At 51.2% G+C, this 56,389-nt stretch carries 58 protein-coding genes and 1 riboswitch (1 of these 59 cut by a window edge); of the genes, 16 read left to right on the top strand and 42 right to left on the bottom strand.

Annotated elements, in window-relative coordinates; translation table 11 throughout:
- The 3 genes in view from DW091_RS18045 to DW091_RS18035 are tightly spaced (at most 19 nt apart) and all read right to left on the bottom strand, a layout consistent with a single transcriptional unit that may run on beyond the window.
- Window positions 1-1,754, bottom strand: the 5' portion of a protein-coding gene (locus DW091_RS18045; protein ID WP_118518886.1) for a 2-oxo acid dehydrogenase subunit E2. The gene continues 94 nt to the left of window position 1, outside the view; only the first 1,754 of its 1,848 coding nucleotides appear in the window; the start codon lies at window positions 1,752-1,754; the stop codon falls past the left edge of the window.
- Window positions 1,755-1,773: 19 nt separating this feature from the next.
- The gene (locus tag DW091_RS18040) at window positions 1,774-2,769 is read right to left on the bottom strand and encodes an alpha-ketoacid dehydrogenase subunit beta (RefSeq protein ID WP_074618081.1); all 996 of its coding nucleotides are present in this window, start codon (window positions 2,767-2,769) and stop codon (window positions 1,774-1,776) included.
- A 12-nt stretch (window positions 2,770-2,781) separates the two neighbouring features.
- Window positions 2,782-3,744, bottom strand: coding sequence for a thiamine pyrophosphate-dependent dehydrogenase E1 component subunit alpha (locus tag DW091_RS18035; protein ID WP_082669216.1), 963 nt, complete (start codon window positions 3,742-3,744; stop codon window positions 2,782-2,784).
- A 262-nt stretch (window positions 3,745-4,006) separates the two neighbouring features.
- Here DW091_RS18035 and DW091_RS18030 point away from each other — a divergent pair, with 262 nt between their 5' ends.
- From DW091_RS18030 to DW091_RS18005, 6 genes are all read left to right on the top strand, one after another.
- Window positions 4,007-5,638 carry a hypothetical protein gene (locus DW091_RS18030; protein WP_118518885.1) on the top strand — a complete coding sequence of 544 codons (1,632 nt, stop codon included), beginning with the start codon at window positions 4,007-4,009 and terminating at the stop codon, window positions 5,636-5,638.
- Between the two features lie 63 nt (window positions 5,639-5,701).
- A complete protein-coding gene (locus DW091_RS18025; protein ID WP_118518884.1) occupies window positions 5,702-6,277 on the top strand; it encodes an SOS response-associated peptidase in 576 nt (191 codons plus the stop codon).
- 102 nt (window positions 6,278-6,379) lie between these two features.
- Complete coding sequence (crtI, locus tag DW091_RS18020) at window positions 6,380-7,879, top strand: phytoene desaturase family protein (RefSeq protein WP_118518883.1); 1,500 nt, start codon at window positions 6,380-6,382, stop codon at window positions 7,877-7,879.
- Window positions 7,876-8,739, top strand: coding sequence for a phytoene/squalene synthase family protein (locus tag DW091_RS18015; RefSeq protein WP_118518882.1), 864 nt, complete (start codon window positions 7,876-7,878; stop codon window positions 8,737-8,739). Before crtI ends, DW091_RS18015 begins: the two co-directional genes overlap by 4 nt.
- Window positions 8,736-9,404, top strand: coding sequence for a phosphatidate cytidylyltransferase (locus DW091_RS18010; protein WP_118518881.1), 669 nt, complete (start codon window positions 8,736-8,738; stop codon window positions 9,402-9,404). Before DW091_RS18015 ends, DW091_RS18010 begins: the two co-directional genes overlap by 4 nt.
- 10 nt (window positions 9,405-9,414) lie before the next feature.
- Window positions 9,415-10,221 carry a DUF92 domain-containing protein gene (locus DW091_RS18005; RefSeq protein ID WP_058693668.1) on the top strand — a complete coding sequence of 269 codons (807 nt, stop codon included), beginning with the start codon at window positions 9,415-9,417 and terminating at the stop codon, window positions 10,219-10,221.
- A gap of 47 nt (window positions 10,222-10,268) precedes the next feature.
- On the opposite strand, the gene ispD is transcribed toward DW091_RS18005, so the two are convergent.
- The 7 genes from ispD to DW091_RS17970 form a co-directional block, all read right to left on the bottom strand.
- Window positions 10,269-10,973, bottom strand: a complete 705-nt coding sequence (gene ispD, locus DW091_RS18000; RefSeq protein WP_074618075.1) for a 2-C-methyl-D-erythritol 4-phosphate cytidylyltransferase — start codon at window positions 10,971-10,973, stop codon at window positions 10,269-10,271.
- Between the two features lie 4 nt (window positions 10,974-10,977).
- Window positions 10,978-11,442 (bottom strand): tRNA (adenosine(37)-N6)-threonylcarbamoyltransferase complex ATPase subunit type 1 TsaE, encoded by a 465-nt coding sequence (gene tsaE, locus DW091_RS17995; protein ID WP_058693666.1) that lies wholly within the window; start codon window positions 11,440-11,442, stop codon window positions 10,978-10,980.
- An 8-nt stretch (window positions 11,443-11,450) separates the two neighbouring features.
- A complete protein-coding gene (locus DW091_RS17990) occupies window positions 11,451-11,756 on the bottom strand; it encodes a PspC domain-containing protein (protein ID WP_074618073.1) in 306 nt (101 codons plus the stop codon).
- Between the two features lie 9 nt (window positions 11,757-11,765).
- Window positions 11,766-12,983: a pyridoxal phosphate-dependent aminotransferase gene (locus tag DW091_RS17985; protein ID WP_058693664.1), complete on the bottom strand. Its 1,218-nt coding sequence runs from the start codon at window positions 12,981-12,983 to the stop codon at window positions 11,766-11,768.
- Window positions 12,983-13,276, bottom strand: coding sequence for a YerC/YecD family TrpR-related protein (locus DW091_RS17980; protein ID WP_013379420.1), 294 nt, complete (start codon window positions 13,274-13,276; stop codon window positions 12,983-12,985). Before DW091_RS17980 ends, DW091_RS17985 begins: the two co-directional genes overlap by 1 nt.
- A gap of 121 nt (window positions 13,277-13,397) precedes the next feature.
- Entirely contained in the window at window positions 13,398-14,159 is a 762-nt protein-coding gene (gene yaaA, locus DW091_RS17975) for a peroxide stress protein YaaA (protein WP_118518880.1), read from the bottom strand.
- A gap of 93 nt (window positions 14,160-14,252) precedes the next feature.
- Window positions 14,253-15,218, bottom strand: a complete 966-nt coding sequence (locus tag DW091_RS17970) for a bile acid:sodium symporter family protein (RefSeq protein ID WP_058693662.1) — start codon at window positions 15,216-15,218, stop codon at window positions 14,253-14,255.
- A gap of 178 nt (window positions 15,219-15,396) precedes the next feature.
- On the opposite strand from DW091_RS17970, the gene cysS reads away from it, so the two are divergent.
- Entirely contained in the window at window positions 15,397-16,794 is a 1,398-nt protein-coding gene (gene cysS / locus DW091_RS17965) for a cysteine--tRNA ligase (protein ID WP_096920199.1), read from the top strand.
- Window positions 16,779-17,198, top strand: a complete 420-nt coding sequence (locus DW091_RS17960; RefSeq protein ID WP_096920200.1) for a ribonuclease III domain-containing protein — start codon at window positions 16,779-16,781, stop codon at window positions 17,196-17,198. Before cysS ends, DW091_RS17960 begins: the two co-directional genes overlap by 16 nt.
- 36 nt (window positions 17,199-17,234) lie before the next feature.
- Here the strand turns inward: DW091_RS17960 and DW091_RS17955 are convergent, their stop codons facing one another.
- On the bottom strand, window positions 17,235-17,585 hold the full coding sequence (locus tag DW091_RS17955) for a hypothetical protein (protein ID WP_058693659.1): 351 nt from the start codon (window positions 17,583-17,585) through the stop codon (window positions 17,235-17,237).
- A 227-nt stretch (window positions 17,586-17,812) separates the two neighbouring features.
- Window positions 17,813-18,337, bottom strand: coding sequence for a hypothetical protein (locus tag DW091_RS17950; protein WP_118518879.1), 525 nt, complete (start codon window positions 18,335-18,337; stop codon window positions 17,813-17,815).
- A gap of 201 nt (window positions 18,338-18,538) precedes the next feature.
- On the opposite strand from DW091_RS17950, the gene DW091_RS17945 reads away from it, so the two are divergent.
- On the top strand, window positions 18,539-20,041 hold the full coding sequence (locus tag DW091_RS17945; protein WP_158577937.1) for a GntR family transcriptional regulator: 1,503 nt from the start codon (window positions 18,539-18,541) through the stop codon (window positions 20,039-20,041).
- Window positions 20,042-20,525: 484 nt separating this feature from the next.
- Here the strand turns inward: DW091_RS17945 and DW091_RS17940 are convergent, their stop codons facing one another.
- From DW091_RS17940 to DW091_RS17910, 7 genes are all read right to left on the bottom strand, one after another.
- The gene (locus DW091_RS17940; protein WP_118518877.1) at window positions 20,526-23,531 is read right to left on the bottom strand and encodes a DUF3578 domain-containing protein; all 3,006 of its coding nucleotides are present in this window, start codon (window positions 23,529-23,531) and stop codon (window positions 20,526-20,528) included.
- 171 nt (window positions 23,532-23,702) lie between these two features.
- Entirely contained in the window at window positions 23,703-24,161 is a 459-nt protein-coding gene (locus DW091_RS17935; protein ID WP_118518876.1) for a hypothetical protein, read from the bottom strand.
- 174 nt (window positions 24,162-24,335) lie between these two features.
- Window positions 24,336-25,076, bottom strand: a complete 741-nt coding sequence (locus DW091_RS17930) for an ABC transporter ATP-binding protein (protein ID WP_118518875.1) — start codon at window positions 25,074-25,076, stop codon at window positions 24,336-24,338.
- Window positions 25,060-25,872, bottom strand: a complete 813-nt coding sequence (locus tag DW091_RS17925) for an ABC transporter permease (protein ID WP_118518874.1) — start codon at window positions 25,870-25,872, stop codon at window positions 25,060-25,062. Before DW091_RS17925 ends, DW091_RS17930 begins: the two co-directional genes overlap by 17 nt.
- Window positions 25,873-25,880: 8 nt before the next feature.
- Window positions 25,881-26,849: an ABC transporter substrate-binding protein gene (locus DW091_RS17920; RefSeq protein ID WP_074618063.1), complete on the bottom strand. Its 969-nt coding sequence runs from the start codon at window positions 26,847-26,849 to the stop codon at window positions 25,881-25,883.
- A gap of 17 nt (window positions 26,850-26,866) precedes the next feature.
- Window positions 26,867-27,883, bottom strand: a complete 1,017-nt coding sequence (locus tag DW091_RS17915) for a radical SAM protein (RefSeq protein ID WP_224168842.1) — start codon at window positions 27,881-27,883, stop codon at window positions 26,867-26,869.
- A gap of 171 nt (window positions 27,884-28,054) precedes the next feature.
- Window positions 28,055-28,549, bottom strand: coding sequence for a hypothetical protein (locus DW091_RS17910; protein WP_058693651.1), 495 nt, complete (start codon window positions 28,547-28,549; stop codon window positions 28,055-28,057).
- Between the two features lie 161 nt (window positions 28,550-28,710).
- Between DW091_RS17910 and DW091_RS17905 the strand changes: the two genes are divergently transcribed.
- Window positions 28,711-29,820: an Mbeg1-like protein gene (locus tag DW091_RS17905; RefSeq protein ID WP_058693650.1), complete on the top strand. Its 1,110-nt coding sequence runs from the start codon at window positions 28,711-28,713 to the stop codon at window positions 29,818-29,820.
- 32 nt (window positions 29,821-29,852) lie between these two features.
- Here DW091_RS17905 and DW091_RS17900 read toward each other — a convergent pair whose 3' ends face one another.
- The 8 genes from DW091_RS17900 to DW091_RS17865 all read right to left on the bottom strand — a co-directional run bounded on the left by DW091_RS17900 (window position 29,853) and on the right by DW091_RS17865 (window position 38,528).
- Entirely contained in the window at window positions 29,853-30,593 is a 741-nt protein-coding gene (locus DW091_RS17900) for an aminotransferase class IV (RefSeq protein WP_118518873.1), read from the bottom strand.
- Window positions 30,590-31,942 carry an aminodeoxychorismate synthase component I gene (gene pabB / locus DW091_RS17895; RefSeq protein ID WP_118518872.1) on the bottom strand — a complete coding sequence of 451 codons (1,353 nt, stop codon included), beginning with the start codon at window positions 31,940-31,942 and terminating at the stop codon, window positions 30,590-30,592. Before pabB ends, DW091_RS17900 begins: the two co-directional genes overlap by 4 nt.
- Window positions 31,911-32,528, bottom strand: a complete 618-nt coding sequence (locus DW091_RS17890) for an aminodeoxychorismate/anthranilate synthase component II (RefSeq protein WP_118518871.1) — start codon at window positions 32,526-32,528, stop codon at window positions 31,911-31,913. The genes pabB and DW091_RS17890 overlap by 32 nt, the downstream gene beginning before the upstream one ends.
- A gap of 239 nt (window positions 32,529-32,767) precedes the next feature.
- On the bottom strand, window positions 32,768-33,025 hold the full coding sequence (locus DW091_RS17885) for an HPr family phosphocarrier protein (protein ID WP_058693646.1): 258 nt from the start codon (window positions 33,023-33,025) through the stop codon (window positions 32,768-32,770).
- A 137-nt stretch (window positions 33,026-33,162) separates the two neighbouring features.
- On the bottom strand, window positions 33,163-35,175 hold the full coding sequence (locus tag DW091_RS17880) for a fructose-specific PTS transporter subunit EIIC (protein ID WP_118518870.1): 2,013 nt from the start codon (window positions 35,173-35,175) through the stop codon (window positions 33,163-33,165).
- Between the two features lie 17 nt (window positions 35,176-35,192).
- Window positions 35,193-36,095 (bottom strand): 1-phosphofructokinase, encoded by a 903-nt coding sequence (pfkB, locus tag DW091_RS17875; protein ID WP_058693644.1) that lies wholly within the window; start codon window positions 36,093-36,095, stop codon window positions 35,193-35,195.
- Window positions 36,073-36,843 (bottom strand): DeoR/GlpR family DNA-binding transcription regulator, encoded by a 771-nt coding sequence (locus DW091_RS17870; RefSeq protein ID WP_118518869.1) that lies wholly within the window; start codon window positions 36,841-36,843, stop codon window positions 36,073-36,075. The genes pfkB and DW091_RS17870 overlap by 23 nt, the downstream gene beginning before the upstream one ends.
- Window positions 36,844-37,139: 296 nt before the next feature.
- On the bottom strand, window positions 37,140-38,528 hold the full coding sequence (locus tag DW091_RS17865) for a peptidoglycan DD-metalloendopeptidase family protein (RefSeq protein WP_158577936.1): 1,389 nt from the start codon (window positions 38,526-38,528) through the stop codon (window positions 37,140-37,142).
- Between the two features lie 393 nt (window positions 38,529-38,921).
- Window positions 38,922-39,096: riboswitch (cobalamin riboswitch) on the top strand.
- Window positions 39,097-39,208: 112 nt separating this feature from the next.
- Here DW091_RS17865 and DW091_RS17860 point away from each other — a divergent pair.
- Both DW091_RS17860 and DW091_RS17855 read left to right on the top strand, forming a co-directional pair.
- Window positions 39,209-39,814 (top strand): DUF2284 domain-containing protein, encoded by a 606-nt coding sequence (locus tag DW091_RS17860; RefSeq protein ID WP_187368484.1) that lies wholly within the window; start codon window positions 39,209-39,211, stop codon window positions 39,812-39,814.
- 24 nt (window positions 39,815-39,838) lie between these two features.
- A complete protein-coding gene (locus tag DW091_RS17855) occupies window positions 39,839-40,369 on the top strand; it encodes a hypothetical protein (RefSeq protein ID WP_118518867.1) in 531 nt (176 codons plus the stop codon).
- Here DW091_RS17855 and DW091_RS17850 read toward each other — a convergent pair.
- On the bottom strand, window positions 40,352-41,290 hold the full coding sequence (locus DW091_RS17850; protein WP_096920214.1) for a sugar-binding domain-containing protein: 939 nt from the start codon (window positions 41,288-41,290) through the stop codon (window positions 40,352-40,354). The two genes, DW091_RS17855 and DW091_RS17850, sit on opposite strands and share 18 nt — an antisense overlap.
- A 245-nt stretch (window positions 41,291-41,535) precedes the next feature.
- On the opposite strand from DW091_RS17850, the gene DW091_RS17845 reads away from it, so the two are divergent.
- The 4 genes from DW091_RS17845 to lsrF all read left to right on the top strand — a co-directional run bounded on the left by DW091_RS17845 (window position 41,536) and on the right by lsrF (window position 44,544).
- Entirely contained in the window at window positions 41,536-42,159 is a 624-nt protein-coding gene (locus DW091_RS17845) for a dihydroxyacetone kinase subunit L (RefSeq protein WP_058693638.1), read from the top strand.
- A 40-nt stretch (window positions 42,160-42,199) separates the two neighbouring features.
- The gene (locus tag DW091_RS17840; RefSeq protein WP_058693637.1) at window positions 42,200-42,523 is read left to right on the top strand and encodes a hypothetical protein; all 324 of its coding nucleotides are present in this window, start codon (window positions 42,200-42,202) and stop codon (window positions 42,521-42,523) included.
- Between the two features lie 73 nt (window positions 42,524-42,596).
- Window positions 42,597-43,595 (top strand): dihydroxyacetone kinase subunit DhaK, encoded by a 999-nt coding sequence (locus DW091_RS17835; RefSeq protein ID WP_058693636.1) that lies wholly within the window; start codon window positions 42,597-42,599, stop codon window positions 43,593-43,595.
- A 73-nt stretch (window positions 43,596-43,668) separates the two neighbouring features.
- Complete coding sequence (gene lsrF / locus DW091_RS17830; RefSeq protein ID WP_058693635.1) at window positions 43,669-44,544, top strand: 3-hydroxy-5-phosphonooxypentane-2,4-dione thiolase; 876 nt, start codon at window positions 43,669-43,671, stop codon at window positions 44,542-44,544.
- A 35-nt stretch (window positions 44,545-44,579) separates the two neighbouring features.
- Here the strand turns inward: lsrF and DW091_RS17825 are convergent, their stop codons facing one another.
- The 14 genes from DW091_RS17825 to DW091_RS17760 all read right to left on the bottom strand — a co-directional run.
- Window positions 44,580-45,164 carry a D-Ala-D-Ala carboxypeptidase family metallohydrolase gene (locus DW091_RS17825; protein WP_118518865.1) on the bottom strand — a complete coding sequence of 195 codons (585 nt, stop codon included), beginning with the start codon at window positions 45,162-45,164 and terminating at the stop codon, window positions 44,580-44,582.
- 53 nt (window positions 45,165-45,217) lie between these two features.
- Window positions 45,218-45,448 carry a DUF2922 domain-containing protein gene (locus tag DW091_RS17820; RefSeq protein WP_058693633.1) on the bottom strand — a complete coding sequence of 77 codons (231 nt, stop codon included), beginning with the start codon at window positions 45,446-45,448 and terminating at the stop codon, window positions 45,218-45,220.
- A gap of 29 nt (window positions 45,449-45,477) precedes the next feature.
- Window positions 45,478-45,702, bottom strand: coding sequence for a hypothetical protein (locus DW091_RS17815; protein ID WP_058693632.1), 225 nt, complete (start codon window positions 45,700-45,702; stop codon window positions 45,478-45,480).
- Between the two features lie 81 nt (window positions 45,703-45,783).
- Window positions 45,784-46,419: a sigma-70 family RNA polymerase sigma factor gene (locus DW091_RS17810; protein ID WP_118518864.1), complete on the bottom strand. Its 636-nt coding sequence runs from the start codon at window positions 46,417-46,419 to the stop codon at window positions 45,784-45,786.
- Window positions 46,420-46,428: 9 nt separating this feature from the next.
- The gene (locus DW091_RS17805) at window positions 46,429-46,629 is read right to left on the bottom strand and encodes a hypothetical protein (RefSeq protein WP_118518863.1); all 201 of its coding nucleotides are present in this window, start codon (window positions 46,627-46,629) and stop codon (window positions 46,429-46,431) included.
- A 67-nt stretch (window positions 46,630-46,696) separates the two neighbouring features.
- On the bottom strand, window positions 46,697-47,995 hold the full coding sequence (locus tag DW091_RS20850; protein ID WP_317985606.1) for a hypothetical protein: 1,299 nt from the start codon (window positions 47,993-47,995) through the stop codon (window positions 46,697-46,699).
- Between the two features lie 138 nt (window positions 47,996-48,133).
- Window positions 48,134-48,658 carry a hypothetical protein gene (locus DW091_RS17795; protein ID WP_058693627.1) on the bottom strand — a complete coding sequence of 175 codons (525 nt, stop codon included), beginning with the start codon at window positions 48,656-48,658 and terminating at the stop codon, window positions 48,134-48,136.
- Window positions 48,659-48,770: 112 nt separating this feature from the next.
- Entirely contained in the window at window positions 48,771-49,121 is a 351-nt protein-coding gene (locus tag DW091_RS20380; protein WP_187368483.1) for a hypothetical protein, read from the bottom strand.
- A gap of 8 nt (window positions 49,122-49,129) precedes the next feature.
- Window positions 49,130-49,597, bottom strand: a complete 468-nt coding sequence (locus tag DW091_RS17785) for a hypothetical protein (protein ID WP_118518862.1) — start codon at window positions 49,595-49,597, stop codon at window positions 49,130-49,132.
- Between the two features lie 23 nt (window positions 49,598-49,620).
- The gene (locus tag DW091_RS17780; protein WP_118518861.1) at window positions 49,621-50,163 is read right to left on the bottom strand and encodes a hypothetical protein; all 543 of its coding nucleotides are present in this window, start codon (window positions 50,161-50,163) and stop codon (window positions 49,621-49,623) included.
- Window positions 50,164-50,178: 15 nt separating this feature from the next.
- Entirely contained in the window at window positions 50,179-50,727 is a 549-nt protein-coding gene (locus tag DW091_RS17775) for a spore coat protein U domain-containing protein (RefSeq protein WP_118518860.1), read from the bottom strand.
- Between the two features lie 27 nt (window positions 50,728-50,754).
- A complete protein-coding gene (locus DW091_RS17770) occupies window positions 50,755-51,222 on the bottom strand; it encodes a hypothetical protein (RefSeq protein ID WP_118518859.1) in 468 nt (155 codons plus the stop codon).
- 57 nt (window positions 51,223-51,279) lie between these two features.
- Entirely contained in the window at window positions 51,280-55,311 is a 4,032-nt protein-coding gene (locus DW091_RS17765) for a hypothetical protein (protein ID WP_118518858.1), read from the bottom strand.
- A gap of 257 nt (window positions 55,312-55,568) precedes the next feature.
- Window positions 55,569-56,389: site-specific integrase (locus tag DW091_RS17760; protein WP_147365307.1), on the bottom strand; the 821-nt coding region annotated here is incomplete at its 5' end.

The raw sequence follows: 56,389 nt of genomic DNA, 5'->3' as shown, positions 1-56,389 counted from the left end.
TTCAGGCTGATCTTCATTACAGACCTCGGAGTGGGCTCACCTTTAAAGATACGAACCCTGTCTACCACCTCGCCAACGCTTAAAATAGCGCTGTTTGGCTGGTTAATAATAGCGGTAAACTCCAGGATACCGTACATGCCTAAATTGGTTACTGTGAAGGTACTGTCTTTAAAATGGTCACCTGTCAGCTTTTTCGCCTTAACGAGTTTGAGCAGCTCGCTGCGTTTTTCGACCATCTCGGAAAAGCTTGCAGTATGAGCGTCGCGGATAACGGGAACGATCAGTCCGTCATCCATTCCCACAGCCATACCCAGGTTCACAAAATCGTGCAGTACAACGCCGTCCTCACACAGGCTGCTGTTGATATAGGGATGTTCCATTAAAGCTCTTGAAACGGAAACCAACAGGAAATCGGTATAGGTACAGCGGTAGCCTGTTTCCTTCTCGACCTTTTTGCTGATTTTCTTGCGCAGATCTTTAACCTCGGTCATATCGACTTCTGTGGTCAGAGTGATCACTGCGTTTTCAAGATTGCTCTTAACCATGCGGTCCGCAATAATTCTGCGTTTTGCCGGCATGGCTTCAAGCCTGCCCTTCACCAGTGGCTTCTCAGCGGCTTCTTCCACTTCCTCTGCCGCCGGGGTGGTTGGCTCAGGCACAGTGACGACAATGATTTCCTCTTCATCTTTGCTGTCTGGTGCTGGCTGCTCTTCCGTTTTTTCAGGCTGTGGCTCCGGTTTTGGCATTACCTCTTCTGGCGTTTCTGGTGTGGCTGTTTCTTTTTGAATCTCAGCCTCCTCGATCACGCTTTCATGGCGGCTCGCCTCTTCGGACATCGCTTTCAGGACATCTTCCTTCATGATACGCCCATCGGGCCCGCTGCCCTCGCCAATGCTGTGGATATCAATCTTTTCGACCGCCGCCATTTTTTCTGCCAGCGGTGACGCACTGAGCGCATGCGGTGCTTCTTCCGCCGCTGTTTCCTCGGCTTTGGCAGCATTTTCCAGAACATCCTCCTCGTGAGCTTCACTGCTCAGTTCGGCTTCAAGGCTGCCCATTCCGGCCACCAGATCCTCGAGGGTCATATCAAGTGCTCCGGTCATTCCCGGGTTTGGCTCTGCGGTAAAGACTTCTTCTGCCTTTTCAGTCATCTGGGCGCTTTCTTCTGGAGCTTCTGATTCCTCAAGCTTTTCTTCCTCTGGTTCTGTAAAAACCTTCTGCTGCGGCACTTCGGTTTTCGCCACTTTTTGCGACATGTTCAGCAATGCTTCAATATCCTCTACCTGGATACGTCCCTTAGGGCCACTGCCGGTTACATTTGACAGATCAATTTTATGCTCTGCCGCCAAACGTCTGGCAGACGGTGTGGCGCGAATGGTTCTGCCCGCGCTTGAAAAGCCTTCGCGTGTGGAGCTGCGCATGGCCTTCAGCGCTGCGCGGTCCTCATCCGTGAGGTGGCCCGGGCTCTGCATATTATTAAGCGGCGAAACTGCCTGATGTTCCGGCACCTGTTCTCCTGCCTGACCGATACAGCCGATGACTGTAAATACCGGCAGCTCCACGCCTGTTTCATAGTAGCGCTTCAAAAGCACCCCACTGTCCTCAGCCTCAACCTCAATATTGACCTTATCGGTCATGAGCTCAAACAGCGGTTCGCCTTTTTTGACGGTATCTCCTTCGTTTTTATACCATGTCATAATGGTTCCGGACTGCATGTCCATTCCTAGCTTTGGTAAAATAATATCTGCTGCCATATTTGTAATCCCTTTCTATTTAATCGTCGCATCCGACTACCTGATAAACGGCATCCATAAGGTCTTCTATCTGTGGTACCACGGCGGCTTCCAGATTACGGTTGTATGGAATGGGCACATCCAGCCCTCCGAGACGGATAATGGGCGCGTCCATATAGTCAAAGCAGTCACTCTCTGCAATCCGGGCGGCAATCTCCCCGCCAACGCCGCCAGTCTTGGCAGCCTCGTGAGCAATGATCAGTCGGCCGGTCTTTCTGACGGATTCCATAATGGGCCCCATGTCCATGGGATAAAGCGTCATCGGATTGATAACCTCTACCTCAATGCCCTCCTCAGCCAGCTTTTCTGCCGCCTCCATGGCCTTTACAAGCAGCGTACCCCAGGCCACAATGGTGGCGTCTGTTCCCTGACGCTCCACAAAGGTCTCACCGATGGGTACCAGATAATTGTCATCGACGGGTACCATGCCCTTCATTTTGTAAAGAAGCTTATGCTCAATAAAACAAACCGGGTTGTTATCCCGGATCGCCGCTTTTAAGAGCCCTTTTGCCTGAGCCGGTGTGGATGGCGTAACCACCTTAAGCCCTGGCACATGGCACATCCACGCCTCCAGCGTCTGGCAGTGCTGTGCCGCCGCTCCCGTACCGGAGCCCGATGGCAGGCGCACGACCATGGGCACCTGGGCCTCACCGCCGAACATATAACGAAGCTTGGCCGCCTGATTCACTAAGGAATCCATCCCAAAGGAGATAAAATCCATAAACATCATTTCACAAATGGGACGAAGCCCTGTCACAGCCGCTCCCGCCGCTGCTCCTACAATCACCGACTCGGAGATGGGCGTATCCATAACGCGCTCCTCACCAAACTCGTCGATCATGCCAACAGAGACACCAAATCCTCCGCCGTAGACACCGATATCCTCTCCCATAAAAATCACATCGTTGTCGCGCCGCATTTCCTCTGACATGGCCAGGCGGATTGCTTCGCGATAAGTCATTTCCTGCATTTTCATAAAAAGCACCTCCTAAGCGTATACGTCTTCCAGAACTGCGGTGACTGGCGGTTCAGGACTGTTTTTGGCAAATTCTACAGCGTCCTCAATACTTTGGTGCGCCGCTTCTTTTATCTGGGCCATCTGATCTGGAAGCATGACTTTGTCTTCCTCCAGATAGCGCTCAAAGCGGGTGATGGGGTCTTTCTTCCGCCATGCTTCCACTTCCTCCTTGCTGCGGTAAACCTGAGCGTCACTTTTGGAGTGGCCATTGTAGCGGTAGGTTTTACTTTCGATGAGCACAGGGCCCTTGCCGGAATGGGCGTACTGACGAGCCTTACGGACAATTTTATAAACCTCAATTATGTCGTTCCCATCAATGGTAAGCCCCGGAATACCGTAGGACGCCGCACGGTCCGAAATGTTTTCGATATTCATATGCTTTTCGATGGGGGTTGACATACCGTATAAATTGTTTTCAACATAAAAAATGACCGGCAGCTTCCAGACCGACGCCAGATTCAGGGATTCATGAAAGTTCCCCTCATTGGTTGATCCGTCGCCTGCAAAGCAGAGCACAATTTTGCCGGTTTTTTTGTATTTCTGGGTCAAGGCCGCGCCGCAGGACAGCGGGTAACCACCGCCGACCACGCCGTTTGCCCCGATATTTCCGGATTTTAAATCCGCAATATGCATGGAACCGCCCTTACCCTTACAGTAGCCGGTTTCCTTGCCTAAAAATTCAGCCATCATCAGCCTGACGTCAAGGCCAAAACCAATGGCCTGGGAGTGGCCGCGGTGCGTCAGCGACACAAGGTCTCCCTCGTCCAGAGCCAGACAGGCCCCAACGGCAGAGCCTTCCTGTCCCATGGACAGGTGCGTTGTCCCATGGACCTGCCCCCTTGAAAACAGCCAGGCTACCTTTTCCTCAAAGAAGCGGGCTTGGTTCATTCTATAGTACATTTTTGTTAATAATTCTTTATCAAATTCCATCATCGATAATCCTCCAAATCTTCGTATCTTTGATGTTCTAAGGCTGGGCAAATGTCCTATTTACCCATTATTATTATTTATTATATAATATTATAGCTTTTTTTGGCTTAAAAGGAAAGTATTAATTCCCTTCTGAAAAAAGAATGAAGCAGAAACACCTCTCTGAATTCTTCAAATGTTTTTCAAGACCGCAAAAGCCAGTTGTTGCGGGCCTTTTTACATGATATACTGTTTTTATGATTATATTTAAAAGGAGAGGTTTATTATGAAATTAAGTACCTGCCCATCCTGTTTGAAAAGCCGTCTTTCAAGGCTTTTTTGCTGCATTTTTGCGGCATTGACATTGCTTGGCTGGCCCTTAGGGGTTTTGGCTGAGGAAGTTAACGCTGCGTCTGTGTCTTCCCCGTCTCTGATCATCGAAACACCTTCCGAAGCAGAAACCACCATTGCGCCCGGCAGGAATTTTTATGTTCTCGGCAGCATTGAAAACGGCAGCAGCCTACCCGATAACGCCTCCCTGACTGTTTCGCTGACAGATACAGAAGGCACCACTGTCAGAAAGGTCACTACCTCGATCAAATCAAACACAAGTCTCTATCTTCCCAGCAATCTGAATTATTACAGCCCGGTTACCAAGGAGGATATCAAAAACTCCGGCATGCCAGAGCTGATCAGCAAAGACCCTGTTAATGGGAGCGACTTTAACAACGCCTCCATCAAGTGCTACTATAATGATGATGCCTTCTATGCCATGATCGCAGGAGGCAATGATATTGACCAGATGAATTGGCGGGACGCGAATGGCCTACCCTACCCAGAGCTTTCTGAAGGGGATTACACCATTACAGCTACGCTGGAGGCGCCGGATTCCACAATGCTTGCTCAGGCTCAAAAGACCATCACCATCGGCGTTTCTGAGAACAAGATTCTGGCGCGTTTTTCTCCCGATGAACACCTTGATTTTATAAAGGCCTGGGCTGGAGATAAGGGCTACCGCGTTTACAGCGACCCCTTTCCTGGCTACTGGTCGCAAAGTATTTTCTGTGAAATCCTGCCGGAATGGCGCGCAGCTGATGCGGCCGAGTACGCTGCTGGCAAGGTTCACTGTGTTTTATACAACCTGAAAAAATCAAGCTCCAGCTACAGCGTTGAGCTCGGCGCTCTTCAGGCCCAGGGCGTCATTGACAACCCTGACCGCATGGCCTTTTACTACTACAATATTGGAGAGCCTTCTCTCACCGTTGACGGCAGCACTGTTAAAGCTGAACTGGAAGCGCTGCCTGCCGGACAAAAGGTTGCTTTTACCCGCGCTGAGGTAATCACAGGCGATACGGATGAAAACACTTACGATGCGGCTGATACGGTCACTAAGACAGATCTTAACACCAGGGATGGCATTACATGCGGGGCTGCTGGCGAAACCCTCGCAATCTACGGCGTTACTGCACCCATTCAGCTGGCTTCTGAGGACATTATCGACAATGGTGACAATTCCTATACCTTAAACAACAAAATTACCAGGCTTCATTATGCCATCACCGGCGATGGCGTCGATCTGGATGTCGATAAGCCTGTCGACACGTTAACACGGGCTTCCGGTCCTTCCGAGCTTGAGTTCAAGCATGATATTCCCATTGACGAGAGCATGTCCGGCAAAACACTTGGTGTTCATGTTACTGCCTATGACAGTCATAACAACGCTGTTTACAGCGCTGCCCTCGCTGTACCGGACGCGTCACAGACTGCCGAACCAGAAGCGCCGCAGCCGGTAACTCCCGCCAGTCCAGTCAATCCCAAAACCAGTGCGGATAACGCCGCCTCACCGGTTCTGCCCTTTACCCTGCTGACGGCATTTCTCACAGGAACAGCAGCTTTTGCGGGTAAACGCGCCTGCTAAGCTAAAGTCTGCTTTCAGCTGCCCAGGGTATAATATGGACAGTTTTATAAAGGAGGTCTGTCTATGTGCGGACGCTATACCCTATTCTCACATAAAACCGTTCCGGAGGCCCAGAGACTCTGGCAGGCTCTGACAAATACAGCGCCCGCTGTTCCTGTGCCAAAGGGTGACATCGCACCCTCAGAATACGCGCCAGTTTATGTGGCCGGAGATAAAAACGGCAGGACAGCAACAGTTATGAAATGGGGTTATCCCAATCCCCGCCGAAAAACGCTGATCATCAACGCCCGTTCCGAAACCCTTATTCAAAAAGAAACCTTCCGGGAGGATTTTTTAAACCAGCGCTGCCTGGTTCCCGCCGAGGGCTTTTATGAATGGACACCCGAGAAAAAGCTTTTTGTCTTTGAGGGCAGCGATTCTTCCCTCATTTATCTGGCAGGTATCTACCGGAAGGCAGGGGACAGACGTGAATTTGTCATTCTGACTCGGGAGCCGGTCAGTCTGGTAGCTGAGATCCACAACCGGATGCCGGTCATCATCCCAGAAGATCAGGCAGAGGCCTGGCTTTACGACACTAACGCCGCCCTTGAGCTGATCCGTACAGCGCCGCCAGAGCTGGTCCGGCGTTGTGTAAAATAGGCGAAGCTCGATAGATTTACTATTTGCCACATCGCTTAATAGTTTCCTTTTTCGGTTTAAGGGTATATAACCTTTAAACAAAACAATAAGGAGCTGATTAAATTGGCCAAAAAAGTTACAATTATAGGTGCCGGAACAGCCGGACTCGCAGCGGGTATCCGCCTCTTAAAAAACGGCTACGAGGTCGATATCTGTGAACGTCTGCCGCAGGCTGGCGGTAAAATGAATCAGATCAAGGACCAGGGCTTTACCTTTGACGTGGGGCCCACCATTGTCATGATGCCCGATATTTACAGAGAAATATTTGAATACGCCGGAAAAAACCCCGAGGATTACATTCCCATGAAGCGGCTGGACCCCATGTATGTCCTCACCTTTCCAGACGGTGAACAGCAGCGGGTATCCTCCGAGCTGACCGAGCTGACCAGTATGCTGGAGGCCATCAGTCCCGAGGATACCCTTGGCTATTTTAACTATCTGGCCGATGTGTACAAGCGCTATCTGGTGGCCAAGGATGAGTTTATTGACAAATCCTTCCGGGACCGCGGTGATTTTTACAATCTCAAATCCCTGGCCAACGCCATGAAGCTCAAAACCTTTGACGACGCCTACACCTCCATTTCCAAATTTGTGCAAAACGAAAATCTGCGGAAGGCCTTGGCCTTCCAGACTCTTTACATTGGTATTTCACCTTATCAGGGCCCCTCGATCTACACCATTATCCCCATGATCGAGCTGCTCTACGGCGTGTGGTACATGCCTGGCGGCATGTATACCATGGCTGACGGCATGGTGCGTCTTTTTAAGGAGCTTGGCGGCACCCTGCGGCTGGACACACCGGTTGACTGCATCGACATTGAAAACGGCCGGGCTGTGGGCGTCCACATTGGTGATACTGTGGAATCCCCAGACTACATCGTCTGCAGCGCGGATTTTCCCTATGCCATGAAATCTCTGATTCGTAACAAGGAGGCAAAGGGTAAATATACAGACGATAAGATCGACGAGCTGGAATACTCCTGCTCCTGTTTTCTCCTCTACCTGGGTCTGGATAAAAAGCTGCCAAACCTGTCTGTGCATAATATCCGGTTCGGCGGCGATTTTGACCAGAATGTCCGGGAAATTTTTGAGACCTATACCCTGCCAGAGGACCCCTCCATCTACCTGTATGTGCCCTCAAAAATTGACGGGTCCATGGCTCCGGAGGGATGCGAGGCCCTTTACGTGCTGGTACCTGTATCCGAACTGTCCAAGGGCGATATTTTGTGGGACAACCGGACCGTCAAGAATTACCGCAGCAAGGTTCTGGAGAAGCTGTCTGCCATCCCGGGGCTTGAGGATATTCAAAGCCACATCATCTTTGAAAAAAGCCTGACCCCTCTGGATTTTCAGGACACCTTTCACGCCTATAACGGCGCGACCTTTGGGCTGAAACCAACACTGTTCCAGAGTAATTATTTCCGCCCGCACAACAAGGCTGATCACTGTGAGGGTCTTTATTTCTGTGGCAGCAGTGTGCATCCCGGCGCCGGAGTGCCCATTGTCCTCACCTCAGCCAAGCTGGCGGTAGATGAGCTTTTAAAGGATGACGGACTGCTATGAGTACCTCCCTCGAACGGGATTACGCCTTCTGTGAGGACGTGATCAGAAAAAATTCCAAGAGCTTTTACCGGGCTTTTTCGGCGCTGCCCCGTCAAAAGGCTCTGTCCATTTTTGCCATTTATGCATTTTGCCGAAGGGCTGATGATCTGGCCGATATACAGCGGGACCGCCGCAGACTTGAGACTTTTCAGGAAACCTTCGAGTCTTTTAAGGCCGGCATCACCCCAGATGATCCTATGTGGCGGGCCCTCCGTCACACGGTAGAACACTACAATATCGGGTTAGCCCCCTTTGACGACATGCTCACCGGCCAGCGTATGGATCTAAGTTTTGAGCAGCCCGCCACCCAGACTGCCCTTGAGGATTACTGCTATTACGTGGCCGGCAGTGTAGGGCTCATGATCCTGCCTGTACTCTCAAAGCATCACCGCCTTTTAGAGCAAAACGCAGTGGATCTTGGCAAGGCCATGCAGCTGACCAACATCCTCCGGGATGTGGGTGAGGATCTGGTAAACAGCCGGATCTATATTCCCCGGGAAATCCAGCTACTTTATGGCTACTCAGACGACGAGCTGCGCCGCCAGACCGTTAACTACACTTTTAAGCAGCTCTGGGAATATGAGGCCCGCCGGTCTGAATTTCTTTATAAAAAAGCGCTGATGGGACTTCCCCTGTTTGACGCAGACAGCCGTCTGCCTGTACTCCTGGCTGCTGTCCTTTACCGGCAGATTCTGACCGCTGTCCGGGACAACCATTACGACTGCTTCAGCAAACGGGCTGTGGTGCCAAAGGCACGGCAGCTTTTACTCTACCGCCAGAGCAGCGAGGCTGTCCGAAATTTGAGAGGTAATCCTTTATGATTGACACTAACCTTCTCGGGATCATCTTATCCTTTATTTATGTTTTTATAGTATTGGGCCTGTCCACACTGCTGCAAAAGCGCGGCCTGTCCGCCGAAGGCTCCCGTAAGCTTGTGCACATCGGGGTTTCCAACTGGTGGCTCATTGCCATGTTCTGCTTTAATAACGTGGTGTGGGCGTCGGTGGCGCCGGCAGCCTTTATTGTGCTCAACGCCATCTCCTACCGAAAAGACCTGTTCAGCGCTATGGAACGCCACGAGGGCAGTGGCGACCTGGGTACGGTCTATTACCCCATCTCCCTGCTGATTTTGACCATTCTGTGCTTTGGCGGCTACAGTCTGCCCTACGCCGGAGCCCTCGGCGTCTTTGTCATGGGATATGGAGATGGTCTGGCCGCGGTGGTGGGAAAGCGTTTTGGCAAAATGAAGTACCATATTTTCGGCAACACCAAAAGCTACGTGGGCAGTCTGACCATGCTGGCGGTTTCCTTTCTGGTCTGCGCTGTGATCCTCTGGGCAGCGACTCCGGTTTTTCTGGGAACCATCCTGCTTCAGGCTCTGATTCTCGCGATTTTTGCCACGGTAGTGGAGGCAGTCTCCCCCCTTGGGCTTGATAACCTGACGGTTCCCCTGCTCACCTTTTTTCTATACCAGCTGTTTTTTTAAGGAGTAATCAATGAAAGCTTTACTACTCGGCGCTCTCCTGAGCGCCCTCATCGGTTTTGCCGCCTATAAAAAAAGGGCCTTAAGCACCAGCGGCTTCATGGCGGCAGTGGTGCTCGGCACAGTTATTTACCTCTGCGGCGGCCTCTTATTCTGGCTGACTATGATCGCCTTTTTTATTTCTTCCAGCCTGCTGACCTTTATCAAATCCAGCAAAAAAGAGGCGGCCCAGCAGCTCAATGAAAAGGGCGGCCAGCGCGACGCTGTACAGGTATTTGCCAATGGCGCCCCGGGTATGGCAGCGGCGATCCTTTTCTGGTTCTATCAGAATCCTGTTTTCCTTATCATTTTCGCCGCCTCCTTTGCCGCCTCCAACGCAGATACCTGGGCCTCGGAGATCGGCGTTTTAAATCGGAAGCCGCCGGTTTCCATCATTGGCTTTAAACCCATGGAGGCCGGCACCTCGGGCGCAGTGAGCCCACTGGGCATGGCGGCCGCTCTTGCTGGGGCGCTGTTTATCGCTCTGGTTTTCTGCCTGGCTGGCGGTCTGGTCTGGAAGCTTCCGGTTCTCCGCCTTTCATGGGTGCTCATCATCACAATCAGCGGTTTTCTGGGCTGTCTGACCGACAGTGTCCTGGGTGCTGTGGTCCAGGCTCAGTACCGCTGTATCAGCTGTGGACGTCTGACCGAAAAAACCGAGCATCACGGCGAGGCAGCGGTGCTGGTCAAGGGCTTTAAAATCATGAACAATGATGTGGTCAATTTTCTGAGCGGTATGGCTGCCGGACTCCTTGGCAGCATCTTCTTTAATCTTTTATAAAAAGACACATACAAAAAGACCATTTTCCCACTGGAAAATGGTCTTTTTTAATGCTCGCCTGAAAAAAGATCGATGAGCGACTCCGCGATGATCAGGTCTTCAGGCGTTGTTATCTTAATATTATTGTAGTGTCCCCGAACAATTTTCACCGGCACACACATTCGCTCAACTAAAAAGGCATCGTCGGTGCCCTCCACCTCCTCCTGAATAGCCTTCTCATGGGCGTCCAGAAGCAGATCATAGGTAAAGGTCTGGGGCGTCTGGATCTCAAAAAGAAAGTCCCGGTTGGGCGTGTACTCCACAAAGCCGTCCTTCTCAACCACCTTGATGGTGTTTTTGGCTGGCACTGCCACAATGGTGGCCTTATGCTGGATGGTCTCATAGATGCTCTGAACAATGATATCTTCCTTAATCAGGGGTCTTGCACCATCATGGACCAGTACAATATCGGTCTGAGGGCTTACTTTTTTCAGGCCTTCATAAACGGACTTCTGACGGGTCGATCCGCCCTCCACCAGCTTGATCTTAGAATAATTGTGAGGGGCTAAAACCTGCTGTCGGCAGATTTTAAACTCATTTTTATTGATAACCAGAATGATCTCATCAATGAGAGAGCAGCGCTCAAAAACATCCAGCGTATAGGACAGAATCGGTTTTCCCCTCAGGGTCAGGTACTGCTTGTTGATGGGCGCATTCATTCGCGTCCCCTGACCGGCAGCGGGAATAATGACACTGGTTTTTATTTTTTCCATGCTTTCACCATCCCAATTCCTTAAGGCCGTTAATGATTGCTGCTTCCTCTGTCTCAATGGTAATGAGACGTTCATCCGGTTTTTCAGTCTGATCAAGCGCAAAGGTTATTTTAGATGCGAAGGGATAATCACCGGCCACCTGAGGCCATTCAATGATCAGACTGCATCCCTCGTCCAAATAGTCCTCAAAACCCATTTCATAGAGCTCCTCAGGGTCGCCAAGGCGGTACAGGTCAAAATGATAGACCTTTTTATCTCCATCCTCATAGGCGTTGACCAGGGTATAAGTCGGGCTGCTGACATCATCAAAGATGCCCATCCCCTCAACAATTCCCTTTGTGACAGCTGTTTTGCCGGCTCCCATACCTCCTGTCAGCAGAATCGTACGAGGACCGCCTAACAGACTGCCGAAATCTGCTCCCAGCTGCCTTGTGGCTTCGGGAGATTCCGTTTTTATCGTGATTTTCATGAACATTCCTAACTATCCGATTTTTTCTGATCGTCTTCGTCATCGACAATCTCATACTCAACCTCGACCACGTTGTCGTCCTGGCCCGCACCTGCGCTGCCGCCCTTATCCTTGATCACTGCGGATAAGAGCACATAGAGCAGAATGCTGACCAAACCGGAGATAAAGTTGAGTACAAACGGCAGTACGGGCAGAATAAACAACACCCGGAATATCCAGGGCGAAACGCCCAGATATTCCCCGATCCCCTGGCACACGCCAGAGATAATTCCGTTTTGCTTGTCTCTGAGCAGACGTTTTTTTCGATTACTCATAAAATTGTATTATCCTTGTATATAACCGCTCATGAAGCGCTGAAGGCGATCCATGGTTTCTTCAAGCTGTGTGGGCGCCGGCAGAAAGACCACTCTGAAATGGTCGGGCTCTGCCCAGTTAAAGCCTGTGCCCTGTACCAGCAGCACGCGTTCACGCTTCAGGAAATCCAGAGCAAACTGAACATCATCCGTAATGTTAAAGCGTTTGATGTCAACCTTCGGGAAGCAGTACAGCGCACCGTCGGGCTTAACGCAGCTGATGCCTGGAATCTCATTGAGCCGTTTATAGACAATATTGCGCTGCTCGTAAAGACGTCCGCCCGGCCGCACCAGGTCGTCGATGCTCTGGTATCCGCCGAGGGAAGTCTGGATAGCGTATTGGGCCGGTACGTTTGCGCACAGACGCATGGTGGCCAGCAGATTGATGCCCTCGATATAATCTCTGGCCATCTCTCTGTTTCCGGAAAAAACCATCCATCCGACTCTGAAGCCCGGAACACGATGGGATTTTGACAGCCCATTGAGCGTAACCACCAAGGTTTCATTGGTCAGCGTCCCCATGGGTACATGCTCGATTTCGTCGTAAATAATCTGGTCATAGATCTCATCGGCAAAAATGATCAGCTCATTTTCAACCGCGATCTTTACAATTCCCTCCAGGATTTCTCTTGGATAAACCGCCCCGGTGGGGTTATTGGGGTTGATGACGACAATTCCTTTGGTGTTGGGGGTGATCTTTTTGCGGATATCCTCAAGATCTGGATACCAGTTGGATTCCTCGTCACAGATATAATGAACAGCCTTCCCGCCTGCCAGGGTGGCGCAGGCGGTCCAGAGCGGGTAATCCGGCGCCGGGATCAGGATCTCATCGCCGTCATCTACCAATGCCTGCATACAGAAGGAGACCAGCTCACTGGAGCCGTTTCCGATATACACATCCTCCTCGTTCAGATCCATAAGTCCCTTGGTCTGATAATACTGAACGATGGCCTTGCGCGCTGGGAAAATCCCCTTCGAATGGCAGTAGGCCTCAGAGCTTCTGAGATTATAGCGAATATCACGAATAACCTCGTCCGGAGCGTTCAGGTTAAAGGTCGGCGGATTGCCGGTATTGAGCATGATAATGTCAATCCCCTCCGCCGTCATCCTGTCGGCTTCCTCAACGACCGGCCCCCGGATATCGTAACAGACATTATCCAGCTTTTTGGATTTTTTAAAAGTTCTCATTAATCCTCACCTTCATTTTGGTCAAACATCCTCTCGATGATCTGACGGTACCCCTTTCCATGCTTCAGGCAGCGGTTGACACGGCTGATGGTCGCAGAACTCGCTCCAGTCTGATTTTCCACATCGATAAAGGTTTTTCCTTCATATAACAAAAGGGCGATCTGAAAACGGTTGGCCATGTCGTCAACCTCTTTTATGGTACAGATATCCTCTAACAGCTCAAAGCATTCTTCTTCCGATTCGATTGATAAAATGGCCTGGGCCAGCATTTTGCGTTTATCATTTGTATCCATGGTTTTACCTCTGTTTTCTTAAATTAAAATCATTATCTTTGATAACACTTAAAATTATCTTATACTCCATTAAAGTGTATGGGATTATTATATCATGCTGAACAGCTAAAGCAAAGAAATATCAAAAATTCACCTCTGTCGGGATGTTTTTCACAAAGACAAGCTCTCTGTCAGACGAAAGCGCTTCATCCAGCTGGTAACCGTCCTCATCGAAGTCTCTGAGTGTCTCAGGCTCCGCTGCTCGATTTCGGATCATCCAGCCTGCCATCAGGCCTCTGGCCTGCTTAGACTGTGTGGAATGGGTTTTTGGCTCGCCGTTTTTCATGACCTTAAAGGTGCAGGTGATCATCTCTCTCGGGGACTTCAGGTGTTTTTCAACCGCTTTGCCGTACTCGCCGGAGGCCAGATTCACAACAGGCAGATCACCGTCCTTTGTAATCTCCCGGTAGAGCAGATCACCCCAGAAAGCATACAGCGACTGTTCTTTTAAAATTTTGTTTTTCATTTCCAGCCGGTAGGGATAAACGCTGTCCAAAGGCTTCAATACGCCGTAGAGCGCATCGAGAATCCGCAGATGCGCATTTGCGTACTGCCAGTCTCCCGGCGTAAAGGTCTCAGCCGCCAGGGCTTTATACTGCTGCCCATCGTAGGCCAGCAGCGCCGGTGTGCCGTCTGTATCGAACCTAAAGGCCGCGCAGCGTTCCCTGTTGAGGGCAGCCAGCTGATCACTCAGCCGCATCGCCGCCTTAAAATCATCCTCTGTCATGGCTTTAAGAACATCTGCCAGCTCTGCCGTTTTTGTTTCAAACACTGGCAGACTGGTTACCGCGCCTGGCAGCTCAAAGGTTCTGAGATTCTTTGCAGGCGATAAAATCATCTTCATCCGTACACACCCTCTTTCATTTTTATATTTCTATATAGTATACACTAAAAAAAGCCCTCTTACGAGAGCGGATTGATAAATTTTCAAGCTTTATTAAGATACTTTTTCGGCAATATTTTCGCGGCCAGCCAGCCGGTCCAGACAGAAACCTGCCATGGCGGCCAAAATCTGTTGAAACAGCGTCCCGATCATAACTGGAAACATGACCTCTGGCGGAAAATACTGCCCGGCGATCACTGCCCCTGCGCTGATGTTGCGCATGCCGCTGTTAAAAGTCATGGAGACCCGGCCGTCGCCCTTCTCCCTGAAAATTTTGGAGGCCAGGAACCCCCAGATAAAGCCGCTGACAGCCAGCAGAAAGATAACAAGGGTTACCAGCAGCAAAGTGGGCGTCATCTGGCTGAAAAAGGGGGCGACCTTGGTGGAATTGATGATAACGACCAGAATAAGCCCTATTTTACTGAGCGGCGCAAGCTTCGGCGACAGTGTATGTTTGACCCGCCCCCTGGTGGCATGGTTAAGCGTCATGGCAAGCAGCGCCGGAACAGCGATCATTAACACCAGGTCCTTCATCATACCGGCAACCGAGATCTCAACCGCAGAGCCCATGAGCACATGCAGGCTGAAGGGTACCAGAAAAGGCGCTGCCAGCGTGTCGATGAGAATGATCGACAGCGTCAGAGCCGAGTTGCCGTGATAAATATTGACCCAGACCAGACTCACGATGCCTGTGGGCACGATAAACTCCAGCACGATTCCAGTGACCAGCAGCGGATCGTCAAAAATCAGGCTGCCCACCAGAAAGGCTGTGAGCGGCACCACAATGTGCAGGATCAGCATAACCACAATCAGCGGAACCGGGTGCATGGCAATCTTCTTCATATCCCGAAACCCTGAGCCAAGGCTGCCCGCAAAGGTCATAAAGGCAAAAAGCCAGGGTACCAGCGGCGCAAACCTTCCCAGCCACGCCGAAAAAACCACCCCGATGATCAGGCACAACGGTGTGACCAGGGGCATCCACTTTTCGATAAAAGTATTAAAACGGCTTAAATACTGCATTTTTTCTCTCTTTTCAATTCTAAATTTACAAACCTTTTAAACCATTATACCATTCCCCTCACGGCTGTATACAAGACTTTTCCATGAGAACGTAAACAGATTTTTATTTCCTTTATAGGAAAACCGCTTTGCCTATGCTATAATAAACACAATCGCAAAAATTAAGAAGGAGAAAGCCATGAAATTATATAATACCCTTACCCAAAAAAAGGAAGAGTTTGTTCCCATTGAAGAAGGCAAGGTACGGATGTACTCCTGCGGGCCGACTGTTTATAATTATTTTCATATCGGCAATGCCCGTCCCTTCATCGTTTTTGATGTGCTCAGACGTTTTTTAGAATATATCGGCTACGATGTCAAGTTTGTCCAGAACTTTACCGATGTGGACGACAAGATCATCAACCGCAGCATCGAGGAAGGCATTACCGCCGCCGAGGTCGCTGACAAGTACATTGCAGAATACTTTAAGGATGCCGACGCTCTGGGCATCCGCCGGGCAGACGTACACCCCCGGGTCAGCGATCATATGCCAGAGATCATCGAAATGATTAAAGCGCTTGAGGAGCGCGGACTGGCCTACAATGTAGACGGTAATGTCTACTATCAGGTCGATCATTTTCACGACTATGGAAAACTCTCCAAACAATCCATTGACGACCTGAAATCTGGCGCGCGTATCGACGTGAACGATGAAAAACGCAGTCCTTTGGACTTTGCCCTGTGGAAAAAGAAAAAGGACGGAGAGCCCTACTGGGAAAGCCCCTGGGGACAGGGACGCCCGGGCTGGCACATCGAATGCTCGGCAATGTCCCGCAAGCATCTGGGTGAAAGCATTGACATTCACGGCGGCGGCCAGGACCTGATCTTCCCCCACCACGAGAACGAGATCGCCCAGTCCGAGGGTTCCTGCGGCTGTAAGTTTGCCAACTACTGGGTTCACAACGGCTATATCAACATCAACAATGAAAAAATGTCCAAGTCCAAGGGTAATTTTTTTACCGTGCGTGACATCGCCAAGCACTATGATCTGGAGGTCGTCCGCATGTTCATGCTCATGGCCCACTACAGAAGCCCTGTCAATTTTTCCGACGAGCTGCTGGGACAGGCCCAGAATGCGCTGGAACGGCTTTACAATGCCAAGTATCAGATGGAATATCTGCTTGAAAATAACAAGACAGAAGCTGCCGCAGAAGAAGAAAAAACATGGATGGACAGCCTGGCCCAATACAAAAAGGGCTTCATCGACGCCATGGACGACGACCTGAACACTGCCGACGCCATTGCCGCTATCTTTGAGCTGGTGCGCGACGCCAACTCCCACCTGAGCGAGTCCTCCTCCCGGGAAGCGGTAAAAGCCGCACTGAACCTTTTTGAGGAACTGACCGGCGTCATCGGGCTGGCCGCCAAGGAAAAGGAAACAAACCTGGAATCCGAGGTTGAAGCCCTCATCGCTCAGCGTCAGGAAGCCCGTAAAAACAAAAACTTTGCCTTGGCCGATGAAATCCGCGACGCGCTGCTGGCCAAAGGCATTATTCTTGAGGACACGCGCGAAGGAGTCAAATGGAAGAAAGCGTAAAACAACGTCTGCTCAAAAAATACACCGTCTCTGAGGCAAGAGCCCTCAATCCGCTGACCCTTGCCTATATCGGCGACGGCGTTTATTCCGAATATATCCGTCGTTTTCTGGTATCTGGCGGCCTCTCCAATGTCAACCACCTGACAAAGGAATCCATAAAATATGTTAAGGCCGACGGACAATCAAAAATGGTTCTGGCCCTCATGGACTCCCTGACAGATGAGGAACAGTCCATTGTAAGGCGCGGCCGCAATACCCGCTCCCAAGTGCCCAAGCATGCCAGAACCATCGACTACCGTTACGCCACCGGTCTCGAGGCCCTTGTCGGCTATCTGGAGCTGACCGGCCAGAAAGAGCGGCTCGAGGAGCTGATGGTACGCGGCATTGATCTGCTGTCCGAATAAAATAAAGCCCTGCTTATTGATTAAAGCAGGGCTTTTCTACTGTTTGTCGTTGACGTTTGCGCGCCAGTTTTCCAATACCTCATGGGCCTCCTGAACGGCTTCCCGAATGTTTTCCACTGTAGCGTTGACACGCGTTTCTCCCAGGGCAGACGTATGAATGCCTTCAACCAGTGGGTGATAGCAGTCAAAGATGTAGGTCCCGAAATACTTCTTTTTATGAAAAGTATCATACTCTGTGCGCACAAATTGCTTTAGCTCCTTAAAAGCAGCCCGTACGACCATTTTGTCTTCGCCAGCCTGGATCAGCGTTTCAACAGAGGCTATTTTTTCTTCAACAATACGTGCGTTTTTCTCGACGTATTCTTTTTGATTAGTAATCCCATCCATCACTGTTACCTCCCATGTATTTTGTATATTTTATCATAAAAATAATTAATTAGATAGATGAAATCTATCATTTCTTCTATTTTTTTTCATTTTTTCCTGTAAATTTTATTTTTAATTGCAAGTTACCATATTTTATGATTATTTTTTGGAGAGCAACACAAAAACCGCCTGCTATGATGGCAGACGGTTGGCTTATGGACAGGTCTGATATTCTGTTTTTACAGGTCTTAAATGGTATTCTTCATGACTGAAGGCTCTGGTGTATCTTTATCGCTGTTCTCTTTTTCGTCGGCGCCTGTTTCCGGCTTGGCTTCAGCTTCTTCAACAGCTGCCGGCACATTGATACTTTCAGAGCTGTCATCTTCCGGTGCAGCTTCATCTACAATGGTTTCTGTCACAGTGGTTTCCATCACTGTATTAAGGGCAGCCTCCGGGATTGCCTCCGCTGCGTTCTCATCAGTCTGGGTATCATCCACACCTGCTTTTGCCTTTCGGGGGCCCGCTGTCATTTCCACCAGATATCCCATACCACCCAGGGCAGCTGCATAGAAAATATACGGCCCGCAGTTAGTAACAAAATAAACAATGATATCCGTCAGGCTCTCAGATACTGTAATGTACTGGGTGCTGATCAAATTTGAAATATAGAGGGCCGTATTGATCAGGGAAAAAATTGCATAAATCCCAAAAAGCACAGCGACAATGTAAAGGGCCAGGCTGGCTTTATTCTTCTTTTTAACTTCTGTTTTCATGTTAGCTCCTTTGTAAATTGATAATTAACAGGATACCAAAACAATCTGATGGCTTTCTGACAGCTTTGTGACCGTTTGGTGAAGTTTTTCCCTCCTACACCTTGATCATAATAATATTGCATTTCACTACTCAATTCATAGCATTTTGCGGCTATAAATGGTAAAATATGTATTATACACTAAAGATAAAGGATGAATACCTTGAAAGATACACAAGAGCTCTATCAAATTGTCTATGAACATTACGCCGATAAAATCCGCTTTGGTTTTTACCGGGAAGGGGACTCCTTTCCAACCATTGAAAAAATAAGTGGGCAGTTTAATATTTCCATCAACACGGCGCGCCAGGCCCTCGTTAATCTCAAGCATGACGGCTATGTCCGCCTGACACGGGGAAGGCCGGCCATCGTCACCGTTTCCTACAGCGAGGAGGAATGCCGCAAGCGTTACATTGAGCACTTCACCGCCCGGCATGACGCCCTGGAGGAGCTTCGTGCCTTTCTGCCCGAACTTTTCTCCAAGACCCTTCTCCATGCTTTTTATTTTATGAAGCCAAAGGACTCTGAAAAGCTGATGGATTTGCTTCTGCAGACCCGTCTTGAGGACAGCCTGCCCTTCTTTAACCCTCTGCGTTTTGTTCTCTCCAGTCTCGGAAATCCTCTGCTGGAAAGCATGCATCTGAATGTCTCCATGTTTACCTACCTTTCCCAGAAGAACATGAGCGCCATTGGACTTCCCTATGACCTGAGCATCTTCGCTGCCCTTCTGAGCGATTTCAACCAGCTGTCACATTTCAAGGCCAGCGGGGACGACGCAGGCATGTGCCGGGTCATCACTAAAATCTGCGCGTTCATATCTGAACAGATTGGCCGGCTGAACAGGGAGGTAACCGACCAGTTTGGCGAAAATCCTGAGCAGATTCCCTTTGTATGGCGCATACAGGTCGGCAGACCACAGGTATACTATAACGTGGCGGTTCGTATAATTGCCGAAGTTAGAAAGGGCAACTATAAAAACGAAGAATTTCTGCCGACCCCAGCTGTTCTTGCCGAAAAATACGGTGTTTCCATGATCAGCATCCGCAGAACCATCACACTCCTGAACAGTGTCGGCCTGACTGAAACCATCAACGGACGCGGCACACAGATAAGCCTGTATCGCAAGCCTCTGGAGGGTCTGGATCTGTCCAACCCCGGAACTCGAAAGAGCCTGCTTTTCTACCTCATGGGTCTTCAGCTGATTACCATCAGCGTCCGCACGATCGCCCGGGAAAGCTTTGACGAGATCACCCAGGAAAGAATCGATGAGATCACCCGTCTTTATGAGCAGGAAAAACAGAGCGGGCAATACCTCTTTACCCACGGGCAAATATTAAAAACGGTGTTCTATTCCCATAAAAACTCAGAAATCCGGGCGATTTTCAGCCCCCTGATCCATATCATGTCCTGGGGGATTCCGCTGAGTTACTTTGGCGATTCCGATATGGCTGTTAAGGGTGAGGAGCTTGATCTTCTGATCGGCCTGCTGCTGTCCGGCGACCGCGAGGGCTTCGCACGCCAGCTGGAAGAAAACAGCTTGAATATTTTTATCCGTGAACGCCAGAAGCTCCTGGCCGCTGGCCTGTCCGACGTCGAAAACATTCAAGTGCCGGCTCCGGCAATTTTAGAGCTGGCGGACTCCCGCATTCATTTTAATTCGCACTAAAAAACGCAGGGAAAACCATCAGTTTTCCCTGCGTTTTAATTTTTATCAACGGTAAGGTCGGGACCGCGGGCCAGAGCACCATTTGGGGAGTGCTGCTTCCTACAAGAGCCATTCGCTTTCGAAAATCTAACAACATGATAGGTGGAGAAAGGTAGGTTCACAGCAGTGCCTGGCCGTCACAATCCCTCCTTACTTTCCAATAAAAAGAAATCATCTGCTTTGGATATACATCTGTCGGATGCTTTATCATCGCCTTATTATAATCCAAAGTTGAGAACAGCGCAAGCTTAATTTATGTTTTAATAATGTCACTTCAGCATTATCCACAGGTAAATTTTTGCATCTCTGTATTTCCTCAAATGCTACTTTCTATATTTTGTTAAATTCTAAAAAGATTCGTGTTAAAATCTCAATATCTTGTATCTGTCCACACTATCCACAGTTTATTCACAACACCAGTGGATAGCTGTGAATATGTGTATACTTAGCTCCAGAAAGAAGTTTTTCCCTCCTGGTCAAAGCGTTTGACCATGGCGCTCAGCTTTTCCGCACTTTTGGGGAACAGGCCTCCGCGGTTGCCCGCATAGTTCCTCACTGCGTTGCCAGAACGGGTACCCGCACAGATCTTGAACAGGTCGGTAAGGACAGACTCCACAGCAGAGCCGCCGCCCTGAATACGCGGCAGAATCTTCTGCAGAATGGCATGGTCCAGCCCATCCTCCTGGCTCATAAGGCCATACTCAGCATTGTAGAGCAGGTAGAAACAGATTTCGTCACGTACCCGGTAGCCGATCTGGGCGTTGGCCTTCATAAGAATACCGTTCATGGCCTCAAGCAGCGTGACAACCTCCTGGATCATATCGCGCTGACGTGTGCAATTGGCCAAAACCAAAACATCACTTTTTAAAAATTTGTTGCCCAGATGAATAGGCTCCGGCATGGTGCGCGGCGGGTTTTGCAGATGCAGGCTCACCTGTCCGATCTCGATGAGGCTCGCCCGGTCCAGCACCTTGCGGCTCAGCGCAAAGGCAGTTTCCTCGCTGCTGACAGTGCCGATGATATAGAGGTTTTCCGGCAGGTAAAGCTCGCCGTAGCGTTCTCTTGCCAGCTCGTCACGGCCAAAGGCCTCGTCTCCCAGCAGGGGGTCGGTCACGGTACGGCCTTCCCGGTCCCGCCGGGTTTCCATGACCGATAAAATCTCACTGAAATAGTATTCGACCCGGGCCAGATTCATCTCATCCAGACAGAGGAAGTAAGGCTTTCTGGGATTATCCACCGCTTCTCTTATGAAGTCATTGAGCGCGCCAGGCACAAAACGCCCGGAAGAATCCAGATAGCCGAGCAGACCTCTGGAGTCCTTCCAGTCTGGGCGGACTGGCACCTGCTTATAGCGGCCGTTTTCTGTGTTGGCTCCCATGGCCTCGGCAAACAGACGGGCCAGACTCGACTTTCCAATCCCCGCAATGCCAGTCAGAATCACAAAGGGCTTGGCTTTCAGGCAGAGATAGAGGTTTTCCACAATACCCGGCGTGCAGGTAAAGCCGTGAGCGGTGATATAAGCGCCCACCTGACGCAGAGTACCGGGGATATCCACCGGCTCTTCCACCAGGTTTTCGACCCGCTCCAGGATACGTTCCACTGCGTTAACCTCCTCGGTCTCAGCTGAGGATTCCTCCATGACACGCTTGGTTTCCAGGTAAGCCGCCTCGCTGATACTGCGGACTGCCTTTTTGGGGGCTTCATTGGGAGCTTCAGGCCTTTCCGGCTCCGCTGAAGCGGCAGGCTCAGGCTGAACAGGCTCAGGCGCAGGCGCCACAGCCTCCGGCTGGGTTTCGTCTACAGGCTCTGCGGTTTCATCCACCGGCTCCCATTCAATGATTTCAGGCTCGCTGCTATCCTCAGGCGTAATGGTCTCGGCCACCGCCATTTCCTGAACCTCTGGTTCCGCTTCAGAGGCAGGTTGAACGGCAGGCTCCTGGTCCTCAACGCTTTCCGCTTCGGGCATTTCAGGGGTTTCAAGTTCCTCTGGTTCTTCCTCCTCGGGGTAGAGGTTCAAAATACAGCGTTCGTAATAATCGTTGTAGACTTCCAGCATTTCCTGAAGGTCCTGCTCCAGCTGTGCGTCGCCCGGCACCATGCGGTCATATTCCCTGTAAAAGACCACGCCTTCACGAAAGCGGTCGTCGTACAGATCCACATCCTTGCTGCCAATGTCGAAGCCTCTGGGGTCTACCCTTCTCTGAATTTCCGCTGCCAGTGGGCGCAGAGCAGCGGCCACAACAGGCTTCACATCCTCCTGGCCGGTTTTCAGCGCTTCTTCCTCAATTTCCTTAAAACCGTGGAACAGCGTCAGATACAGCTTCTGGGTATCCTTGTTGAGCAGATACTGCACAAAGACGCCGGTATTCGGCACTCTGGTGATATTGCGGTCAAGCACTGCCACCCAGGGGGTCTCGGTCCATTCCTCTACCCCTGCAAACCCGGTGACCTTATAGCGGTCGCCGTCCACAAATTTCAGGGCCTCAATGCAGCCGGGAATGCCGTCGGTCAGGATATCTTTAAAGGAATAGCGGAAATCTCTGGTAAAATAATGACCGTACTCGTCGATGAGACTGGTCAGATTTTCCTGAAGTCCGGGGCCGTCCATACGCTCAAAGTAATGCTCAATTTTCTGGTCCAGCAGCTCGATGATCAGGCGCTTGTCATCTGTGCTCAGCTCATCCAGCATGGAAACCTCCAGAGCAAAGTAGAAATGCTCGTCAATGGTTTCCATGACCAGGAAACCCTTTTCCGCCATCAGGGCATAGGGGCCGTCCATCAAAAAGGCCAGCACATCGTCCAGCCCTGCTTCTTTTACATTTTCGATGGTCTTATCTGCGTTTTTATCCTGGGGTTTACCCTGTGCCTCTCTGGCCTCATAAAACTTTTTGACCCCTGCGGACACCATAAACACATCGGCCTTACCGCGGTTGTCTGCCTGCTCCAGATAATTTTTCAAAAAAACCATCTCGTAGGAGCTTTTAAAGGAGACCACGGTTTTGCCAGGTCCCAGGTAATCAAAAAGCTCCTGCTTTTTAGTCAGCGCCTCATCGGTGGGCAGGATCATCTTAACCAGAAACGCGTCAGCCTCAAGCTTTTCGAACTGGAGAATCGGCCGCTCATCCAGCTGGTACTCGGTCATATTTTCAAAGAAATTTTCATAATCCGGGAACAGACCAATAAATTTGCTGCTCAGGGCCTTGCTCCAGGTCAGCTTAATATTGCTCGCGCTGCTCTCGCCGTAGCCGCACTCAATATAGGAGGGAAACTCCCGTCCCTCAAACAGGAAAACCACCCGTGTCTCCCCGCTTTCTGCGCCGAAAAATTTGTTCAGCTCCGCCGGAATCGTCATGCCGCCATCTCTGAATACAAACTGGTCAGTAATAAAGGTTACCGTATAATCATTCAGCATTTTCCACGCGTCGTTAGGTCCGAAATTTTGCTCGATCATCTATGAATCACCTCGTTGATTTGGTTATCGTTTGATTTTTATTTACAGATACTATTGTAACATTTCTATGGACAAAGGGATATTCAATATTTTTACCTTTAAAGATAAAATCCCACGGATTCAGGCCCACTGTCCTCTTACGTTTACAGATACACCTAAGAAAAACAAATCCTAAATAAAATCATCAAAGCTGTTGCTGTAAACACTCAAAAAGTCATAAAGCTCACGGTCTTCATCCATTTCTCCCCAGACTTTTGGCGCTGCAGTCCAGAATTCCTGCTGGAACCGCTTCCAATTTTTTGAACCGAAAAAAACCGGACCCAGGTGCAGTCCTATCTTGATAAAATAAAGGCGATGGTCTCTCTTAAAGGCTCCGATCGCACGATGGGTGTCTTCAAAAACAGGCTTTCCCTCAGCGTTCAACCCCACAGCGTAATCTCCTGTATTGGGAATCCGGTAGGCCCACTCGCTTGATGCGCCCAAGGGGGACACGATCCTGGCTTTCTCAGGATTCAAATAGTGGTCGTCATCGCCAAACAGCTGGATTCCGGTCCAAGCGGCCGCATAAAAAAATGCGACTGCAGCAAACAGTATGCCTGCCCCCTTCAAAATTAACCTGCTTTTTTTCATTTAATCTCTCCCTTCAGCCATAAACGCCTCTCGTCCTAAAATCAATGGTTTAATTGATTTTAGCACAGCTTTAGGCCTTTGCAAAGGATATCCCAAATTTTACTTTTGGCTTAAGAAAAAAGAGAGCGCCGTATGCTGTGCGCACTACGCTCTCTCACTGGTTTCTGCTCCTCCCTAAAGGTCTCGGAGGATTTCCAGAATATTCTTTTTTTCTTTTCCAAAATCTGGGTCCATAAGCTGCTCCAGAGGGTCCTCTTTGTCAAAATTTCTCTCTATCTCCCTGACAATACGGCCTGGCCTTTTGCTGAAAACCAGTATCCGGTGGCCCAGCACCAGAGCCTCCTCGACATCATGGGTGACAAAGAGTACCGTGGGGTGCAGATCGCGCCAGACCGATAAAACCAGTTCCTGCATCTTTGGCCGCAGCTGAGCGTCCAGCGCAGCAAAGGGCTCATCCATAAGCAGGCATTGGGGCTCCATAACCAGCAGCCGCGCCAACGCTGTGCGCTGCTGCATACCGCCGGACAGAGCGTCTGGATAGTAATCGCCAAAATCCGCCAGGCCTGTGAGCGCCATAAAACGGTTCACCCGATCCAGCTGCTCCTTTCCCCGCACACCTGCCTGCCTCAGGCCAAAGGCCACGTTGCCCGCTGCGGTAAGCCAGTCGAACAGAACAGGTGTCTGAAACATCATGCCCCGCTCTGCGCCTGGGCCTGTCACAGGGCTTTCATTAAAGCAGACCGATCCTGCCACGGGCTTTTCAAAGCCGGCTGCCAGCTTTAAAAGCGTTGACTTTCCGCAGCCGCTGGGTCCCAGCAGTACGGTGATTCTCCCCGGCTCTGCCCTGAAGCTCACATCCTTTAAAACCTCCAGGCCGCCATAGCCATGAGATATATTTTTAAATTCCAGACTCATTTTTCATGCCTCCCCTCGGGTAGATCCTTCTGCATATAACCACTAACAGAAAATCCGTCACCTTAGCTGCCACAGCAATGACGATCATCGCCGCCAGAACCATATCCACATGGCCAAGCATCCGGGCGTCACTCATGATAGCGCCCAGTCCCTTTGTAACCCCGGTGACCTCGCCCAGCACCAGGTAGGCCCAGGCAACGCCCAGCCCCAGACGGAGCCCTACCGCAGTCTGGGGGAAAGCCGCGGGAAAAATGACAGATCGGAAAAGTCTGAAGCCCTGCGCCCCCAGCATCTGTCCAGCCTGGATATACGTTTCTGGAATACCCGCCGCCCCGGCAGCGGTATTGACATAGATGGGAAAAAAAGCTGCCAGCGACATGAGAAAAAGGGTGTTTCCCTCACCCACCCCAAACCAGACAATGGCAATGGGCAGCCAGCCGATGCCGGGCACCGCCTTGAGCAGATGGATCACCGGGTCAAAAAGACGTCTCAGCACCGTTATGCGGCCAGTCAGAAATCCCATAAGCATCCCTAGGCTTCCAGCCATAAAAAATCCGGCCAACACCCGGAGCAGACTGACCCTCAGGTTTTCCCACAGCGCGCCGGAATAAGGGGTAACGCCAAGACTGCCGGAGGCAAAGTCTGCCAGCACCCGAAGCAGCGCAACAGGAGACGGCAGCTTATAGGCTGGTATCTGTCCAGAGACAGACAGCCAGAGCCAGACCAGTACCACCACCGCCGGGAAGATCCATCCCACCAGATCCACCCGCTTTATGATGCTTCGTAACCTTTCCATCGGTTTGCCTAACGCCGTTTAGCGGCCTGTTCCAAAAAGCTGAGGTCAAACATGGCGTCGATATCCGGCACATTGTCGATCATGCCCAGCTCCTTCATGCGGTCCGCCAGGTTTCTGGTATTCTGGATAAAGGTATCGTCAATGTCTGAGCAGAGCTCAATATTGTCTGCCGAGATTTCAAGCAGAGCCTTGTCCGTACCAAATTCTGCCGATTTATCCAGCCATTTCTCCTTGTTCTCGTTCAGCATCCTGGTCGCGTCCACATGGGCGTTAACCAAATCCTGAACCCTTTCCGGTTTATTTTTAATGGTATCCTCGGTAACGATCATCGCCGCATTGATGGTGCCAATGCTGTCGTCAAAGTAGGGATAGCTCAGAATACGCCCATACCCCTCCTGAACAGCCTGAGACGGGTATGGCTCGCCGCTTAAAAAAGCATCAATATCCCCGTTTACCAAGGCCTGTCCCATATCGAAAAAGTCGATGCGCTTAAGCTCCACATCGGTGTCCGGGTTAATGCCATTGCGTTTAAGCACCTCCAGCAGCAGGGCATGGTGCATGGTGCCCGGCACATAGGCAATGCGCTTGCCCTTCAGGTCTGCCTCACTCTGAATACCAGAATCGCTGCCCACCACCAGAGCCGAGCATTTGTTGCACAGGCTGGTGACGATCTTGACCGGCTCACCCTTGGAGGCAGCTGTAATGGCAGTGACCAGTGTGGTACCGCACATATCCAGACTGCCGGCCAACAGCGCGGTTTTCTGGTCTCCAGGATTGGTGAACGGCAGAACCTCGACACTTTCTGGCATAAATTCATCGTAAAAATAAGGGGTGATGGTCTGGGCTGTTTTCCAGGTTCCCACAGTTACCTTCTCACGCTTTTCCCCCTGATCCTCTTTAGAGCTGCTGCAGCCCGCAAACAGGCCTGCTGCCATTACCACAGCAAGCGCCATTGCCATACATTTTTTTAATTTCATTTTTTCCTCCCTTTTTATTACATTTCCAGTCCGGCACACAAGGTGTAGCCAGCCTGTTCAAACCATTTCTCTGCTGTCTGAGCATCGAACTGATTCCATTTTTCTTTTGGCAGACAGCAGCTGTCCCGTGGAATAGAACCGGTTTCCACCACAGCCACGTTGGCGCCGAAGCGCAGAGCCTTTGGTGTCGCCGGATGCACGCAGATGTCCGGCACTCGGCTGCCGCCAGCCAGACGCGTGACGGCCACAATCTGAGCCAGCCGGTTTTCGCTTATCTGCGGATGCACGCCCAGGGGGGTTCCCGGTACCGGTACGCGGGCCATACCGCCGGTCACAATGGCCTTGTGCTCAATGGCGCACAGGCAGATATCCGCAATTTCCTCGTTGCTGTGCTCAACACCGATGGGTTCGACCAGAAAAACCAGCTTAAGCGGTGAATCCTTGACGGCGCCCAGGGTTTTCAGGCGCTCCACAGGGTTAAACCGGGTATCCCTGCCTTCCCCCAGTCTCAGAGAATGGTATATAAAGTCCACACCGGCGCGGTGAAGGGCATTGGCCTTTTCCAGATCAAACTCACCGACGTTCAGTCCAATCTCATAGCTGCCCGGCACAGCCCCGCGGATTTTTCCAATAAGCTCTGACAATACATCCAGACTGTAAAATTCTGTGGTTCTCAGCACGATCCAGCGCACCTTGTTTTCTGCATAGTCCCGGACGCTTTCGATGATCTCCTCTTCTGAAAAATCCCGCTCGCGGTCTGCCTCCACAATCCCCCAGGCTTCACCCAGCGAACAAAAATCACAATTCATGGGGCAGGCCTTATAGTCAACGCCCATTGCGCCCCAGAGATAGGCTCTGTCGCCTGTCACATGCGACGCCACCCGCCGGGCCGCCTGTCCCAGACGCTCACAGGCCTCCGAATCCGGATCAATGCTGAGCAGACGAACCAGCTCTGCACGTTCCAAGGCCTTTCCATCAAGCACATTTCTCTCAGCCTTTTCAATAAAAGCAAACAGCTCTTCTTTTTCCTTCATTTCATTTCCTTTCACACATATCTTGTCATTCTTCTATTAGACTTTGTCATATAGATGTCAAAATGTAGTATAGCGTGTTTTAAGGCGTTTGTCCAGATGATTTTTAAGCCGCTGTCCATCTCCAAACAAAAAATCCCGGAACCAGACGGTCCGGGATTTTTCTTTAGCAATTTATTTTTTAATCATGTCTGTGGCCTTCTGAGAACCCTCCAGCATCAGGCTTGAGGCTTCCATGGCCATGCCGTCAGCTTCGCCCGCCTTGTCAACAAGGGCGTTCATAGCTGCTTCATCGATACTATTGGGATCAATGGGCGCATTAAAACATTCCTTATAAAGGGCAATGGCGGACAGCATTTTATCCGACGCTCCCTTAAAGCTGGATTGAATGTCCTCCATTTTTTTCGGGGCTTTTAAGGCTCCCAGCTTGGTCCAGCTGGTTTCCATTTCAGAAAGCTTTGACTGCACACTGTTGATCCAGTCCTGGCTTTCATAGTCTGCTCCGCTTAAAAGCTTCTGCCAGTCTGTGTTCTCCTGGGAAATTTCAGTCGCCAGATTGGTAAACTCCTCGGCGTAAGCCTGGGTGCCGTCGTCGCCGCAGCCGGTAATGGACAGCGTCAGGCAAAAAACAATCAACAGAACCCCCAGCAGTTTCATTTGCTTTTTCATTTTTCTTCTCCTCTCATCGTAAATGTTTACAACCATTTTAGCATATTTTTTATGCTAATAAAAGGAGACTTTGAATCACTTTTGACAAAATAACCACTTGTCTTTTCCTGCCTTTTGAGCTATTCTAATGACAAGGCTTACATAAACAGGAGGACTTTACCATGTCCAATATTTTAGATTATCTTGACTGGCGGGGAGATCTTACCCTGGACCAGTCTCCCTTTAACGCGGTAGACAACCTGATTCTCAGCTGCGTTTCCTATATCCGGTTCGAGGGTATTGTTCCAAACAGCACAGAAGCCGTCAGCATTGCCGAAGCTTTTGGACGCTTTTCAGCACTGCCAGAGGCAGAGCAGCAGCTGCGCCTGCGGGTGGACGAAGACAGACGCCTTTTGAAGGCGCTGGCCCAGAGCCGCCGTTTTTCAGACATGGGGCTCTGCCTTTACGATGACCAGCTGGACCCCATCCTGGAAAAACAGTTTTGCGGGCTTACGGTTCTGACCGGTGACGGGCTGGCCTTTATTGCTTACCGTGGCACAGATAACACCCTGGTTGGCTGGAAAGAAGACTTTAACATGAGCTTTAAGACCTGTGTCCCCTCCCAGACCGAGGCCGCCGAGTATCTGAGGCGTGCTGCCGGGAGCCTGGGCGCCGTCCGTCTGCGCATAGGCGGCCACTCAAAGGGCGGCAATCTGGCAGTATACGCCGGTATTCATTGCGGGGCGTATCTCAACCGTATTGAGGTGATCTACAGCAACGATGGCCCCGGCTTTCCCGCGGAGGTGCTGGAAAGCCCCTCATACCTTGCCATTAATGACCGTATCCGTACTTTTGTACCCCAGACCTCCATTGTCGGCATGCTCCTTGAGCACGCAGAGGACTACACTGTGGTTCACAGCAAGCAAATCGGTATCGCCCAGCACGACCCCTACTCCTGGGAAATTCTGGGGCCCGATTTCGTCTGTCTGGAATCTGTGACCGCTGGCTGCCGCTTCATGGACCAGACAGTCAAGGCCTGGGTCGATGGTATGTCTCCTGAGGAGCGCGAGCAGTTTATCGACACCTTCTATGATATTCTCTCTGTAACACAGGCTCAAACCGTCAGTGATCTGGCACACTTCTCCCTGAAAAATGCCCGCGCTGTCAAAAAAACCCTTGAAAATACCGACCCTGAAACAAAAAAGATGATGACCGAAGCCATCTCCAAGCTTTTGGACGCTGCCAAGGAATCCTTCCATACCCTGCTGCCGCACAAAAAAGCCTCAGACTGAGATCTGAGGCTTTCCCTTTATACAGCTTCACGTCATTCGGACGCTTGCCGCAAAAGCTCCTGATAATCTCGCCAGACTGCCTCCCAGACACTTTTTTCGCCAAAGGCAATGTCGTCGAGCTGACAAACGGGCATCATCCCCATTAAAGCGTTGGTGACAAAGGCCTCATCAAAATCGCGGGCCTCCTCGGGCAGAATCACTCTCTCCTCCACGTCGTAGCGGCTGATCAGGTAATCACGGACGGTTCCTGGCAGCAGACCGCAGGACAGCGGCGGCGTGATCAGGCGTCCTTCCCTAACAAAGAAAAGATTCGTCACCGCTCCCTCTGTCAGCTTCCCCCTGGTGTTTAAAAACACGGGTTCATCAAAGCCCTGGGCGGCGGCTCTTCTTTTTTCCAGAATATTTTCTCCATAGCAAAGCGTCTTGTAACGGGTCAGGGGGGAGGTTTCATTGCGCCGCACCGGACTGGTTCTCAGCACAAAGCCACGCTCGTAGTCTGCCAGAGTATAGGGATTTTCCCGGCAGGACCACAGACAGTTTTTCTGGGATACCATGACCTTGAGCACACCGTTCTTCATGGGGTGCTTTTTCAAAATTTCAGCCACCCACTCCGGTGTCACAGGGTTTTGGAGTCCAAAGAAATCCAGAGCTTTTTTCAGGCGTTTCAGATGCGCCTCTAAAAACACAGCTCGGCCATACATGACCGCGATGGTTTCAAAAGCCCCCAGTCCAAAACAGAAGCCATCGTCTAAAAGCATTTCCTGTCCGCTCATTTCATGGCCTCCAGAAGTGCCCTGGCCTTCTGCTCCGTTTCCTCATATTCAAATTCCAAATCCGATTCACAGGTAATGCCACCGCCCACACCCAGGGTGTAGCAGCCGTTTTGGTAAACCGCAGTACGGATCACAATGTTCAGATCACAGCTCCCGTCCAAGCCCAGATAGCCCATGGAACCTGTATACAGCCCTCTGCGGCTCTGCTCCAGTTCGTCGATGATTTCCATTGCCCGTATTTTGGGCGCCCCGGTAATTGACCCGCCTGGGAAAGCGGCACGGAGCAGGTCAGGGGCTGTCAGACCGTCCCGCAGCTTTCCAACAATATTGGAAACCAGGTGAAAAACTGTGGCATAGGTTTCCACGTCGAACAGGCTGGTAACCTTCACGCTGCCCGGTTCACAGACCCGGTTAAGATCGTTGCGCTCCAAATCAACGATCATGAGCAGCTCGCTCTTATCCTTGCCGGATTCCTGAAGCTCCTTCTTCAAGGCAGCGTCCTCCTCTGGCGTCACGCCCCGGCGGCGTGTGCCCTTGATGGGCCGTGTTTCCACCAAACCGTCTTTCATGCGCAGAAACCGCTCTGGAGAAGCACTGATGACTTGAAAATCCCCATAGTTAAAATAGCCGCCAAAAGGCGAAGGATTGTTCTCACGCAGGCTCTTAAACATAGCGTAGGGCGGCTTCCCGCTGTAAGCCATAATACGCCTGGTCATATTTGCGATGTAGATATCCCCCTCCACAATATAATCAATCATCCGGTCAATAGCCTTTTTATAGGCCTCCTTTTCAAAATCCGAGGTGATTTTCACAGGGTATTCTTCCCATTCCCCAGCTTCTTGACTGGGGGTAAAAGCGCTGATTTCGGCTTTTAAGGCATCCAGAACTGCTCCAGGCTCTGCCAGCATACCACTGGCCGTCAGGTACAGCCTTTTTTCATGCCGGTCCTCAATGATGAGGTTGTCATAAAAGTTCAAAATACAGTCTGGAACCGCCTGAGACCGGCTGTGGCGGGTCTTGATCTGCTCAAAGCTCCGGCCGTAATCATAGGTAAAATAGCCGATGGCGCCCGAGATCATGGGCAGCCCTGTATCGTTCTTTTCGTAATGCGCTGCCATATACGCACCCAGGGTTTCCTCCAGACTGCCCTCAGCCGGGCTGCCGTCCACATACAGGGCGCCATCCTTTACCTCCAGTGTTTTATAAGGGTTCAGGCCAATGATGGAGTACCGCCCCATTTCATTGACCAGGGAAGAATCCAGTAAAACAGCGCCAGGGCGGCTGTGGTAAAGCTCAAAAAGCTCAGCTGCGCCGTATTTAAGAGGCCATTCGACAATCTGTGTTTTCATCCTGACACCACCACTCCTCGCATAATCGAATAAAATTGTTTAAAACCGCATGACCCGACTCGGTCAGCACTGCCTCTGGATGGAATTGAACGCCGTAAACCGGGTAATCCCTGTGGGAAAGCGCCATGACCACACCATCCTCAGACCGGGCGTCGATGAGCAACACCTCCGGCAGGCTGTTTTCCGCTACCACCAGCGAGTGGTAACGGGTGACAGGCATCTCCTGCCTGAGCCCCCTGAACAGGTTCCTGCCCTTATGAAATACTGGCGTAATCTTGCCGTGCATGGGTCTTTCCCCTTTTTTTACATCCGCGCCAAAAACATGGCCGATGATCTGGTGCCCAAGGCAGACCCCCAGGATCGGCACCCTGCCCGCAAAGGCACGGACAATCTCAGCCGATTCACCGCAGTCCTGCGGGTTTTTAGGCCCCGGAGAAATGATGATTCCCCGAATGTCTCTGCGCTTAAGCAGTGCGCTCAGATCTGCCGCGTCATTGCGGATGACCTCGACCTCCTGTCCCAGTTCTTTAAAATAAGCGTCGAGATTATAAACAAAGGAATCGTAATTGTCAATCATGATATACATTTGTAGTCCTCCTGTAAATCTGGTGCACAAAAAAAGCCAAAAACAGGCACGCCCTCAGCGCGTCTGTTTTTGGCAGTCTTCTTTTCATTGAAAAGGCACACCCTATTTGGTTGATTGTTTTTATCTTAACTGATTTTCACTCAAAACTCAAGGATATTTTTCAAAAAAGGGAAACGGCGCCGTGATGATTAAAGCGGCGCCGCTTTCCAAATATATTTTAATTTAATAGAGGGAGCGATTTAGAGGTTTTCTTTGAAGAATGCTTCTAATTCAACAATAGCGGTATCTTCATCAGGACCGTCTGCCTGTACAGTGATGGTTTCGCCGTTTTTAGCACCTAAGCCCATAACGCTTAACATGCTCTTGCCATTACCGGTTTTACCATCCTTAACCAGGCTGATTTCTGATGCATATGGCTGGGTTTTTTTAACGAGTAAGCCTGCTGGTCTTGCATGAATACCTGCTGGGTCCGTAATTTTGTAATTAAATTCTTTCATTTTAAGTTCTCCTTTGGACTATAAAAATTTCTAGTATTATATTAACATTTTTACCCAAACTTGCATAGCAAATCTTGTTTATTTTCTAAAAATTTTTAACTTTATATTAATCTGGCATAAATATTGCTATTAAATGCTTATGCTGCTTCTTTTTTTAAGGGTTTTTTCAAAATCGCCAGCAGAATCATGCCTACAACAGAGCCAATGAGCAGTGACACAACATAGAACAGCGGGTTGCCCACCACCGGGAAAACAAACACGCCGCCGTGGGGCGCCATCAGGGTGCAGCCAAAGAGCATTGAGAGGCCGCCGGCCACCGCAGAGCCCACAACGCAGGATGGAATAACGCGGATGGGGTCAGCCGCTGCAAAGGGGATCGCCCCTTCTGTGATAAAGCACAGGCCCATAATGTAGTTCGTCAGCGCCGACTGGCGTTCCTTCTGGGTAAAGCGGTTTTTAAAGAAAGTGGCGCACAGGGCAATAGCGATGGGTGGCACCATACCGCCGATCATAACCGCTGCCATGATGTCATACTGGCCGGAGCTGATGGCTGCCGTACCAAATACATAGGCTGCTTTGTTGAATGGGCCGCCCATATCAATGGCCATCATGCCGCCCAGAATCACCCCGAGAATTACCTTGGAGCTTTCACCCATGCTGTTTAAGCCGTTGGTCATAGCCGTATTCAGAGCTGCGACTGGCGGATTGATGATGAATACCATCAGCGCGCCCATGATCAAAAGGCCGAAGAAAGGATACAAAAGCGTCGGCTTGATACCTTCCAGGGCATCGGGCAGTTTATCAAATAACTTACGCAGTCCCAGCACCAGATAGCCAGCCAGAAAACCAGCAACCAGCGCGCCGAGAAAACCAGAGGTCCCGCCGGTGGTAATGGTCATGGTGCCGTCTACCATCCCCAGGATATACCCCTGGCTGGCAATATAACCGCCCACAAAACCAACCGCCAGACCTGGACGGTCCGCGATACTCATGGCAATATAGCCAGCCAAAATCGGAAGCATAAAGCCGAAAGCAGCGCCGCCGATGGTCTTTAAGAATGCCGCAAAGGGAGTATTCATCCCAAAGTTGGCTGGATCGATGGCGTAATCGTCAAAAAGGAAGGCCAGCGCGATCAGGATACCGCCGCCGATAACAAAGGGCAGCATATGGGAAACGCCATTCATGAGATCCTTGTAGATCTTGCGGCCAATACTCTGCTTTTCGCCGCTGTCAGCAGTGTTTTCTTCCTTGCTGTCAGCATGATAAATGGGCGCCTTGCCCTCCAGTGCATGGCTGATCAGCTCTTCAGGCTTATGGATACCATCGGCTACCTTGGTCTGAATAACCGGCTTGCCATCAAAACGGGCCATGGGCACATTTTTATCCGCAGCCACGATAATGGCGTCGGCATTGGCAATTTCGGCACGGGTCAGTTCATTCTTAACGCCGCCGGAGCCGTCTGTTTCAACCTTGATACTGACCCCCATGTCCTTGGCTTTGCCCTCTAAGGCTTCAGCGGCCATATATGTATGGGCAATCCCGGTTGGGCAGGCAGTTACAGCCAGCACCTTCGGGTATCCAGTATCCACCTCAGCCGCTGCTTCACGCACTCTGGCCTCCTCGGCTTCTACCTTTTCCACAGCCCTTTCCGCTGCGTTTTCTTTTTCCTTTTTGGCGTCTTCCTCGCCAAATTTTTCTGTTTCTTTCTGGTCGATAAGCTTCAAAAATTCATCCTTGTCCGTCGCGTTTATAAGCTTTTGTCTAAAATCCTCATCCATGAGCATCATGGATAAGCGGCTTAACAGCTCAAGATGTGTATCGTCAGAATTATCCGGCACAGCAATGGCAAAGAGCAGATGGGCAGGCTGCCCGTCCATGGATTCATAGTCGGTGCCTTCCTTGCTCACCATAACAGCCAGTCCAGCTTCCTTCACAGCGCTTGTTTTGCCATGCGGGATGGCGATCCCTTCGCCGATTCCGGTCGTTCCCTGTTCCTCTCTGGCAACAACGGCTTTCTTGTAGCCTTCCTTGTCATTAAGGTTTCCGGTCGCGTCCATGAGCTCAACCAGATTATCAATGGTCTCGCTCTTGGATGCAGATTTTCCCTGAAGGTCAATGCCTTCTTTTTTCAGTAAATCTGTAATTCGCATTTCTTTTCCCCCTGGAATTAGATTTTATTTAAAAGGTCAGAGACCTCTTGTCTGGTTGCCAGCTCTTCCGAGAAAGCACTGGCACTGCCGGCAGCCACGCCCATTTTAAAGGCAGCCGCCAGGTCGCCGGATTCCAGATAGCCTGCCAGAAAGCCCGCCACCATGGAGTCGCCCGCACCCACAGAGTTTTTAACCTTACCCGTGGGCGCCGCACTTTTATGCACACTGCCATCCTCGTTCAGGAAGATGGCGCCATCGCCTGCCATGGAAACCAGCACGTTGCGCGCGCCCATTTCCTGAAGTTTTTTACCGTATAAGATAATCTCATCATCGTCTTTAAGGGTAAGCCCAAACATATCGCCAAGCTCGTGATTGTTGGGCTTGATCAAAAACGGATGGTATTTTAAAACCTTTTTAAGCAGCTCCTTTGTGGCATCTACCACAATATCAATGCCCCGATTCTCAAGCCGCGCCATGATACGCTCATAGGTGTCTGACGGCATGGAGCTCGGAATACTGCCCGCCAACGCCAGCACATCGCCCTTTTTTAGCCTGTCCAGCTGGGCGAAAAGCTTTTCCAGCGCTTCCTCAGAAATCTGAGGCCCGCGGCCGTTGATCTCGCTCTCCTCCTGGGATTTAAGCTTGACATTGATGCGGGACAGCCCGTTTTCGATTTCGATAAAATCAGAGCTGCATCCAAAGTCCCGGACACGCGTCTCGATTTCTCTGCCGGTAAAACCAGCGATAAAGCCCAGGGCCACGTTGTCAAAGCCGAGGTTTTTAAGCACAATGGAAACATTGATGCCCTTACCGCCAGGGAACAGCCGCTCCGAGGCGGTACGGTTTACCTGGCCGGTTTTAAAATCATCGACCTTTACAATGTAGTCCAGGGATGGATTAAAGGTCACTGTGTAGATCATTTTTGTCTACCTCCATTATCTCTGTGAATTTCAGGTATTTATGATCCTGTAAATCCGTGGTGATGATCCTCGCGCTGCCGATGTCGCCAAAGGTAACGGAAGAAATTTTATTAAATTTTGAAGGGTCGCTCAGAATGTAAGCGTCCCGGCAATTATCAAAGGCTTCCTTTTTAACCATGGCCTCGTGCACGTCTGGCGTGGTGTATCCTGCCGTTGGACTGATGCCATTGGTGCCGAAAAAGCCAAGGGTAAAATTATATTTCCTAAGGGCTTCCACAGTTTCCTCGCCCACCATGGCTTCGGTAGAGACCCGGAGGTGTCCGCCCGGGATAAAAACTTTATACCCCTTTTTAAGGAGTTTATTTGCGTGTCCAAGGCCGTCGGTCACATATGTCGCTTCCTTTTCGCTGATATAGTCAATGAGCGCCTCGGTAGTTGTCCCCGCGTCAATAAAGACAAAGTCGCCTTTATGAATGAGCGAAGCCGCGTACTGTCCAATGCGCTTTTTTTCCTCACTGTACTGCCCGTGTTTATAAGCCACATCGTCTTCATTTGTTGTATAGCTGTTGTCAACGGCTGTCGCACCTCCATGAACCTTATGAACCAGACCCATTTCGTGCAGGGCGGTAAGATCCCGCCGCACCGTTGATTCCGAGCTTCCGAGCAGCTCCGTCAGCTCCTGCACGGTCACTGCTTTTTTGTTCTCCACGGTTTTTAATATAATGCTAAATCTTTCCTCTGTTAACATCTCTCTGTCCTCCGCAACTGTATAATATCACCATTTTCAGTCATTGTCAAGCATTTTCATTCAAAAAACTTCAAAAATAATCAAACATTTCCTATTTCCTGCCTTAATACTGATTGTAAATGACTGAATTTGACTGTTTAAGCCTATCATGCCCGGGTATAAAAGTCAACAAACACGAAACACTGGCGGCCGGACCACCGCCCCGGTTCTTTACAAAAAATAAAAAAAGAACCAAACACGCGATTTGGTTCTTTTTTATCAGTGATATGCATATACTAATTTTTTCGATCATGACATCAGACGTTATCGCCGTCCTTGATGTCAAAATAGTCTGGTAAAAATTGCTGAACGTCGTTAATGCGGATTTCAAAATGGGAGTGCGGTCCGGTTGAGTTACCAGTGCTGCCCATTAACGCTACGACTTGGCCCTTTTCGACCCGGTCACCAACGCTTACCTTAAATTCGGAGTTATGACCCATTCTCAGGACAGTTTTTCCATCGTCCATCATAATGTCAACGCATAATCCGTAACCGCCAAATTCACTTGCCCGGATGACTGTACCACTCTGCGGTGCGTAGATCGGCGTACCCATTGAGTTCGCAATGTCTACTGCAAAGCAGCCTGCGTGGCTTCCTGGCTTGTCTAAAGCGGAAATATTACCGGTTGCCGGTAAAATAAAGTTGCCTTTCTTTGAAGACATGGTCGGGTACTGCTTCGTTCCCTTTGAAACAATCTGAGCCACCGGCTCTTTCGCAACTGTTTCGGATAAGGTTGTTTCACTCACAACCTTACCGTCTTCATAGACGGTTTCGACTTCCTTATCAAGTTGTCCGTTCACACCTTGCTGTGTAACTACAGTTTGATCAACATATACATTTGGATCTTCCTGCTCAACGGTCTGGAAAGGTATGTCTTCTTTTTTAGTTGATGTTTTAGTCAGATTAATTTTTAAGATACTGGAGCTTGTCTCAGTCTCATTATTCTGGTTTTCTACATTCTCATTACTATTATTTTCAACGGTACCTTCAGCTGCTAAAGCTTCCTCTTGGGCTGGCTCATTGCTTTGGTCTCTTGCCACATCGGCTCCACCACGGCTTGCTACCTGGATTGGAGCGTTCGTACTCTCTTCACTCTTACTCGGATTAGTATTACCTGTTGCTAAAAGATTAGCGCACTCGTCCGGACTGTTTAAGTCCTCGAGCGGAAAATTCTTAGGCGTTTCTACAACGTCGCTCTGGATGTCGCATTTTACCAGCTTATCTGTACCCTGTACGTTACCGATCTTATTAATTGCACCTGCAATACCGGCCTGTACCTGATCAGATGAAGCCAGGTTTCCAACTTCCTGTCCGTCAACCTTTAATTCTACACCATGAACGCCGACCCAAAGGTTCTGCGCGTTCAATGCATCAGTAAATTCTTCCTCTGACAACATTGGTTTATTAAATGTGATGCTCTTTTTAATCTGTATATCATTGTAGACATATGCTGTTTCGATCGACGTTTTCGATCGCATATCCTGCTCTACCTGATCCAGACTCTGTGTAAACACAGCCGCATCCTTTGTATAGCCTAAAACCTCTCCGTCAACCATTACCTTGTAACCAAGACAGGTTGAAGAAAAGAATCCGAGAAGAAGCGCTACACAGAAACCTGTGAATACGACTTTTTCTCTTTTGCTCAAGTGCTTGGCGTAATGCGCAAGCTTCTTAAAAAACATTTGGAGCTTGCCACTTGAGCGATGGCTTTCGTTGCTAATGCCTAATCACCACCCTCCTATATATAATTTTGACCAAATTGTAAAGTTATTTACAATTTAGATATATTTTAACATATCCTTTGGCCCTTGCCAATACCTTAACCGAAATTACTTAATATTTTATGAAAAATTCATTAAAATATACGTGTTTTTGGTTTAATTAAGGCGGTTCTCGCCCCTTTACCGGCTTTTCAGTATTTTTTTCTTTACATTTAAGATTAAAACAAAGGGGAAAATCTTGTTGTAAAAAAATAAATTTACGAAAAACCCCCTGTCAGGGCCCAATAAACCTTGACAAAAGAAAATCAAAGGGATATGATAAAGACAACTTAATATTGTAAACATTATGTAAATGGGAAAAAGGTGAAAATCCTTTGCTGTAATCGCAGCTGTAATGCAATATGTCCCCTTATGTGCCACTGTCCGCCGGATGGGAAGGGAAGGGGAATGCCATTGTAGAGCCAGAAGACCGGCATAATGTTTTCTTAAAACGCTCCGATTTAGAGTTATTTAAGAGATACGTTCCTTAATCAATTTCGTATTTTTTGCCTTCTCTAGCCGGAGAAGGCTTTTTTATTGTACTAAATGAAGGTGAGGTCTTTCCATTGATTGAAATAAAAAAACAGGCAGAGCCTGCCAAAGAGTTTAAAGGTGACACCGTTATTAAAAGCCTGATGACCATTAAGCGGCAGCTTGAAGATAAACGCAGACTGTTCGGCATTCATGAATATGCCTTTGCCAAAACCAGCGACCTGCTGTTTTCCATGGGCACAAGGCTTTTATGCGAGGGAAACCAATGCGGCCATTACGGCGCTACCTGGGCCTGCCCGCCCGCGGTAGGCAGCTACAACAGCTGTGTCGCCAAATGCCGCTCCTACGAAAACGTCTGTCTGCTCTCAACCGTTACCGATTTAAAAGGCCAGTATGACTTTAGAGGCTGGAACCGGGCCCGCATATTTCACGAGGCCGCTACGGCCAAGTCTGCCCGTCTTTTCAGAGCCCATTATCCTGGCGCTCTGGTGCTCTCCACAGAGGGCTGTATCCTCTGCGACCAGTGCACCTACCCCGACGCCCCCTGCCGTTACCCAGACCAGATTTTTCCATCCGTGGAAGGCTATGGCATCGTGGTCATGGATCTGGCCAGCAAAACCGGCCTTTCCTATAATAATGGCCCCGAAACCGTTACCTATTTCAGCTTTGTGCTGTTTTAGCCCGATTCAGAAAGGAGAACCGCCATGAACCTGACTATTTCGCCCATCTCCACGGCCGAGCCCCTGCCCCCGGCCGTCGCTGTTTCCGATCTTCATGCGCTCAAAGAAAAATACAGCGTCCTCAAAAAAAAGGCCGCCACAGCCTACTGCGCCCTGGACGGCGTCCTCTCCCTTTTTCAGGCCATCGCCCAGGAAAAAGGGATTGACTTTAACCCTGTGGTTTTCTACCCCATGTCCTCCTTTGTGAGAGAACGGGACATCTGCAGGATGACAGAGCTGCTGCTGGAAAGCGCCTTTTCCGCCGGAGAAAAAAGCGTAGACTTCACCATCAACCTTTTTAACGCGGGCGTTATCTCCCTGTCCATTAAAACCGAGCAGCCCTGCCAGCCCCTTCCCCAGTATACCGAAGAGCTCCAGGCGCTCACTGCCGCCTATGACGGCATCCGGGACACCCGCCGAATCGGCGGCCGGGAGCTGACTTCTTTTATACTGAGACACAGCCCCGACCACGCCGAGGAGCGTTTTGGCAGCGATCTGCTATACGTCCGTTTTTAAAATCTTCTCAGCCGTCACCTCATCAATGATAAGGTGGCGCGCGAACCCGGTGTTCAGGCAGCCGATGGCCGATCCTACATTAGCCTCCACAGGCACAATGCCAATAAAATTCTTAATTTTAGAAAGCGGCCCCAGCGGAATCTGTATGGCAAAATCATCCTCACCTTTTATCTGCTGTCCCTTCCAGTTAAAAAAGTAAGACAGAATATTGGAGGTCGCCCGCTCCGTGATCAGCCGCCGCCCAAAGCGCAGGGCAGTGGCGTGGTCCGGCACACAGGGGTAGCCGCCAAGGGTCACCAGTGCGGTGTCTGTCTTTTTCCACAGGGCCAGAATACTGTTATAATTATCTGTCGTCACAAATAAATCCCGTTCCTGCTTGGTCGTAGGAAAGGCCGGCGAGATCAAAAAATCCGCCTCAAATCCCGTTTTTCGGGCAAAATCCGTAGCCAGCTCATTGGGATGGTAGCCCTTGTGCGGCACTGTGGCCGTCCCGATCAGCGGACAGACTTTCCCGCTGTACTGCCCAGCAAGCTCCCTGCCCGCTAAAATATCAATGACACGGCTGATATTATAACCCCAGCCAAGGCCAAGGATTCGGGTTTTAGGCAGGATTTCCAAAAGAAAATCCACAGCGGCTTCATAAAGACGCTCCTGGGTTTCGTTCTTATCCTCTGTGCAGCTGACCACCTGACAGCTCTTTAAGCCAAACCGGTTACACAGTTCCCGGCTTTTTCCAATGCTGGTGCTGTCAAAAGATTTGATCTCAATTTTAACAATACCTTCTTTGCGGGCTTTGTTCAGCAGATTGCTGACCGAAGGCCGCGAGATACCCATCGACTTTGCAATCTCTGCCTGAGTCATGTTCTCTTCATAATACATCTGCGCCGCGCTAATAAGACGGATCAGCTCCTTTTCTTTCATGATGATCTCCTTTACAAATGTCAACAGCTTTTTTCTAAATATACTCTATTTTTTGACAAATGTCAATCCACTATCTTTAAGATTCAAAATGCAAAATACTTTACATTTGTCAGTTTATTGCTTATTTTTCATATTTTTATGAATTTTTTCAAGGATTTTAAATTATTTTACGTTTTTTTGTTTGACAAATGTTAATTCCGGTGATATTCTATAAACAAGTTGAAACCGATACCGGAGGTGAGAGTATGTCAGTAGAAACCTTAAAAATCAAAAACATGTTATTGACATCTGCTAATAAAATTATAAGCAACGTCGAAAACTTAACCAGGCTGGATTGCGAGCTGGGTGATGGCGACCACGGAACCACCATGGAAAAGATCGCCAAAGCGCTGGTGACCGAAGTGGACGCCTGGAACGAAGAAACCGACCTGAAAGAAGCACTGGAAGCCCTGAACGATACCCTTGAGGATATCAGCGGCGGCTCCGCTGCCCCGCTTTTTGGCTCTTTTGTCTGTGGCATGGCCGATGCGGCCGACCCCAGCCAGGATACCGACGCCTTTATTAAGACCATCCTGCTTGGCGCCTATGAAGAATTTTTCGATACATCCGGCGCAAAGCCCGGTGGAAAATCCATGATGGACGCCATTTACCCTGCGACCGAGGTGATCCGAAACGCCGATAAGATTAATCAGGAAGTCCTGAACCAGGCCGCCAAAGCCGCCCGTGAAGGCTCCGACGCAACCTCAGATATGCTTGGCAAGTATGGACGCGCCCGCTACATCGGCGACCGCGCCATCGGCCATACCGACCCTGGCTCCGTATCCTTTGCCCTGTTCTACGAAGGTCTGGCAGAAGGCTATGCCCTTTAATGACGTTTTAATTTATTAAGATTCTCAGGAGGAATTTAAGATGAAATATGAAATCATGCACGTTGGCGTTCCTGTAAAGGAAACCGTATTACCTGAAGATTACGCCGAAGGCCTGAAGGTTTATATCTCCGGCCCAGACAACAACGACCTGAAATTTGAATATCTGCGCTTTGAAGAAGGCACACCCCTTCATCCCGACGTTGTGAACAAAACCCACGTTGCCTATAAAGTGCCAAATATCGATCAATTCATCGAAGAAGAAGGCGCCACTGTCCTAAACGGAAGAATGGCCGTCGATGAAACTCTGGACATCGCTTTTGTATCCGTACACGGCACAGTCCTCGAGCTCATGGAAATGAAGTGAGGTCCAGTTTTCAAAAAATACGATCTTTTTAAAAAACCAAATATAATCTAAATTAACAGGGGGAAATACTAAAATGACAATGAAAAAATTCTTAAACCAGCCGGAAAACATCGTATCTGAATTACTGGAAGGCCTGGAACTGGCAAACCCAGATATTATCGAAGTAACAGGAAACAACCTGGTGGTTAACAAAAAATTAAAAGACGCAGACCGCGTAACCGTCGTAACCTTAGGCGGCGCCGGCCACGAACCAGCCATCGAAGGCTTTGTGGGCGAAGGCATGGTTGACATCTGCGTGATCGGGGATATTTTTGCAGCGCCTGGCTATAAGGCCTGTATCGAAGCCCTAAAAATGGCCGACAAGGGCCACGGCGTTTTATTCGTAGTTTTAAACCATGCGGGCGATATGCTCACAGGCAACAAAACCATGAAGGAAGCCGCAAAATTAGGCTTGAACGTTAAGAAAGTCGTTACCCAGGAAGATATTGCCAACGCACCGCGCTCCAACGCCGACGACCGCCGCGGTCTGGTAGGCTGCGTGCCTGTATACAAAATCGCAGCAGCTGCCGCAGCTGAAGGCAAATCCTTAGACGAAGTGGCTGCCATTGCCCAGAAATTCGCAGACAACATGGCCACCATTGCCGTAGCTGCCAAGGGCGCAACCCACCCGGCAAACGGCGAAGTCATCTCGACCTTAGGCGATGATGAAATGGAAGTGGGCATGGGCCAGCACGGTGAAGGCGGCGGCGGACGCCAGCCAATGAAATCAGCCGACGAAACCGCTGTGATCATGGCCGACGAATTAATCGCAGACCTTGACCTCAAAGCCGGTGAAGACGTGATGGTATTCATCAACGGCAGTGGCTCCTCCACATTAATGGAGCTCCTCATTGTTTTCCGCAAGGTTTATAAATACCTGGAAGAAAAAGATATCCATGTGAAAGCAAACTGGGTTGGCGAAATCCTGACTGTACAGGAAACAGCAGGCTTCCAGATGTTCATGGCCCGCGTAGACGAAGAAGAGCTCAAATACTGGAACGCTCCATGCAAGACCCCATACAAGGTCGTTTAATTCAAGCAACGGTAAATCACAAAAGCGGCCTTTAAACGCCGCTTTTTAATTCAGAATAAAGGAGATCAAACCAATGGCAGATAAAGACGGCAACAAACACGCAAAAGATTTCGGCTTTGACCGGCCGGCAGAAAATAAAAGTTTCCACGTCAAGGGCATGGAAAACGTGGACTGGGGCATGAAAACCCGCCTGTCCCAGATCTTTGACCCCAAAAGCGGCAACACCATCATGCTTGCCTTTGACCACGGCTATATCATGGGGCCAACCCAGGGTCTCGAACGCCTGGACCTGGCCATCCCGCCGCTCATGGACTACGCCGACGTGCTCATGGGCACCCGGGGCGCACTGCGCACCTGCATTCCGCCAGACTGCAAAAAAGCCATCGCGCTGCGCTGCTCCGCGGGCAGCTCTGTCCTGAAGGATGATATGAGCCACGAGGTGGTAGGCGTCGACATTGAGGACGCAATCCGTATGAATGCCACCTGTATGGCCATCCAGTCCTTCATCGGCTCAGAAGGCGAATGCGAAAGCATCCATAACATTGTTAAAACCATCGACGCCGGCAACCGCTACGGCATTCCTACCCTCGGCGTTGTGGCCGTAGGCAAGGAAATGGAACGCACCACCAAATATTTCTCTCTGGCAACCCGCATGCTGGCAGAATTTGGCGCACAGATCGTCAAGGTCTACTACTGTGATAACTTTGAGGAAGTGGCAGCTGCCTGCCCGGTGCCCCTCGTTATTGCCGGCGGCAAAAAAATCCCAGAGGCCGAAGCCCTCGAAATGGCTTACCAGGCCATCAGCCGCGGCGCCCACGGCGTCGATATGGGCCGCAACGTCTTCCAGGCAGACGACCCCAAAGCCATGATTCAGGCCATCCGCGAGGTCGTTCACAACGGACGCACCGGCGCAGAAGCCTACGAATGCTATCTGGACTTGAAGAAATAAAAAAGAAGCCTTTGGGCTTCTTTTTTTACCTAACCTCACTTCCAGATTTCCACATGGTCAAACTGACGGTCCGGGTATTCGATGACCCCCAGGCCCAGCTCCCGGGCCGCGGCCGCCACCACATCACAGGGCACTCCGGGGCAGTACAGATCCGCCGCGTGTCCACTCAGGTGCCAGGAGTTTTCAATGCCGCCCACCTCGGCGTTGCGCTCCTCGCAACGCACCCCAGAGGTGATGATAACCGGCCGGTCAAAACAGCACCGCAGCGCCTCCACCCGCTCCAGCAGCTCCGGGTCCATCTCTGCCGGCCAGCCGTTACAGTAGCCCGCGCAGTCGCAGGCATACTCTGCCATCAGGAAGTGGGCCGACGCCCAGGGGCCATCGGTGATAATAGGATCCTCTGGCAGCGGGTGGTCGATCACCGCTCCGTCCGGCGGTCTTTCAGGCTCTGGCAGCGGCTCCGTCAGCAAAACCGGAGGCGGCTGTGCCTGCTGGATTTCCCCTACTTCCTGAGTTTCCGCCTCCCGCACAGGGACCAGGTTCGCGAAAAATATACAGGCAACGAGGATGAAAATGCTAAAAAAGATGCTTCGACCAATGCGTTTGTGAATGATGTTCATATGATCTCCCTTCTAATCAGGTAGAAAGTAAAAAAGGGGCTCTCGCCCCTTTTTTACTCAACTGCCACGTCGGTGGTGGTGGTGTCTACGCGCTTGGCGCCGGCCAGCCTGGCGAGGGCAAAGCCTTCGGGCTTGAAGATGTCGTCGGTCACGATGCCGGCCGCGCCGGTTTTAACTTCCTCATCGGTGATCCCCTCCTTGTAATGCGGGATGGTCATTCTGAATTCCTTGCCGTCGGTGCGCTCAAAGTACATTACCAGTTCTTTTTTCTGTTCTACTGCCATTGTTTATCTCCCTTCAAAATTTAATTTTTCTACACAATTTCTGTGATGTCGCTGGTGGTCACCCGCTCACACCCTTCGCCAATGGGCTCCTGCATCCCAGTGATGTGCTTGTAGGCGCTTCTGAGCTGCTCCTTGGTGGCCTCGTGATCCACATCGCCGTAGGATTTGCTGGAGCGTTCAATTTTCCCCAGTTTCTCGCCGTGATTGACGGTTACCTTGAGCTTGGTGTCCTTTTTGGTTTCTTCTACTGCCATTTGTTTTCTCCTTTTCGGTTTGTATTTTGTGTGGCGTGGCGCTGCGCTTTTGCCTTACACTTATACATACTTTTTTTGAGCTCAAAATGGGACCCCCTTTAAGGATTTTTTTAAATTTTTCAGCCCTTTATCCCTCAAATTCCGAACGGCTTTATGGGTGACGCCCATTTCCTCAGCGATCTGGACCAGGCTTTTGCGCTCGTGAAAGAGTTGATAAACCACCCTGCCCTGCCTGGCCGAGAGCGCTTCCACACTTTGCCAAAGCCTCTGCCGGCTCTCGCTTTCGATATAGCGCCCTTCCAGATCCACGGTCTCGTCGGTAATTACCTCCTCCAGGATTAATCCTTCACAGCCGCTTTCGGGTTCCGACAGCTGTTTTTCTGCTGTGACGGACCGGTTAAATTGCCCGCACTGCCATTTCCTGTAATAGAGCTGTAAATGGCTTTTGATAAAGGCGTTAAAGGCGGCGCCATGTCCGGGGTCAAATTTCATGATCCCCTCCAAAAAGGCCAAGCACCCGTCCTGGCAGGCGTCCTCATAGCAGGAGGGCGCGATGCCGGGTGTGCGCTGCATGGTGGACAAAATCAGCGGCTTAAAGGTCATGAGCAGCATCTCTGCCGCGTTCTTGCCGAGCTCCCGCTCCGGGCTGCCCTTGGAGCTTTTCTGCCCTGTCTGGTAGCACTGTACGTATTCATCAATGGCTTTGTAATCGCTCAAATAAACCTCCTACTCGTCCTCATAGACGTCTGTAATCTCAAGCACAATGCCGGGAAACTGATCTTCCACCGCGGCGCTGAACTCGTTAAATTCATCTTCGGCCTCCTCGGCGCTGCGAGCGTGAAAGCCCACCCGCGCCCGGCACTCGGCCTCGACCATGTAGCTTCTTCTTCTGCGGACCACCCTGGGTCCTGTGCCGTATCGCTTCATGTTATTCTCCTTTTGGTTAAAATTTTTGGCTTGATCCTCTTTGACGGCACGACGGGGGCGTCGTGCCCTACTGCTTCTTCTCCCTGGCCGCCCACATGGCGTTAAAGGCGGCCACCTCGTCGTCCGGGTACAGGGCTTTGATGGCGGCCTTCTCGGATTCGGTGAGGGGAGGCAGCAGATTAAAGCCGTGGATATCGGGCGGCGACTCCTGATTACAATACAATAGAGAAGCTTGTTTATTATTTATATTTATGAACGGGGACACTTGTGTCACAGACTGTGGGACAGTTTGTGTCCAGATTTGTGTCACACTGTGACCCTTTTCCGATGGCAGGGCAGCAACCGTCAGGCCGCTGTCAAAGGGCGTCATGCGGTAAATGCCCGACCGCTGTCCTGTGTCCTTTTGGTACGTCACACGGCCGTGGTCAATGAGGTACTGTCTTTGTCGCAGCAAAACCCGCCGGTCTTTGATGCTCAAAAGGCGCATGAGCACAGTGTTCGGAAGCCTGAAACAAACAGGCCAGTACCAGCCGCCGTCCCCTCCCTGGACGGCGGCCTTGTTGTTGTAATACATGAGCAGATGCCAGTAGGACTGGAGCAGCGGGCTGACAGGATTGGTCTCCAGCCATCTGTAAAAGGCCAATAGCTCGGTCAGGTAGTTCAATCCTGGGTCTCCCCGGCGCATCTTTTCGTGCAGCTCCTCGAGACGGTCTTTAAAGTAGTCACAGCCTGAGGCCGTCACCCGGATGCCCCGGCCACCGGGGGTTTTGCCGCCGCCGTTTTCCAGAATACGCATGTACTCGGCCTTTTCGGTGATGACGTTGTTGCCATCCACCTTGCAGATATAGCCCTCCCGGCGCAGATAAGCGTAAAAGTCATGGCAACCCATGTATATCTTTTCCTCCTCCAGCAGCCTGTCCAGAAAGGCCTGAACCGTCATGGCAGGCAGGCCCGCGTAGCGATTCCAGCCAATCATGGCCATGGTTTCGTCCATATCCATATAGTGGGGCATGATCACATCGGAAATGGGGTGCGGCTCCTCTGGCTCCACGCCCAGCCGGAGCAGCTGTTTCTTCAGCGCCTCGTTCTTACCAGACAGGCGGCAGGCTTTGGTAGTCTCCAGCTCCAGGGCCAGGTGCAGCATCCGCAGCACGTCGGCGCTGATCGTGACAGACTTTTCCTGATTGGCGATGGAAAGCTCTAAATCCTCATGGCCGTCTTTGTACTCCGCCAGGCGGATAATGGTGGAAATCCGGCTCATGGTAACATCGAGGCCAGCCTTTTTTTGGGCGCACGAACCACACCCGGTGTTTCCGCTTTTTGGGGCCATGGTTTCTTTTTGGGTTGTGTTTTGTTTACGATTCATTGTAAACCTCCTGTAAAATAAAATGATTTTATTTCAGCAGCTTTTGTTATTTTGTGTCTGCTGATGGTTCTAGAATACAGGAATTTATGCGCTTTAAACACGCAAACAAATTTTTAATTATTAAAAATAAGATTATTTTTATTCTTTTAAAAACCATTGCGCTGCCCGGACGCGCCAGCGGTACAGGGTGGCGTTCTCACCGTAATAATCCAGGGTCTCCCAGGCTCGGCGGCGTTTTCCCCTCAGGGGCCCGGGGCTGGATAGTTCATCGTTTTCAAAAAGCTGCGACAGCAGCTCCCAGACCCGGTCCAGGGCATGGCGCACCCAGCCGGCCACGCCCTCGGGAAAGACCCGCTGATGGGTTGCACACTCCAGACAAATACGGCTGCACACATAGACCACGATCACGCGCCCCTCCTCCACCTCCACGGGCTTTTCGAGGCCGTTGACCACATGAGCACAGCCGTTTTTCGCCTCGATTCTCATGGTTTTAGGCTTGAGTGCCCCGCCGCAGTCTTTACAAACCACGATGCGCGCCTGTCCGGTATACACATACTCAGCGATGACCTCCCGCCCCTGTTTGTCTGTATAGCCGGTGTTTTCAACTCTTTCAAAATCTCCGGCGTGTTCCTCAATGTAATTTTTCAGATTTTTGGGCTTCATTTCTTCTCCTTTTGATAAAAATAAAAACCCCGAAGACCACATACAAATTGCGTATGCGGCCTTCAGGGTTTTGATGGGTGACAGCCAGTATCCCATTTGTTTATTTTTAGCATTATTTTCGCGTTCCTGTGACCCAAATGCCTGCCAGCACCACACCAAGCCCCAGCGCAATGAGTCCCGCGGGCAGCAGAGCGCTGCCGGCGTCCTCCAGGCCGGTGGCGGTGTTATGCGCTCTGGCTTTGGTCTCCATGCCGGTCTGAGCCGTGGTGGGCGTGGGCGATGCGGTGGGCGTGGGTGTTGCTGTCGGTGTGGGTGTTACCGTGGGCGTGGGCGTTACCGTAGTGGTGGGCTCAGGCACCACCAGCTGCAGACCCATGTCCCGGCTGTCCTCGGCCATGGCCGGGGCGGCCAGCAGCACAGCCAGCGCCAGGGCCAGCAAAGCCATAATCAGTTTTCTTTTCATGGCCGCACCTACTTCACATTAAAGGTAAAGGTCAGTGCCCCCGTGTAGCTGCCCGCCGGGGCAGCCGTGATCTTATCCGCGTCGATGGCCACCTTCACGACATTTACCGCGCCCTGGGCCAGGCTGATGGTCTTGTCTGTGGCATCGTCGCCAAAATAGGCGTTATAGCCGATGGTATCGCTGGCGTTCTTCCGCTGCAGGGTGTCGCCGGACAGGGTGCAGCTCAGCGCTCTTCCCGGAGCCAGGTTGACTTCGGTGGCCGTAACACTGCCCACAGCGTTGACGCCCGCGGACAGGCTTTTATCCCCGGTCATGGATTCAGGAATGGTGACTGTGTAGCTATCCGGCACAATGGCCTGGAGATCCGTCCCCATGGACGTGGGATTGACGGCGGTCTGGTCGGCCAGCGCCGGGCCAGCCCCAAGGGCCAGCAGGGCGGCCAGCGCCAGGCCGGTAATGATTGGTTTAAGCTTCATGATGCGTTCTCCTTTTTATGGATTTACTGGTTTACGGCAAGGCCACAGGTAAAAACGAGCTGGCCTGTGTAAGTGCCGGCACTGCTCGGAGTGTCCAAAACCACGCTGATTTCCTTAGCTGCATCCGCTTCAGCGCTCAGAATGGTATCTCCAGGGCTGTAACTTTTAGCGGTATCGGCAACCTTATAGGCCAGTGACTGCGCGTTGGGGGCACTTCCCGTGGTCACGGTAAAGGCGTCACTGGCGCCGGTGCCCTTTACCGTCACGTTCAGCTGCCTGCCAGCCGGGATGATCACATTACTGGCCTGGACGGTCAGCATCCTGGTTCGGTCATTCTCAGGGGTGGTCTTAGTCACCTTGCCGAAATTAATGCTTTCCGGAATGGTGACCGTGTAGTCTGAATCGACGATGGCTTCGAGGTTGGTCGACCCCTCGGCCGTGGCGGCGCTCGGTGACGGCTTGATGGCTGTGGTGCTGGGGGTTGGTTCCTCCGCCAGCGCCGGAGCGGCCGAAAAGGCCAGAAGAACGGCGGCCAGCAGGCCGATGGTCATTGGTTTAAGCTTCATGGTGTGTTCTCCTTTTTATGGTTGTGGTGTGACATCGTCAACAGAGCAGGTGAAGGTGAGGGTACCTGTGTAGGTGCCGGAATTCAAGGGAGCATTTGCCAGTGTAATTTGACCATTAACCTCTTGATTCTCGGCAGGTTTGCCACCCTCAAAAGCCGTGAATTTTTTACCATATTCTATTGCCGCAGGGGAACCCTCTTTGGTATTATAAAGATTATAATTTACACTGGCGTCTCCAGCCTTTACGACAAATGAACCTTCATTTGACGTCACTTTAACATTTAAGACCTTACTCGCAGGTATCAGAACGTTTGTAGCGCTAATCTTCAAATCTTGTGATAAATTGGTAGACTTATTGTCCAAGGTGCCAAAATCAATGCTGTTCGGAATCGTGACCGTGTAATCTTGATTAACGCTGGCTTTCACCTCAGTCGATGCACTGGGGCTTGCCGGTTTTATCGTCGTTGTGGGAGTTGGTGTCGGATCCGCCGCCAGCGCCGGCGCGGCTCCCAAGGCCAGCAGGCCGGTGAGCATGAGGGTGGTCAGGATGGTTTTTGCTTTCATTTTTTTTAGTCCTTTCTTTCATTGCGATTACTGCACGACCAGCTCGGTGTTGATGACTGCCCCGTTCATGGGGGTCTGGTCTTCCAGGCTGGTGGTGGTGTAGGTCAGCGCCGCGGGATAGGTGCCCGGGGCTGGCGTTACGTCCAGTTTTGGGTTCTGGATACCCGTGCCGGGCTTAAATTTGGCCGACTGCCAGAGCACCTCGCCGGTATCGGTCCGGGTGAGGCTCAGCTCAAAGTAACAGCGGTTGCCCTCAGGGTTTCTGAACAATACGTTGATCACGCCTGTGGTGCTGTCCACTGTCAGGCTGGGGTAGCCGGGAATCTGGATGCCGTCCGGGGCGGTCTCGCCCTGGGGCGTTGGCGTGAGCGCCACCACGCCCGGCTCCATATCCGGCGGCTCGGCCGGGTGGGTCACCATCCAGGCGATGACCCCACAGGCACAGAGCAGCAGCGCGGCCAGCAGGCCGATGATGATTTTGTGTTTTTTGTCCATGTTAATCCCTTTCTGTCATTTTTATGCTATCTGACGGCACGACGGGGGCGCCGTGCCCTACTCCTTTAATGGCACGTCGTCGTTCATTTCCACGGTAAAGACCAGACTGCCCTTGTACTGGCCGCTGTATTTTATCTGGCTTTGATCGAGGCGCAGGAGGGCTTTTTGGGGGGTGCCCTCTGTGCTGGTTTCCCAGTTCTCGGCCAGCCTGCCGCCGGTGGCCAGCGGGCTGCCAATGGCGGTTTCACCCTTGTACACCTCGTACCCCAGGCTGTTTTGGCCGTTTGCCAGGGCAAAGGCCCCGCTTTGGCCGCTGCCGCTCACGCGCAGGCTCAGGCTCCGGCCATCGCTCAGGTTGGTAAAGTTTTGTCCGCTCACGGTGAGGGGCTGACTCTTGTACTGCTCCGCCGAGCCTGCCTGATAGCTCACGTCACCAAAATTTGCGGTTTCGGGGATGGTGATGGTGTAGCTGGCCGGGGGCAGGAGGGTAGCGGTGTAGGCCTTGGCGCGGTCGTAGCTGCCGCCTGTGGTTTCGGGGTTGGCGCGGTCATAGCTGCGGCTGTAGACCGTGGGGTCAGTGCCGGCCTTTACCTCGATGGCTGCCGCTGGGCCGGCGGCGTCGGGCAGGTAGAAGTAGACCTTGCCGCCGTCCATGGTTTTGACGTCCTTGACGCCGTAGCCATTGGACAGAGTTTGCGGGGTGTCTGCCACGGTGCTGGCGATGGCGACGTTATCGCCTACTGCGGGTTCGCCCACGGTGAGGGTGTTGAGGGTGAGGTTGTTTTTGCCGTCGGTGAGGGTACCCGAATCAGAGCCCCAACGGCCATGGCCAATATCATCCGAGCTATCTCCGCCGATAGCTTTGACGCTGCCGCCGGTGATGGTGACGTTTCTGCCGGCTCCATCCCTACCGCCGCCGATGCCGGCTCCGCGAGCATTTTTAGTATCTTTACCACTACACGCCGTTACCGTGCCGCCGGTGATGGTGACGTCTCCGCCATCTCCATAAAAACCACCGCCGATGCCGGCTCCATAAGCCTTTCCTTTACCACTGTTACTACACGCTGTTACCGTGCCGCCGGTGATGGTGACGGTTCCCCCGGCTCCACTATAACCACCGCCGATGCCGGCTCCATAAGCATCTTTTTCACCACTGTTACTACACGTCGTTACCGTGCCGCCATTGATGGTGATCGTTCCGCAAGCTTCACGATTTCCGCCGCCGATGCCGGCGCCATGCGAGGCATTATCTGTCTCACTGCTTTGAGCGGTCAGGCTGCCGGGGTTAGTGTTATCGCTGTCGATGGTCAGGCTCACGCCGCCCGGCACGTTGAGCCCGGCGCAGTAACGGCCACTTTTCAGGCTGTTGGCGCTGTTTGCAGCCAGCATGAGGTTGACGCTTGCGCCGGGTGTGCCGCTATCTTTCCCTTTGAGGGTAAAAGCACAGCTATTTTCATTGTCGCTCACGTCAATGTTCAGCCCATTCAGGGTGATGGTTTTTCCGCTCTGTCCGACGGTTCCCCCGTTGTAGCCGGGCATGACGGTGACGGTGTTTTTGATGGCTGTCTCCGCTGTGCCGCCGCTCAGGGTGTAGTTACCGCTGTATGGGATTTTGGCGTTTTCGTCCGCTGACGTGCCGTACATAAAACCATCGTTCCAGATATAGGCATTGCCGCCGGTGGCGCTCATGTCGATGGCGCCGTCAAAGGGCGCAAGGGCTGCGCTGCGGCTGTCTGTTTCGGTGACACTGCCTGCGTACAGGGTTTTAGTGGCATCGCCGCTCAGGGTGGCGCCGGTGCTGACTGCCTGACTTGTGGCGTCGGCGGGCAGGTAGAGATAGAGCTTGCCCTCGGTGTCGGTGGTTACGTCGTGGATGCCGTATTGGGTATTGACATCGATGGTGTCTGTCGGAACCTTGTCCACGCCTGTGCGGTTGCCGATTTGCAGGGTGTCGATGGCGGTGTCTTTTTTATCCTTAACCGTGAGGGTGACAAGCGAGACATCTGCGCCATCCACGGCGTTTTTCAGAGTACCGGAGTCATTGGCCAACTTGCCCTTACCAATATCCTCCGCGCCAGCTCCGCCGATGGCCTGGACGCTGCCGCCGGTGATGATGACGGTTCCGCCAGCTCCCCAAGAACCGCCGCCAATGCCTGCACCGCCATTGTTTGAAATCGCTTTGACACTGCCGCCACTAATGGTGACATTACAGCCCTTATTACTCTCTCTGCCACCAATACCCGCACCACTGCCACTAATCGCTGTCACACTGCCGCCGGTGATAATGACATTTTCACCGCCAATACCTGACCCAGTACTGGTTTTATTGCCAGCTGTTATCTCACCTCCGTCAATTCGGATTAAACCACCAGTATAACCATAATTGCAATCGCCAATCCCGGAAGCAGAAGCAGGGGATTCCATCTCATCCACAACAATATAACCTCTGCTCTCAGCGGTCAAACTACCTGGATTTGTATCCGTGCTGTCAAGTTTCAGGCTCGCGCCCTTCAGCACGGTAAGTCCAGCAGTCATATCTGCGCTTATAAGGCTGTTTTTGCTGCCTGACGCCAGCATCAGGTTGGCCACAACGTTGTTATAATTCGTATTTCTATCTGGATTGCCAAGGAGAAAGGCGTAGCTAGAGTGATTTTCGTAGCCGCTCACATCAATATTCAGGTTATTCAAAGTGATGGTTTTGTAGCCATCCTGCCCATCTGTTTTCCCATCGTAGCCGGGCATGACGGCCACACCGTTGGCGGTGGTGGTACCGGTCAGGGTGTAATTACCATTGTATGGGATTTTGGCGGCTTCGTCCGCTGCTGTGCCGTACATAAAACCGTCGTTCCAGATGTAGAGATTGCCACCGATGGCGCTCATGTCGATATTGCCGTCAATGGGCGCAAGGGTTGCGCTGCGATTGCCGTCTGTTCCGGTGACACTGCCTGCGTACAGGGTATTGGTGGCATCGTCTTTCAGGGTGGCGTAGGCCAAACCGCCCTCGGTCGGATCGCCTGCGGGCAGGTAGAGATAGAGCTTGCCCTCTGCGTCGGTGGATACGTCCTTGATGCCGTATTTTTTAGCCGCGGCAGCTGCCGTGGCGTCGCCTGTGTAGCCGCCCACGGTCAGGGTGTCGATGGCTTGGGTAGCCATAGGCTGGCTATCCGCGCCGTTGACGGTGAGGGTTACAAGGGAAACGTTATTGTTATTGCCGTCGGTGAGGGTACCGGAACCGGTGCCGTTCTTGCCTTTACCAATATTCTCCGCGCCATCTCCGCCGATGGCCTGGACACTGCCGCCAGTGATGGTGACAGTTCCGCCAGCCCCAAGATAACCACCGCCGATGCCGGCGCCATAAGCTACACCCCCTGTTTGGTTGCTTCTGTTTCCATATGCCGAGACTGTTCCTCCGGTGATGGTGACGGTTCCGCCGGCTCCGCCACCCCCACCGCCGATACCGGCTCCATAAACATTGACAAATCGCTCGTTGCTTCCGTCTCCATATGCCGAGACTGTTCCTCCATTAATAGTGATTATTCCAGAACCTTCCTCTTTTCCACCACCGATACCAGCACCATATGGAAATTTCCTGATGTTCCCTCCACATTGGGCTGTCAGACTGCCGGGGTTAGCGCCCTCACTGCCGATGGTAAGTTCCGCATCCTTTGGCACGTTCAGGCCAGCACAGTTAGCGCCGCTTTTCAGGCTGTTCTCGCTACCCGCAGCCAGAGTCAAATTAAGCTTCGCGCCGCTTTTTACAGCAAAGGCGCAGCTGTTTTCATTGCTGCTCACATCAATCTTCACCCCATCCAGGGTGATGTTGGCCGTCACGCCACTCATCACCACGATTTTATCCGCAGTTGAAGTGGTCGAATCCGTGTTTTTGATGGTCAGCACCGCACCAGTGTTAACGGTCAGGGTGTTGTCTGCATAAGTGTAATCTGTATCCTGCTGACCGCCCGTCACCGTAAAAGCTCCCACTATCTTTTCTTCGGCCAACACCCCGCCGGGCAGCACAAAAAACGCCGTCAAGGCGAAAAAAACAAGGATCAAAGTTTTGGTAAGCGTGGTTTTTACGGTTGGACTCATGGTGGTCTCCTTCTGGTTCATTTTTCTATTTTCACTATCTGTTTTATTCGGGCTGACGTTAAGTTAGAAACTTAACACGAAAATATAAAAAATGCTTATGTTTATTTCCGAAGTTTGTTATTAAGTTAACATGCTTTACTTTTCATTAACTTTTTTCTTTAATGCCTTGCCAATTTTTCACCTTTATGATATTCTAATAGTATATATGCTTATACCTTTAACGTTAAGTTTCTAACTTAACGTTATTTTTTTACCTTTTAAAAGCACGCGGCTATTTTTTCCATTTGCTCCCGCTTTTGGGCTGTCACGCAGTGGCCGTAACGGCTGAGGGTAAAGCTGACGCTGGCGTGGCCCAGAAAGGCGGACAGGGTGTTCATCTCTGCGCCGGCCTCCAGTGCCCGGGTGGCAAAGCTGTGGCGCAGGCTGTGGAAGGTAAGCTTTGGGCTGAGGCCCAGCTCCTTTTTAAGGCCTGCAAAGTGGCGCTGGACTGTGCGGGTATCGCAGGGACGGCCGTTTTTTCCTGTGATCAATGGCTTTTTGGGGCGATGGTCTCTGTTTTCCAAAAAGTGGGCCAGGACGGCCTTCACGCTGGCGGCAAGTGGGATATCCCGGATACTGCTTTTGGTTTTAGGGCTCAGGCTGACAACAGGATAGCGGCTGGTTTGGGGGTCGTACACGCGCTGGCGGTTTTTGCGCACACGCAGCACGCCGCCCTCCAAATCGACGTCCTTTATTCTCAGGCCCAGCACCTCGCCGATGCGCAGGCCCAGGGTGAGGCTGATATACACGGCCATATCCTGCGGATTCTGGCTCTGCCGGACTCTTTCGCTCAGGGCCTGCTGGCTGCGGCGGTCCAGAATTTCCTTTTCCTTTGCCTGCACCCGCACCTTTGGCATTTCCGGGCTTTTAAGATACCCTTTCTTCTCTGCCGCTTTTAAAATGGTCTTAAGATAGGACAGGATATCTTTTACAGTTTTGGGCGCCAGCTTTTTACTCAGATGTTTTTTAAACTTCCGGATCTTTTTTCTGCTGATGGCCCTGAGGGGCATATCGCCAAAAAAAGGCAGGAGGTGGGCCT

Source organism: Eubacterium sp. AM05-23, from assembly GCF_003477535.1.
Classification (GTDB): Bacteria; Bacillota; Clostridia; order Eubacteriales; family Eubacteriaceae; genus Eubacterium; species Eubacterium maltosivorans.
The sequence above is the reverse complement of the archived record's forward strand: the minus strand, read 5'-3'. Positions and strand labels throughout refer to the sequence as shown.

Excerpts from the sequence above, each read along its gene's own strand:
- DW091_RS18040 (WP_074618081.1), bottom strand. The coding sequence starts at position 2,769 with ATGAAAATGCAGGAAATGACTTATCGCGAAGCAATCCGCCTGGCCATG.
- DW091_RS18035 (WP_082669216.1), bottom strand. The coding sequence starts at position 3,744 with ATGATGGAATTTGATAAAGAATTATTAACAAAAATGTACTATAGAATG.
- DW091_RS18030 (WP_118518885.1), top strand. The coding sequence starts at position 4,007 with ATGAAATTAAGTACCTGCCCATCCTGTTTGAAAAGCCGTCTTTCAAGG.
- DW091_RS18025 (WP_118518884.1), top strand. The coding sequence starts at position 5,702 with ATGTGCGGACGCTATACCCTATTCTCACATAAAACCGTTCCGGAGGCC.
- DW091_RS18015 (WP_118518882.1), top strand. The coding sequence starts at position 7,876 with ATGAGTACCTCCCTCGAACGGGATTACGCCTTCTGTGAGGACGTGATC.
- DW091_RS18010 (WP_118518881.1), top strand. The coding sequence starts at position 8,736 with ATGATTGACACTAACCTTCTCGGGATCATCTTATCCTTTATTTATGTT.
- DW091_RS18005 (WP_058693668.1), top strand. The coding sequence starts at position 9,415 with ATGAAAGCTTTACTACTCGGCGCTCTCCTGAGCGCCCTCATCGGTTTT.
- ispD (WP_074618075.1), bottom strand. The coding sequence starts at position 10,973 with ATGGAAAAAATAAAAACCAGTGTCATTATTCCCGCTGCCGGTCAGGGG.
- tsaE (WP_058693666.1), bottom strand. The coding sequence starts at position 11,442 with ATGAAAATCACGATAAAAACGGAATCTCCCGAAGCCACAAGGCAGCTG.
- DW091_RS17990 (WP_074618073.1), bottom strand. The coding sequence starts at position 11,756 with ATGAGTAATCGAAAAAAACGTCTGCTCAGAGACAAGCAAAACGGAATT.
- DW091_RS17985 (WP_058693664.1), bottom strand. The coding sequence starts at position 12,983 with ATGAGAACTTTTAAAAAATCCAAAAAGCTGGATAATGTCTGTTACGAT.
- DW091_RS17980 (WP_013379420.1), bottom strand. The coding sequence starts at position 13,276 with ATGGATACAAATGATAAACGCAAAATGCTGGCCCAGGCCATTTTATCA.
- yaaA (WP_118518880.1), bottom strand. The coding sequence starts at position 14,159 with ATGAAGATGATTTTATCGCCTGCAAAGAATCTCAGAACCTTTGAGCTG.
- DW091_RS17970 (WP_058693662.1), bottom strand. The coding sequence starts at position 15,218 with ATGCAGTATTTAAGCCGTTTTAATACTTTTATCGAAAAGTGGATGCCC.
- cysS (WP_096920199.1), top strand. The coding sequence starts at position 15,397 with ATGAAATTATATAATACCCTTACCCAAAAAAAGGAAGAGTTTGTTCCC.
- DW091_RS17960 (WP_096920200.1), top strand. The coding sequence starts at position 16,779 with ATGGAAGAAAGCGTAAAACAACGTCTGCTCAAAAAATACACCGTCTCT.
- DW091_RS17955 (WP_058693659.1), bottom strand. The coding sequence starts at position 17,585 with ATGGATGGGATTACTAATCAAAAAGAATACGTCGAGAAAAACGCACGT.
- DW091_RS17950 (WP_118518879.1), bottom strand. The coding sequence starts at position 18,337 with ATGAAAACAGAAGTTAAAAAGAAGAATAAAGCCAGCCTGGCCCTTTAC.
- DW091_RS17940 (WP_118518877.1), bottom strand. The coding sequence starts at position 23,531 with ATGATCGAGCAAAATTTCGGACCTAACGACGCGTGGAAAATGCTGAAT.
- DW091_RS17935 (WP_118518876.1), bottom strand. The coding sequence starts at position 24,161 with ATGAAAAAAAGCAGGTTAATTTTGAAGGGGGCAGGCATACTGTTTGCT.
- DW091_RS17930 (WP_118518875.1), bottom strand. The coding sequence starts at position 25,076 with ATGAGTCTGGAATTTAAAAATATATCTCATGGCTATGGCGGCCTGGAG.
- DW091_RS17925 (WP_118518874.1), bottom strand. The coding sequence starts at position 25,872 with ATGGAAAGGTTACGAAGCATCATAAAGCGGGTGGATCTGGTGGGATGG.
- DW091_RS17920 (WP_074618063.1), bottom strand. The coding sequence starts at position 26,849 with ATGAAATTAAAAAAATGTATGGCAATGGCGCTTGCTGTGGTAATGGCA.
- DW091_RS17915 (WP_224168842.1), bottom strand. The coding sequence starts at position 27,883 with ATGAAGGAAAAAGAAGAGCTGTTTGCTTTTATTGAAAAGGCTGAGAGA.
- DW091_RS17910 (WP_058693651.1), bottom strand. The coding sequence starts at position 28,549 with ATGAAAAAGCAAATGAAACTGCTGGGGGTTCTGTTGATTGTTTTTTGC.
- DW091_RS17905 (WP_058693650.1), top strand. The coding sequence starts at position 28,711 with ATGTCCAATATTTTAGATTATCTTGACTGGCGGGGAGATCTTACCCTG.
- DW091_RS17900 (WP_118518873.1), bottom strand. The coding sequence starts at position 30,593 with ATGAGCGGACAGGAAATGCTTTTAGACGATGGCTTCTGTTTTGGACTG.
- pabB (WP_118518872.1), bottom strand. The coding sequence starts at position 31,942 with ATGAAAACACAGATTGTCGAATGGCCTCTTAAATACGGCGCAGCTGAG.
- DW091_RS17890 (WP_118518871.1), bottom strand. The coding sequence starts at position 32,528 with ATGTATATCATGATTGACAATTACGATTCCTTTGTTTATAATCTCGAC.
- DW091_RS17885 (WP_058693646.1), bottom strand. The coding sequence starts at position 33,025 with ATGAAAGAATTTAATTACAAAATTACGGACCCAGCAGGTATTCATGCA.
- DW091_RS17880 (WP_118518870.1), bottom strand. The coding sequence starts at position 35,175 with ATGCGAATTACAGATTTACTGAAAAAAGAAGGCATTGACCTTCAGGGA.
- pfkB (WP_058693644.1), bottom strand. The coding sequence starts at position 36,095 with ATGATCTACACAGTGACCTTTAATCCATCCCTGGACTACATTGTAAAG.
- DW091_RS17870 (WP_118518869.1), bottom strand. The coding sequence starts at position 36,843 with ATGTTAACAGAGGAAAGATTTAGCATTATATTAAAAACCGTGGAGAAC.
- DW091_RS17855 (WP_118518867.1), top strand. The coding sequence starts at position 39,839 with ATGAACCTGACTATTTCGCCCATCTCCACGGCCGAGCCCCTGCCCCCG.
- DW091_RS17850 (WP_096920214.1), bottom strand. The coding sequence starts at position 41,290 with ATGAAAGAAAAGGAGCTGATCCGTCTTATTAGCGCGGCGCAGATGTAT.
- DW091_RS17845 (WP_058693638.1), top strand. The coding sequence starts at position 41,536 with ATGTCAGTAGAAACCTTAAAAATCAAAAACATGTTATTGACATCTGCT.
- DW091_RS17840 (WP_058693637.1), top strand. The coding sequence starts at position 42,200 with ATGAAATATGAAATCATGCACGTTGGCGTTCCTGTAAAGGAAACCGTA.
- DW091_RS17835 (WP_058693636.1), top strand. The coding sequence starts at position 42,597 with ATGACAATGAAAAAATTCTTAAACCAGCCGGAAAACATCGTATCTGAA.
- lsrF (WP_058693635.1), top strand. The coding sequence starts at position 43,669 with ATGGCAGATAAAGACGGCAACAAACACGCAAAAGATTTCGGCTTTGAC.
- DW091_RS17825 (WP_118518865.1), bottom strand. The coding sequence starts at position 45,164 with ATGAACATCATTCACAAACGCATTGGTCGAAGCATCTTTTTTAGCATT.
- DW091_RS17820 (WP_058693633.1), bottom strand. The coding sequence starts at position 45,448 with ATGGCAGTAGAACAGAAAAAAGAACTGGTAATGTACTTTGAGCGCACC.
- DW091_RS17815 (WP_058693632.1), bottom strand. The coding sequence starts at position 45,702 with ATGGCAGTAGAAGAAACCAAAAAGGACACCAAGCTCAAGGTAACCGTC.
- DW091_RS17805 (WP_118518863.1), bottom strand. The coding sequence starts at position 46,629 with ATGAAGCGATACGGCACAGGACCCAGGGTGGTCCGCAGAAGAAGAAGC.
- DW091_RS20850 (WP_317985606.1), bottom strand. The coding sequence starts at position 47,995 with ATGAATCGTAAACAAAACACAACCCAAAAAGAAACCATGGCCCCAAAA.
- DW091_RS17795 (WP_058693627.1), bottom strand. The coding sequence starts at position 48,658 with ATGAAGCCCAAAAATCTGAAAAATTACATTGAGGAACACGCCGGAGAT.
- DW091_RS20380 (WP_187368483.1), bottom strand. The coding sequence starts at position 49,121 with ATGAAAAGAAAACTGATTATGGCTTTGCTGGCCCTGGCGCTGGCTGTG.
- DW091_RS17785 (WP_118518862.1), bottom strand. The coding sequence starts at position 49,597 with ATGAAGCTTAAACCAATCATTACCGGCCTGGCGCTGGCCGCCCTGCTG.
- DW091_RS17780 (WP_118518861.1), bottom strand. The coding sequence starts at position 50,163 with ATGAAGCTTAAACCAATGACCATCGGCCTGCTGGCCGCCGTTCTTCTG.
- DW091_RS17775 (WP_118518860.1), bottom strand. The coding sequence starts at position 50,727 with ATGAAAGCAAAAACCATCCTGACCACCCTCATGCTCACCGGCCTGCTG.
- DW091_RS17770 (WP_118518859.1), bottom strand. The coding sequence starts at position 51,222 with ATGGACAAAAAACACAAAATCATCATCGGCCTGCTGGCCGCGCTGCTG.
- DW091_RS17765 (WP_118518858.1), bottom strand. The coding sequence starts at position 55,311 with ATGAGTCCAACCGTAAAAACCACGCTTACCAAAACTTTGATCCTTGTT.